Below are 56,785 nucleotides of genomic sequence, written 5' to 3'. Positions count from 1 at the left end.
GTCGGCGAGGCTGCGGTCCTGCAGGACGTTGGTCGCCCCGCGGACGTCGATCTCGTACACCCGGATGCTGTTGCCGACCCCGGACGCGAAGGACCGCTCGACCACGAGGTAGCGGTGCCGGTCGAGGGAGAGGAGTTCGCTGACGCCGTTGTCCGCCGCCGCTGTTGGCGGGTTGGGCGGCACGGGAATCGGATCCAGCAGGTAGGCGAACTGGCGCACGGGCCTGCCGCTGCGCTTGTCGTACCACGTCAACCTGGTGATCGCCCCGGCGCTCGTGGTCGGCAGGGGTCCGTCCTGGTAGAGCGGGCCTTCCATCGATGTCACGAGTTCCCGACCATCGGTGGTCAGCGTGAGGCCCTCGAACGTCGCGTTGCGGCGGGGCCCGACCTCCCCGGCGCTCATCCGCAGGAGGCTGGGCTGGCGGAACTCGCGAAGGTGCGTCCCATCCACCGTCATCTGGCGTACCCACGGATCGACGAGCGCCGGCGCCGAACCATCGGCGGGCACGTCCCGCTTGCCCTCGCTGGACCAGTACACCGTGCCGTCGACCGGATCGAGCCGGATCGACTCGGGGTCGGCGACCTCGGGATCGCGGGTCGCGAGCCTTGGGAACATCGTGCCGTCCGTGCGCAGGATGTCCGTCGAGCCAGTGAACGTCACACCGGTCAGGCCGGTCCCGTCGAGACCGATGTCGGCGGTGTAGAAGCGCGCCGGTCCGTCCTCGGAGTCGTCCGAAATGAGAAACCACTTGTTGGTACGCCGGTCAAAATCGATGCCCGAAAGCTCCCCGACGGGTACGCCACGCATCGTCAGGCCCTTCGGGATGACCTGCTCACCGAGCAGCCGTACCTGCCGGAGGCCACAGGCGCCTGAGCCGACGCCGCAGCCCGGGGCCACCGCGTCGTCGACGCTTGCCGTCGCTGGTGACGCCGCGACACCGCACACGCTGGCGACGAGCGCCGCGGCGAGGGCGCTCAGGCGGGATCTCGGGGACAGGGCCGATCTCAGGGAAGGGCGGGATCTTGGGGAAAGGCGGGATCTTGGGGAAAGGCGGGATCTGCGCGACCCGCGGGAGGCGACCGGCGTACCAGGAAATGGCGTAGAAGCACCCATGGTTGCCCATCCAACCGGACGGCCCGGACGTCCCACCACCTTCCGCCCAGAAACAGGCCAGAGCGTTCACCTGGTGCATCCGCGTCATTCACTCCAGCGGCGGCCCGGGGCCCCAGCCGCCTGACAACCGCGGCTTTCATGCCTACCGGGTGATTTCGAACCGCCCGGTGCGGCGCAGTCTTCTCGGCAGGACGTTGTCGTTCGCCGGACGGCGTGGACATGTCGTGACAAGGAGGCCCGATGTCGAGCGGAATCTCGCCGGCCACGCCTGGCGAGCAGCCGGCCGTCACGGGCGTCGCCCTCGCTCCTCCCCGGCTCTGGTGGGTCTATCTGCTGGCCGGCATTGTGTGGTTGCTCTACGGGATGCTGGTGCTCAGCCTGCGCCCGGCCACCGTCGCCTCGCTGGCGATCCTCGCTGGTGTGGCGTTCATTCTCGGCGGGATCTCGCAGTTCTCCATGGCGAGCCGGGCGGAGAACTGGCGGTGGCTGTGGATCGTCGGCGGGATCCTCGGGATCGCGGCCGGCATCGCCGCATTCGTGTGGCCGGGCATCACGCTGTTCGCCCTGGCGGTCTTCGTCGCGTGGTACCTCGCGATCAGCGGCATCTTCCTCGTGATCGCCACCCTGGCCGGGCCCAAGGAACCCATGTGGTGGGTCGGTCTGATCATCGGCGTACTGGAGTTCCTGCTGGGGATCTGGGCCATCGGCTCGCCTGGCCGGGAACTCCTGCTCCTCGTCAACCTGGTCGGCATTGCCATGGTGCTCTACGGCATCATCGAGATCTTCGCGGCGTTCACGTTGCGCGCGCGCCTACCAGCTATCCACGCCCGGCACGCCTAACCACCGCGTTGCGCTGGGGACGTCGGGGAAGACGGTCGTTATCCGACACAACCCCGCCCGAAAGAGCCCATTCGAAGGCTCCCCGGAATGTAATTTTGGGTAGCCATGAATCGCCTTCTGTGACCCCTTGTGAAGGTTTACTAAACGATCCACGGTCCCATTGAATAGACCGCCGCCCAGGTGGACTGATACCCAAATCAACAACCGAGGGAGGCAGTGGAGACTTTTCCGGGTCAGGACACGGAAAAGTCTCCACTGCTTCGCCGGATAAGCCTGCGGCTCCAGCCCGCCGGTCCAGGTCGGATGTCCAGGATCGCGGGAGATACAGCTCGACATCGATCAACGTGTGCCCGACTGCGGTGGCCAGGTTCGCGAGCACCACGAACGCGTCGATCTCGGCGCGGACCGCCGGGCCATCCCACTCCGCGCGCAACCCCCCACGCCCAGAGTCAGCTAAGAGGTCGCGCGACGCGAGCCAGCCAGATCTTAATCAATTCGTGACCATCTCGATGTATCTGCGGAGGCCACGAGATCCCTTAATCAATGAGGGCCAGCGCATCGGCGGCCATGGCGGGATGGAGAGCGGCATGAAGGTGCGGTTCCGCACTCAGGGCCCCTCGGGGGACGAACAACCACGTGATCAGGCGGCCCCGTTGCCGCCCAATACGGTGACGGGCGCAATCCCGTTTACACCGGCCCTGCTCGACCGGCACCGGGCCCGGACTCTGCGCGCCACCGAGGCCGCCCTCGCACCCGGGCAGGAGGCGCCGCGGTCGACTGCCTACCGGTCCGACGTTCTACTCGTGCCACGAGACGTCCTCGAGGACGCCGAAACCATGCGAGCGTTCGAGCAGGTTCTGTCCGGCGTCGGATTCCGTGCGGTCCCGGCGCCAGATGTTGAACGGCTTCTCGATCGCCAACTGTCTGACTCCCGCTTCCTCAAGACGGTGCCTCGGCCCGTACGCCTGCGGCCGCTCGACGGTGGGCCGCCGAGGGTGCTGGACGCATGGACCGCACTCCAGGCATTGCGGGCCGCGGCTGTTGAGGGCAAGCTACCCGGCGAAATCGTCGCCCGGGTCGGTCCCGAACACCTGCTGGTCGGCTCGGCCTGTGTCGGCGCGGGCGGCGTGCCGATCGGTGGCGTGAACGTCGCGACCGAAGGCAGTGCGCCGCCAGGCGGCATTGTTTCGTACTCCCGCGCGGGCTTTGGCGGGCGTATTCCAGTGGACGTCGTCCTCCGCGCGCCGACCCGACGCGACCGCAAGGAACTCCCGGACGGACGACGGATCGTCGTCGCCGTCTTGGACAGCGGCCTGCAACCACACCTTGACGACTGGATCGACATCGCGGAACGCGCAGCGTTTCAGGACGAGTTCGCGACCGTGGACACGCCGCTCCAGCAGGCGATCGCCGCGGTTTCGGCGGCTGACCCAGATGCGGGCGTACCTGTCATCGACAGTCCTTGGGACAGTCCGTACACCGAAGAACCCCTTGTCGGCGAGCTTACGACCCACTTCGGGCACGGCACGTTCATCGCCGGCATCGTCCGTCAAGTCGCACCTGACGCGGAGGTACGCTCGATCCGCGTCATGCACAGTGACGGTGTGGTGGAAGAGAGTACGTTGCTCGCCGCTCTCCATCTGCTGGCCGCCGAGGTGGAAGAGGCCCTGCGGGCAGGGAAACCCCGGCCCATCGACGTACTCTCCCTCTCACTCGGCTATTTCGACGAAGGTCCCGCCGACCCTGTGACCTCACTTTTGGCAAGCATTCTTGGCGATCTCGCAGCCATGGGTGTCGCGGTCGTGGCCGCGGCCGGCAATTACGCGACCAGCCGGCGCTTCTATCCGGCGGCGTTCAGCGACCTCATCGCGATCGACGGGGCGGTGCCCATTCTCGGCGTCGGTGCGCTCAACCCCAACGGCACGGTGGCGTTGTTCAGTGACGACGGCCCCTGGGTCAACTGCTGGGCGACCGGCTCCTGCGTGGTGAGCACCTTTCCAACCATCCGGTCTGGATCAGAGCAGGCCGCCACCACGCCAGAGCAGGCCAGCGCCGGGCTGGTACGCCAGACGGTCGACCCCGACGATTTCAGCAGCGGCTTCGCGGTGTGGAGCGGTACGTCGTTCGCGGCACCGTTGGTCGCGGCGAAGGTGGCCTTGGCGTTGCGGCATGGCGTGGCCGATGCGTCGGTGGGTCTCGACGTTCACGACCCCGCGGGTGTCCTGGAGAAGGTGATCGCCGCAGTGCGGGCACACAACGGAGGCACACCATGACCGCCGAACCCGCCCCACCAGCTTCCCCTGCCCCCCTCGTTGCCTCAGTTCCACCGATCGCGAATCTCCAGGTGGGGCAGCCGGTCCCGACCGAGGCCACACCGAGTGGCCCGGCGGCGACCGGCGACAACCGTCCCGTGCGGTGGGCGGGCCTGCTGACCCGTGCGCAGGCGGGCGAACGGGAGGCGCTGAGCGCCATCGTCGCCGACCTGACACCGGTGCTCTGGCAGGTCGCGAGGTCGCACCAGCTCGACACCACGTCCAGTGAGGATGTTGTCCAGACAACCTGGCTGCAGTTGGTCAGGCATCTCGACGAGATTCGTACGCCGGAGGCACTGGTGGGTTGGCTGGTCACGGTGACCCGGCGCGAAGCCCGACGGGTACGCGATCGCCAGCGTCGAGAGCAGACGAGCGCCGACCCCGCGCCCGAGTGGCTGTCCGACAGCGTGCCCCTGCCCGATGATCAGGTTCTCCGCGGCGAACGCGATCGGACACTGTGGTCAGCATTCACCCGCCTGCCAGAAAGGTGCCGGGAACTCCTCCGCGTGGTCGCCTTCGTCGATCGACCCGACTACGACGTGGTGTCGACAGCCTTGGGGATGCCCCGCGGAAGTATCGGACCCACCCGTGGTCGTTGCCTGGCCAAACTACGCACCCTCCTGCTGGCGGACCCTTCCTGGAGCGAACGATGAACCACCCAGACCGGTCCACCCCGCCGCGTTCCACCGAGCCGCTCGACGAACTCGACACCGAGGTCCTGGGCAGCCTGCGCCGGCTCGTCACCGCCGCCGATCCGGTGCCACCTGGGCTGGTCGACCGGATCCAGTTCGCCCTTGCGCTGGAAGACCTCGACGCCGAGGTCATGCGACTCCGGGAGGAGCCAGCGCTGGCCGGCGTCCGTGGTGCCGAACCCACGCGCACGGTGACGTTCGACAGCGAGAGCCTCACCATCATGATCAGCATCCGCTCGTCGGGCGACGACATCGTCCGTCTGGACGGTTGGATCGCCCCGGCCGCGCCGCACCGGGTGGAGTTGCGTCTCGTGGGTGACCGGCGGGTGGTGATCGCGGACGAGCAGGGCCGTTTCGTGCTCGAAGGAGTGCCTCGAGGGCTCATGCAGATGGTCGTACGAAACGCTTCTGGCTCCCCAGAGTCGGTCGTGACGCCGTCGATCGTCGTGTGAACGCGGTCAGGGGTACGCCCTCGGACGCCGAGGCCAGCGCCCGGGAGTCGCATGCCGCCGGCGTCGCGGCGACTGCCGGCGGTCGGCCTGACGTGGGTGGACGCGATCTGCGTACCGGCCTTCGCCTGCTCGGCTGGACGGCCGGCAGGACCGGCGACGTCCAGCCCCCTGCCCGGCTGGGCTCCGAGCAGGACGCTCTCGCCGCGCGCCTGCTCATCAGCCTCGCCCATGCCGAAGCCGAACAGGGACGCGGGTCGCTGGGCTTCCGGCTACTCGACCTCGCCGAGACAGTGGTGGACCCGCCCGACGAGGGTGTCCTGTTGCAGCAGCGGGGACTCCTGCTGCTGCGGGCGGGCCGGCTGGACGAGGCGCTCGGCTACCTCAACCGGGCCGAGCCGAAACTGGCGGCGTTCGGACACGACGTGATCCTGGCGCGCACCCTGCTCAACCGAGCGGCACTCAACCTCTACACCGGGCGGGTCCGTGTCTCTCGCCAGGACGCCGCGAAATGTGCCGACCTGGCTGGCTCCCTCAGCCTTCCCCTTCTCGCCGGCAAGGCCGCCCACAACGCTGGCTACTGCGATCTGCTGAACGGCGACATCCCCGCGGCCCTGGCGGGATTCGCAACGGCCGAACAGCTCTACACCCAACACGGACCAGGGTTCCTTCCCGTCCTCGCCGCGGCGAAGGCCCGCGCCCTGCTCGCCGCCGGACTCGCCACCGAGGCCGGCCGCCTCCTCGACACCGCGATCGCCGACTTCGGTCGGCAGCGCCTCGGACACGATGTCGCCGAAGCCGAACTATGGAGAGCGCACGCCGCACTGGAGTCGGGCGACCTGGCGGCGGCCCGGCTCTGGTCAGCGACTGCTCAACGGCACTTCCGGAAACGGGGTAACCCGGCCTGGACCGCGATCGCCGGGTTGATGCGCCTGCGAGCCGAATTCCCCGCGCTGGTCTTGGCTGGACGCTCGGCGGCGACGTACGTCCAGCGCGCGAACCAGGTGGGTGCCAACCTTCGTCAAGCTGGCCTTGCTCGAGATGCGGAGATGGCCGACCTGTTGGCGATCCGCGCGCTGGCGGCGTCGGGGCGGGTGGATCAGGCCACCGCTCGCCTGTCGAGCGTACGTCGAACTCGCGCGGCCCTCGACACGATGCTGATGCGCCGGATCACCCGGGCCGAACTCGCGGAGCGATCAGGTCGAAGGGGCGCGGCGTTCGCCGAGATCCGGGCAGGGCTGGCCGCACTGCACGTACACCGCGGCACCCTCGGCAGTCCCGATCTGCAGGTGGGCGCGGCCTCGCTGGGGCGCGAGCTGGCGTTCGCCGGGCTCGACCTGGCCCTTGCGGACGGATCACCGCGACTGGTGTTCGCATGGTCAGAACGCTCCCGCGCACAGGCGTTCCGTATCCCGCCGGTGCGACCGCCGGAGGATCCGGAGTTGTCTGAAAGTCTTGCCGAGCTACGCCAACTCAGGAATCTGATGCGGACCGCCGAGTTGGAAGGACGGCGCGAGCCAGGATTACTCAACCGGTGCGTCGAGCTGGAGCGGACCGTACGCGAAGCACGGTGGAGGCTTCGCGGTCCGGGTGCGAGCAAACCGGTGGTGGGGACCGGGCCGGTGCTGGAAGAGCTCGCCAAGTCCGACCGGCTCATGCTCTGCTATCTGGTCCAGCGGGGTCGGGTCTATGCCCTTGTCGTCCGGTCGACCGGCATCCGTCTGCATGGTCTGGGCGACCATGCGCTCGCCGAGGAAGCGACGCACCGGTTGCTCGCCGACCTCGACGCACTCGCTGGGCGCAGGCTCCCGGAGCGGCTCGCGACCGTTATCCGGGGTTCCATTCAACGGCAGCTGGAGGTTCTTACCGAGCACCTTGTCGCGGGATTGCGAACCGAGATCGGTGACGCTGACCTGGTTGTCGTACCAACCCAGGCGCTTTCCTCGCTGCCATGGAGTCTGCTGCCAGACTTCCATGGCCGCGCCGTCACGGTTTCGGCGTCCGCGTCGGCCTGGTATTCCGCGGCAACGGCGGCGACGCCACCGCCATCGCGACCGCCGCTGCTGGTCGCTGGCCCAGACATCGCCAACGCCGAAGCCGAGATCGAACAGATCGGGAAGGTCTACCCTGGCAGCCTTCTGCTGTCTGGTGAGCGCGCCACCGTGTCGGCAACCTTGCGGGCGATCGACGGCACGCCGACGGCTCACCTCGCCGCGCACGGACACCACGAACCAGAGAGCGCGCTCTTTTCGCGGCTGGACCTCGCGGATGGTCCGCTGATGGCGTACGACATCCACGGTCTGCGCCGGCCGCCTCGACACGTCACCCTCTCGGCCTGCGATGTGGGTCGAACGACGGTGAGTGCGGGCGATGAGATCCTCGGCTTCACCGCGGCCCTGCTCTATGGCGGTACGTCGAGCGTCGTCGCCAGCGTCGCCCGCGTCACCCACGAGGTCGCGGTCGCGGTCATGAGTACCTACCATCGCGCGGTCGCGTCGGGTACATCGCCGGCCCGTGCCCTGGCCAGTGCCACCGCGCAGCAGCCACTCGCCTCGTTCGTCTGCTTCGGCGCCGGCTGAGTTCAAAGGGGCCGAGCGCTCCGCGCCGGCTGAATTCGATTGCGCCCACACCTCGCGAACAAATCCGCCCATTGACGTATCTGGACGGCAGGTCGCGCCCCTTATCGAGCAACAGAACACATCGTGGAGCCGTACCCACGGCACACGTCTTCTAAGGGGAAAGCCATGGGCAACCTCGACTCTCTGTTCACGATCACCAGCCTCGTGACGTTGCAGGGTGCGGCCGGGATCGCGTGGTTCGTACCGAACACGCTGGGCTGGCTGATCGGCAGCGGTTTCGACAAGGCACGCAAGTGGGTCGCGCTCGTCGTCGCGCTGGGACTGGCCTTCCTGGCGGCCGGGCTGGTTCCTGACTCGGACGTGCTGACGTGGGTGATCGCCCCCATCAACGGACTGCTGATCTTCGCGACCGCGATGGGGATCAACCAGTTCCCGGCGCAGAACCGTCAGCCCAGCCAGACCACTGTCGCGCAGAACCAGCAGCGGTTCATCAACTCCTGGGCGTAGCGGGCCTGATAATTCCAGGAAGGGCGACTGACCATGGGTGCTTCCCGCCAGAGCCTTGCGGGGGCGCCGCCCGCATCCGCGGGCGGCCCTTTCGCCGGCGCGACAGCGCTTCTCCTCGACTGGCTTGCCCAGGTCACCGATACGCCGGTCACCCTCGGTCCGCCCGTGGACGATCCCTCGGAGTCGGCAGGCCTGCGCGTCTGGCCACTGGAACTCCAACCAGAACAGGAGTTTCGGGGAGTCTGGCAGCGGGAGCCCTTCAGGTTCAGGGTGCGGTACCTGGTGACGGTCGCCGGCACCGACGAGGCCGCACCCGTCCTGGACCCGGTGCTGGTCGCTGCCGTGGCCGCGCGCGAGGTCACGCTCGTGGTCGATCCGTTGGTCCCCGCACTGTGGCAGGCGTTGCGGGCCCGGCCGCGTACCGCGCTCATCCTCGACGTACCCGCCCAGGTCGCAAGGACCACCGCCGAGGCGCCGGCCGTTCGTACCCCGCTGCAGGTGCGCGAGGTCACGATGCGGTCGATACGGGGGCGCCTCGTCGGTCCGGGTGATGTCCCGATGGCCGGTGTCGACGTCGAAGACCTGGCGACCGGCAAGACGACCCGCACCCGAAACGACGGCACGTTCACGATCGCTGGCATTCCTGCCGCGGACCGGTCGAAGCTCCGCCTCACCGTCAAGGGACGCCGGCTGGTGGCGGAGGTCGATACCCAGCCGGCCGACCAGGCCACCGGAACCAGTCCGGGCACCGACACCGATCCGGTCGTCATTCACTGCGATCTCGAGGAGAACTGACTATGCCCACCTATGCCGCACCCGGTGTTTATGTCGAAGAGGTGCCGGGCGGTTCCCACCCCATTGGTGCGGTCGGCACCAGCACGGTCGGCTTTGTTGGTACGGCACCGAACCGATCCGTCGCCCGGGATCGGGCCGTCCCGGTGAACAACTGGACGGAGTTCGCCGCCACCTTCCTTGTCGAGGGCGAATCGATGAGCACCCCGCTCGTCCGGGCGGTGTACGGCTTCTTCGCCAACGGTGGTGGTCGCTGCTACATCGTCAACGTCGAGGAAGGCGAACCAATCGCTGGCGGCGGCCGGAAACGTTCGGGACTCCAGCTGCTGGAACCCATCGACGAGATCGCCATCGTGGCTGCACCTGGCTACACCGATGCCCTGGCGTACGAGGCTCTGCTCACCCACTGCGAGCCGCCGCGTGGTGACCGGGTCGCGATCCTGGACGGGCCGGCCGAAGTCGAGGATGTCGAACGCCTGACAAGAGTCATGGGCTCCGATCCACGCCCGGTCCGGCGTACGACCACGACAAGCGCATCGAGCGCGCCGAGTGGTTCGGACGAGGAAACCGACGCCGGCACCGAAACTCCACCAGGCGACGACAACTCGGGTCTTCGGCCGCGGCAGTCGGCGTACGGCGCGCTCTATGTTCCGTGGTTGGTGGCCTACGACCCGGTCACCGGGACGACGGTGCCCACTCCGCCGAGTGGTCACGTCGCTGGCGTCTGGGCACGCAACGACACCCAGCGCGGCGTTCACAAAGCACCGGCGAACGAACCCATCGCCGGCGGGGTTGTCGACCTCACCTACCAGGTCACGCGGCAGGAACAGGAACTGCTCAACCCCAAGGGGGTGAACTGCATCCGGGCGTTCGCCGACTCAGGCATCCGTATCTGGGGAGCTCGCACCCTCGCGGCAGAAGCAAGCGAGTGGCGCTATCTCAACGTACGCAGATTGTTCAACATGCTGAAGGAGTCAATCGAAGAGGGCACCAACTGGATCGTCTTCGAACCCAACGATCACACCCTCTGGACCTCCATCCGCTGTGAGATCAGGGCCTTCCTCACCCGGGTCTGGAACGACGGCGCGTTGTTTGGTCGTACGCCGGCTGAGGCGTTCTTCGTCAAGTGCGACGAGGAAACCAATCCCCCGCATGTGCGGGACGCGGGCCAGGTGGTGGCACTGATCGGGGTCGCGCCGGTCAAACCCGCGGAATTCGTGGTGTTCAAGCTCAGCCAGTCGATGGCCGGAGCCGAATCCGAGAACCAAGGAGCCTGAGATGGCCGAGACCACAGCCCGCCCGGCCGCTTCGCCGGGCACCACCATAGATCCCTACCGCGACTACAACTTCAAGCTCATCATCGACGGCATTACCGTGGGCCATTTCACCCGGATCATAGACCTCGAGGCGCGCGTCGAGCGGCTGTCGTATCGCGAGGCCGGCAACAACGCGGTTGTCCGCGCCATACCCGGCCGGGTGACCTACGGGCCCGTCGTCCTGGAAGCCGGCCTCACTTCCTCACGCGCGATGTGGGAGTGGCTGATGTCCGCCGTCAACCACCAGCAGTTCCGACGCAGCGTCTACCTCCTCGTCCTCGATCCATCCGGCTCGCAGGAAGTGATGCGCTGGCACCTGCGCAACGCCTGGCCGCAGGCATGGAAGGCACCCACATTCGACGCCATGGGCAACGGCATCGCGATCGAGGCGCTCGTCATCGCCCATGAAGGGATTGTTCGCGAAGAAGGTGGCGGTGGTGCTACGCCTGCTGCGTAACGTGGTCGCCCGCTGGCTGGAAACCCTGGCCCAGCACGCTTCCCGGCTCGAGCACGCGCTGGTCGTGGAGCCGCCATCGGACCGGTCAGCAGCCGGTCGGCCGGAAAGCGACCCCGTGCGAACTGAACCCGCGGAAAACAACTGCCCCGAAAACAACTGGGCGAAAGGCGAATGGGCAGACAGCCGCGACTGGGCTGAGGACGGAGTACCGGACAGCGAGGTCCAGGGCACCAACGGCCCGGGAAACGTCAACGAAGGTGCGGATTCCGTTCGTCAGCCACCGGCGCATTGGTTAGCGCTTGTCCGCAGGGATCCGCCGACTCACTGGTCGCCAGCACCGTTCGAGCGCCAGAGTCCGACAGAGCTCCCGGTCCAACCGACGCCAACCAGAGACACCTCCGACATACCGCCGGTCGAGGTGGCCGCGCCCCCGGTCGAGGTGGCCGCGCCCCCGGTCGAGGTGGCCGCGCCCCCGGTCGAGGTGGCCGAACCGCCCGTCGAGGTTGCCGAACCGCCCGCCGAAGCGGCCGCACCGTCGCCAGTGCATCGCGCCCGTCCCACCGTCGCAGAGCCCGCGTACGCACCTAGGTCGGTACGAGCCCTTTCCGTGAACCGAACTGAGCGCCCACCAACGTCCGTCTCACCCGGGTCCGCCTCATCGGCGTGGTCCTCCACCGCACCGATCGATCCAGCTTTGGGAGCTCGGCTTCGCGACACCTCGCCATCCGTCCCGAGCCCATTCGACCCACGGCCATCGGCCCCATGGCCATCCGCCCCGTGGGCATCGGACCCGCAACCGTCCCGCCAGTCTTCGTTCGATCCGTCGCCACTCGATCCGTCGCCACTCGATCCCTCGCCGTTCGATCCCTCGCCGTTCGATCCGTGGCCGGCACTGCTGGATGACTCCGTGCTGTGGACCCCACCCCACCCGGCATTCACCGACCCTGACCACGTCCGCCGCCTCGACGACGAGCAGCGAGGTGCGTGATGGAACGCGTTGCCTTCCTGGTTGACGAGACCGGCGAACGGATCGACTGCCTGCTCAACCCCGAGACGGTTGAGGTCACCCGGCTCGCCGGCATTCGTCCTCGCGGCTCAGAGCGCGGCCAGTTGGTCGGCGCCGGCCTCGCCGATGATCCGTTGCAGTTCACGGGCGGCGGCCGTACCGAGATCCGCCTCGACCTGCTCTTCGACGTGGATTTCGTCGAGACGAAGGCCGCACCCACTGACGTGCGTACCCTGACCCGCCGGCTGTGGCTGCTCGCCGAGAACTCCGCCGAGGAACGCGGATCGGTCCGTCCTCCCCGGGTGCGGTTGGTGTGGGGCAAGACCTGGAACGTCCCCGGAGTCATCGCCTCGGTCGCCGAACGGTTCGACGCCTTCGATGGGTACGGAAGTCCGCGTCGTTCGTGGCTGCGGATGAAGCTGGTCAGGGTCGCTGACTCCGCAGCCCTTGCCCACAACAGTTTCGAAGAAGAGCTCGCCCGGGGACAAACCGCTCCTGTCGCCGGCGCGGTGCCCGGCCAGACGACCACCCCAGCCGCCGTCAAAGCCGTCGGTGATGGTTCGGCCGGGCCGGGCTTTTCCGGCGTCCGCTTTGACCTGCTGGCCACTGACGGGCTCGGCAATCCCTTCCTGTGGCGTCTCCTCGCCAAGCACAACGACATCGCCAACCCCTTCGAGGTCCTGCCGGGCACCGTCCTCGCCGTTCCACCGCTGGAGACGACCGCGGAAGTGAGGCGACCATGACCACTCTCGACGAAGCGTTCCCCGCGGCAGGAAGCCGATCCAGCGCGGTGGGGGTCAGCGCGGTCATGCCCAGCGCGGCCATACCCAGCGTCGATCTGCGGGTGGACGGCCGTCCCGTCGCGGAGTCGGTCCGCCGTTCTCTTGTCTCGCTGCGGATCGCGTCCCGGCTGTCGCTGCCGACGCAGTGCGAGCTCGCGTTCGCGACCTGGCAAGGATCAGCGGCCGAGTACGACAGCATCCCGATCGGCGCGCGCATCGAAGTGTCAGTGCCCGGGCGCGTCACCACTCCGACGACCGCGGGCTTCGACGGTGAGGTGAGCGCGGTCGAGCTGGTCCATGGGCCTGACGGCGAGGCCCTGCTCCGGATCCGGGCGTACGACGTTCTGCATCGGCTGCGCCGGCAGCAACAGCTGCGGGTGTTCGAGGACGTCACAGTCGCCGACCTCGCGAGCACACTGACCAGTGACCTCGGTATCCAGGTGAACGCCGACGAACCAGGACCGCGCAGCGACCGGATTGTCCAGCACAGCCAGTCCGACTTCGAGCTGCTCGCCGCGACCGCCAATCACGCGGGACTCCACCTGGTCCTGGTCGACGGCGAACTCCGGCTCGTCACGCTTGCCGGAAACGGCGACCCCGTGCCGCTCGACCTCGGTACCTCCCTGCTCGAGGCCCGGATCGCGGTCAACGCCTCCAGGGCACGCCATCGCATCCGCGCGTTGGGATGGCATGCCCAACGGGCCGAGGTGATGGACGAACGCGCAACAACCGCACGAGGTGGAGCCCGGGTCGGCCTCGACGTCGCCTCCTTGACCGCCGGCGTGGCCGAGGAGTGGGCGGACACTGACCTGACGGGACGTGGTGTGGACGAACTCACCGGGTTCGCCCAGGCACGACTCGACGCGAGTGCCGGGCAGGTCGTGACGCTTCACGGTGTGGCCGAGGGGGACACATCGCTTCGCGCTGGCACTCGCGTCGACCTGCGCGGTGTTGCCACCGCTTTCCAAGGGACGTACGTCCTGACCGAGGCAATCCACACGCTGGATGGCACCGGCTTTCGTACGGCGTTCTCGACCGAACCACCCACACCAGCCCACGCGCCAACGGACTCAACGATCACCCTCGGTCGGGTCACGAACGTCGATGACCCGGAAGGTCTCGGCCGAGTCCGCGTGAACCTTCCAGCGCAAGGCGACCTTGACGCCGGCTGGCTCGCGGTGCTCTGCCCAGGAGCCGGCCGCGACAAGGGAATCGTGGCGCTCCCCGATGTCGATGACACGGTGCTCGTGGCTTTGCCGCATGGGATATCAGCGGACGGCATTGTGATCGGCTCGATTTTCGGACAGATCGCTCCACCTGACAACGGAATCGTCGACGGCGCGGTCCGCCGCTGGTCGTTCTCCACACCGTCCGGCCATTCGATCCTGCTCGACGACGACCAGCGCCGGATTCGAATCGCGGACGGCTCCGGCAGTTTCGTCGAACTCGGACCCGATCTGGTGCGCCTGCATGCTCAGACCGACCTGGTGGTTGAAGCGCCTGGTCGGAAGCTGACCATCCGGGCCGCAACCGTCGACTTCGCGCACGCACCCGAACCGGAAGACCAGGAGGTGCGGTCATGAGATGGGTAACCGCCGCAGCGGTCATCACGTGCGGGCATGACGGTCGGGTCAAGAACAAGCCGTCGCAGGGCTGGGTGACCATCGGCGGGGTTCCGGTGCTCGTCGCCGCTGACCCTGAAGGCCGGACCATCACCGCGTGCCCGAACGCCGGCCCGACGATGAAGCCCTGCGCCACTACTTTGCGGGTGGCCAAGGGTTACAGCACCTGGCTCACGATTGGCACGCACCGCATCGTTCTCGACAACCTCGACGGACTTACCGACGGCACGGTTCCCGGCACCATCCACTACCAGGTCCGTCAGTCGGGCCAGGCGTATGTGGGGGCGGACCGATGACCGCCTCCTACCGTGCTCTCCACTTCGCCGGCGTCGGCGCCGGAGCGCCGGCCGGCACTGCCTCGCCGGCCGGGACGACCATGGGCCTCAACGTCACGGCCACCGGCGGGTTGGCGATGGTCGAGGGCGACGACTCGATCCGCCAGGCGATCCTGCTGCTGCTCTCGACGCGTCCGGGTGAGCGACTGATGCGGCCGACCTACGGCTCTCAGCTCCACCGCCTGGTCTTCGCGCCGAACGACCAGACCACCGCTGGGCTTGCCATCCACTACGTACGCGACGCGGTCCAGCGATGGGAACCCCGGGTCGACGTTCTGACCGTGGACGCGGACGCCGACCCGCGGGTACCCGAACGCCTCAATGTCGAGCTGCACTACCTGGTCCGCTCGAGTCTGGCCACCGATGTCGTCCATTTCCAGCTCGACCTCGAGCCCGTTCCCGGTGAGGTGGCGCCATGACCCTGCCCGTCCCCGACCTCGACGACCGCACCTTCGTCGATCTCGTGCTGGAGGCGCGCGAGCGGATCGCGCGGACGTGTCCGACCTGGACCGACCTGTCGATCCACGACCCGGGCATGGTGTTGGTCGAGGTGTTCGCGCACCTCATGGAGGTGATGCTCTACCGGCTGAACCGCGTGCCAGAGAAGGCGTACGTCGAGTTCCTCAACCTGCTCAGGGTCCCTCGCCATCCGCCGGCCGCCGCCTGGGCCGACCTCACCTTCAGCCGCAACGGGCGGGCGGGCGCGGCGGCACCGAAGCCGCCGATCGCGATCCCTGTCGGCACCAAGGTACGCGCCGAGCGTGACGCCAACGAGCCGATCGTGTTCGTCACCACCGAGGCGGGCGAAATCCCCGCTGGGCAGGACGAGACCACTGTCCGCGCGTACCACTGCACTGTGGTCGAGGGCGAGTTGCTCGGGATCGGGACCGGCCTGCCGGGCCAGAGCCTGCGGGCCTCGAAGGCTCCACTCACGACCACCACTGAGCCGTACGACCTGATGCTCGGAGTCGAGATCCGCCGAGGGACGGCCGGCGAGGGGGCGGTCGTACGGGAGTTCGCCGGTAAGACCTTCGAGATCTGGCAGCCGGTGGCGACCTTCGCGGGAGTCGAACCGGGCGCGCGGGTCTACCTGCTCGACCGGGCGTCGGGGACCGTGACGTTCGCGCCCGCTCTCGATCTGCGGTCTGCTGGGAATGCGGGATCGGGCGTGCTGACGACCATCGCCGCTGTTCCACCGGCGAACACAGAGGTACGTCTGTGGTACCGCACGGGCGGCGGGGCAAGCGGCAATGTCGCGGCCGGAGTCCTTACGAGGCTGCTTGATCCGCTGCCAGGCGTACGCGTCACCAACCAGGCGCCAGCACGCGGCGGGTGTGCGCTGGAGTCGATCGACTCGGTCCTCGCGCGTGGTCCCGCCGAGGTGCTCTCCCAGCAGCGCGCTGTGACCGCCCGCGATTTCGAGTTGCTCGCGACGGCCAACGCCGGCGCGGTCGCCCGCGCCAAGGCGTTCACCCGGGCGGCGATGTGGTCGTTCGCCTCGCCAGGTGAGGTGGAAGTTGTCCTCGTGCCCGCGGTCGATGACACTGCCCGGCCGGGCTGGCGGCTTCCGGCCGGCGTCCTGCTCGACCACCAGGTCGAGGCGGCCCGGGCCCGGGTCGAGGACGACCTGCGGCGCCGTCAGGCGCTGGGGACCAGCTGCCTGGCGGCCTGGGCCCGTTGCAAGGCGGTGTCGGTGATCGGCCGGGTTGTGGTACGCCGGGACGAGGACCTCGCCGCGGTCCGGCGACGCTTGCACGACCGGCTCTACGAGGCGATCAGCCCATTGCCGACACCGCGGAACCCAACCGGATGGCGGTTCGGTGAACCACTCCGGGCGTCGAACGTCTACCGGATGCTCGAAGAGTCCGAGCCAGGCGTCCGGTACGTCGACGACGTGCGGTTCGTCGTGGAGGACGCACCGGATGCCTCTGTGCGGGCGGTCGCGGCCGACCAGTTCCAACCAGAGACGTGGTACGCCGGGTGCGGTGAGTTGCTGTGCCGCTCCACCAATGGCGGACGCGGTTGGGAGCCCGTCGGGCGATTCCCCGGCGAGGAGGTACGCCGGATCGTGCCGGCGCCCGCGGCGCTCCGGCCGGGCATGACCGCCAGGGCCGGCCGGGTCGCGGCACTGACGAGGCGGCAGGACGGGACCGCGTCCGGTGTCTACGTGTCGAGCGACCTCGGCGAGACCTGGCACCGGGTGGCCGAACTCGAACCAGCGATCACCGACCTGGCCTGGACCGACCGGGACGCCACAGATGGTCTCCTCCTGGCAACCGACGCCGGACTCTACGAACTTCCGCTGCTCCCTGGTTCGGTCCCTCTCCAGGTGCTCGTCGAGCCCTCCGATCCCGATCGCGGTTTCGCCGCTGTCGCGACGTTCGTGTCTGAGCGTGGCGTTCCCGGCGTCGCGGTGGCCGCGCAGGCACAGTACGGCGTCTACATCTCCACTGCCGGTGGACAGCCCGGAACCTTCGTCAACGCTGGCTTGCAGGGCGTCGACATCCGCACCCTCGCGGTGCAGTTCGACGGGCCGGCGACGCTGCTGTGGGTGGGTGCTGGTGAACCCGACCCGAACCGCCCGGGTCCCGGCTGCTTTCGTGCCCGGCTGTTCGAGACCGGCGTGCATTGGGAGGCGGTCCGGGCGGGGTGGGTGGGTGGCACCTGCTGGGATGTGGCGTTCGCCGCTGGGCGGGTCCTTGCCGCGACCCAGAGCGGTGGCGTTCTCATCGCGGACACGAGGTCTGGTCGGCTGAACTGGCAGGCGCCCGATGTCAACTGCGGCTTGCCTCTTCGAGACCGGCTGCGATTCGAGCCGGTGGCGGCGGTCGCTGCCATCGCGTCATCGGACGGCGCGGGCCTGGTCCTCGCGGGTGGCACCCGCGGTGTCCACCGCAGCGACGACGCGAGTCGGTGGGTTGCTGCCGCCAACCGCGAGACCCGGGAGGTCGTGACGATTCCCGGCACCTGGTTGCTCTGCTCAGGAAACCACGACATCGAGGTGGTGTATCACGATGCGACGCCCCGCGATTGACCGGCTGCTGCCCTCGGCCTACCAGCAAGCGGTGGTGCCCGGCAGCGTTCTCGACGCCCTCCTCGACGTGATGGAGGGAATGCACGCACCAGAAGAGGAGATCCTCGCGCGGATCGAGGACATTTCCTCCGCATACCGCGCACCGGACCGGTTCGTGCCGTTCCTTGCCCACTGGGTTGGACTGGACCACCTGGTGCCTGGGTTCGACCGTACGCCCGCTGACCGTACGTCCGTTGACGGTACGCCTGCTGGGCGTATCCCGGTGGGCCGACTGCGTGACCTGGTCGCCCACGGCGCGGAACTGGCGCAGTGGCGGGGCACCTCGCGAGGGCTCTGTCTACTGCTGGAGATCGCGACCGGCGCGACCGGCTTCGTGATCGAGGAACCCCGCCCGTTCGCGTTCGTGGTCAGGGTTCCGGCAGCCGCTGTTCCGCAGGTCGACCTGGTCCGCCAACTGATCGCGGTCGAGAAACCGGCCGCCACGACGTTCGACGTGATTGCCGATCACCAGTAGGAGAAGGGATTCCGTCATGACCTGGGTGATCAGTCCGATACCCGAGCGAACGGAGCTGGGACCGTCCGGCTCCGGCGAGGTGAGTTTCCCGGTGACCAACGAGGGTCCCGTCGCCGACGATGCGGTCTTCGAGGCCGTACCCGGCGAGGGCGCGGTGAAGACCTGGTTCACCGTCCCTTCGCCACAGAAGCGGGTCGACGCGGGCACGTCGGTGGAGTTCGTCCTCACCGTGGAGATTCCGCCGGGAAGTCCAGCAGGTACGTACTGGCTGCAGGGCCGGGTGTATTCAGCCAACACCGCGCCCGAGGAGAGCTCGACACTGAGCAACCGGGTGACGTTCGAGGTGAAGCCGACCCCTCCCAAGCCGAAACCATGGTGGTTGCTCGCGGTCGCCGGCCTCGTGATCGTCGTCGCCGCCGTTGCCGCGTTCCTCCTCCTCCGGTCCGACGAGGTCACCATGCCCGACCTCGCTGCCGGAAAGACGACACCTGCCCAGGCGAAGAAGGACCTCGAGGCCCGCGGGCTCAAGGTCGGCACGGTGCGGTACCGCCACCAACCCAGCGAGGCAGGCACGGTCGTTCGACAGTCGGTGTCGCCCAACACCGAAGTGTCACCAGGGACGAGAGTCGACCTGATCGTCGCGGTGACGTTGGCCGCCCCGGCCCTGGAGTCGCCAGCATCTGGAACCACGATCGGGGTGGCCGACAACGTGCCGGCACTTACGTGGCAGAAGGTCGAGTACGCCGCGAGCTACCAGGTGGACGTACGCAAGGAATCCTGCACCTTCCGGCTTGTCGTCAGAGGATCTGCCGAAACCCGCTGCGACTTCGGCGGGCCGGCACCGCAGACCACGAAGGAGACGAGCTTCACCCCGGCGTTGACGTTCAACGGCGGTATCAACGACCGGTTGATCCTCCGGCTTTTCAACGACACGGGCAGAGTGCAGTGGCGGGTCACGGCGGTCGATGCGTTCGGCAACTCCGGACCGTCGAGTGAGTTCATCACCTTCAAGAAGCTGCTCAAATGACGCTCATCAAACAATGAGGGAGGCGACGGCATGGGTAACGGTCAGAAAGCCGCCGTGCTCGGCCTCGCGGTGCTGGTCGTCCTGTTCGGGCTTGTCGTCGCGAACCAACGACGGATGGCTGGTAATACGAGTGGTCCTGACGTCGACAAGGTCCAACGCCTTGTAGAGCGGGCTTTTGACCGGTGGGTGGACGATCCGGCGACCGTCGACCGGAGCCAACTCGACGCCGACTGCTTCGCCGCCGAACGGCCTGACCGCCTGGTGGTCCGAGGATCATGCACACTCTGGGTCGCGGCGAGCGACACGCGGATCCGGATGGTACGTCTACACATCCACAACGCGATCACAGTCTCGAGCCGGGCGCCACAGAGCGATGTGGTCGTCGATGACGAGATCGGTGCGGACAAGGACGTGTCCATCGCGGTCGACGGCAAGCGGGAAAGCATCGCATTGGTCTGCGGATTCGGAAAGACCTGTCTGATCACGCTGTCAGGGAGGTCGTAGATGGCCCGCCTCCGCATCCCGTTCTTCGTCATCAGTCTGGTAGCGATCGGGCTGGTCGTGCTCGTCGAGCTCGGCTCTCCCCTCCTGCTCGGCGGCCGCTCCGCTGCCGGTGGGCTGCTGCAGGAGGCTGCCCGGCGCGATCTGGAGCTCTCTGAGGTCTCCGGTGTAAGTGAGCCGCCGGGACGAGCGATCGGCTACCTCGCCCTCGTCGATGTGATCCTGCTCTACAGCATCGCACTGATGGCCGTCGGTCTGGTCGTGCCTGACCGGCTTCACGGTCGACTGCAGGGAATTCTCACGCTGGTTGGCTCGATCGTGCTCATCCTCGTCGCGATCGTCCTGCTGCTCATCACCATTGTCGAGCTGTCCATCATGGTGAGCTTGTTCCTCGCGACGCCGTTCGGGACGATCGCCTACCTCGCGGTCTGGGGCTACTTCCCGCGCTCCGATGCCAGCATCGTGCTGTCACTGCTGATGGCGTTGAAACTGATCTTCGCCCTGGCGCTCGTCCTCGCTCACCAGCGATTCCTTCAGAACAAGGGACTCGTCCTGCTGGTGCTGACATCCTTTCTGTGCAACGTGATTGTTGCCTTCCTGCATGGCTTCGTCCCGATCGTGGTCGTGAGCATCGTCGACGATCTGGCCGCCGCCGTCCTCGCGGTTGTGGCGATCGTCTGGGCGCTGGTTCTCCTGATCGGCTCGATCCCGGCGATCGTCAAAGCCGCCCGCGTCACCCTCGCCACCGTCAGTTCGGCTAGCGCACCAACGACGCGAAGCTAATCCGTACCACCGCAGCGACCGTGTCCTTCTACACAACATGGACCCGGCCGCGGCGCGGGAGCGAGCATCAGTGCAGGAAGATGACTTCCAGCAGGACGATCAAGAGGCCCAGACCGAGATTTATGAACGCCGAGGCGACGACAGTCGGGCGGGGAGCCCGCGCCCGCACCGTCGCGGCCACGGCCCAGCTCACCTGCCCCACCAGGGCCACGACGAGCGCCAGCCACGCGACGCCGTCGCGAGACAGCCCGGCCGACCAGCCAACCAGCGCTGCGAACGCTGGCGGGATGGCCGCCTCCACCAACGGCCACTCGCGCCGCGCCACCACGCGTACCCTGCTTCGGTACGGATGAGCGGTCGCACCGCGCTCACCCACGAGCCGGGCATAGACGTGGGCGACCCAGAAGATCAGCCCGGTAGAGAGAACCGCCGCGGCGAGATCCAGCGGATGCGGCGTACCACCAGCGCTCGCGCCCGCCACGACGGACGCCGCGAGCAGCGAACCGTACACCGCCCCTACATAGTCGCGCCGCGGCTCGTCTCTCACGCGGACGCGGCCGGTGCTGCCTTCCGCCGGTTGTTCTCACGGCGTACGGCGTTGCGCATCTGGTACGCCGTAGCCGCGGTCAGGGCTCCGAACACCACCAGCCAGATCCCGAGGACGGTGACAAGCACGCCCAGAGAAATGCTCGGGTACACGAGGACGACGATGCCGGCCGCCATCCCGAGCAGACCGGTGATGACCGTCAGCCCACGGCCGGTACGAGCCCGCCCCACGAACGCCGACATCACCGCGATCGCCCCGCCGACCAGCCAGAACAACCCCAGGATGACGGCGAGCACCATGATCGTCCCGGTGATGTTCCGGAGAGCCAGAACGCCGGCGATGACGGCCAGGACCCCGAGCAGGGCGTGGAGTAACCGTCGCCCGCCCTCAGCCTCGCTGAAGGCGATGGTCTGGACGAACGAGAAAAACCCGTACACGAGCAACTGCAGCCCGAGCACCACCGCGACGACCTGCAGCGTCGCCGCCGGCCACGCCAGTACGACGAAGCCGAGCACGATGCTCGCGCAGGCAAACGCCAGGACAGAACCCCACGTGTCCCCGGCCGCGACGAGCACCGAGGCGGTGCCTCGACTGATCGCGCCTTCCCGGGGCGGTTCGGACGGCGGTGGTGCGCCAGCCTCCTCCCGGGCCTGAGCAGGCATCCTGGCTTCGGCCTCAGCCTTGCCCGGTGCTTCTGGCGGAGCCTCACCCTCCACTGGCGGTTTGGCCTGCGGGGGAACCCTCGACGCGGTCTCCTGCTCAGACGGTGGCTTGCCACCACCCGGGCCGGCCGCGAGCGGATCAGATGGCATTCCTCTCGCCCCCTTCACGCGCTGCGCTGGGAGCAGGTCCGGCCACAGCCGCACGACCGCAGGCGAACCCGCATCACCTCAGAGTGACCCGACCAAGCCAACGGCGGCACCACCCTCTAAGGGTGATTGTGGTGGGCACCTTGGCGGGCACCGGCGGTGCGTAGGGCCCTCCACAAATGAGCCGAGAGCCGGGCGGACCGTACGTTTCGACCACGCGGGCTACGTCAGACCATGACGGCGCAGCTCCTCGGCGGTCGCCAGAGTCTCCGCCAGGCGTTCCCGATCGTCGTCAGTCAACGGGATCGCGGCCAGCTCCCCCAGCGCCTCGGCCGCCCGACCCCGATCCTCAAGGCTGAGGGCCAGCTCGGCGCGGTAGGCGAGCGCCTCCACGCGTTCCGCGGGGCTGGCATCGGTGACCCTGGCGAGGGCACCATCGAGGATCTTGGCGGCCTGCTCGAGGTCTCCGTGACTGTCGGCCTGCACGACGGCGTTCTCGAGGGTTCGGGCCAGCCGTCCGGTAGCCGCGGGAGGCGTGGACGCCTGCGCGGGAGGACCAGGGGGCTCCGGAAACACCCGGATCCAGTTCCCGCCCGGGTCGACCACCGAGAAGCCTGACAGGCCACCGACGTTCTTGCGCGGTCGTGGGCGGGTCATCCGCGGGATGCCGGCCAGCGGCACCTTGCCGTAGGCCGCCCGCAGCCCGTCGGCGAACGCGCGGTGCAGTGCCCCGACATCTGGTACGCGGACGATGCAGCTGCCGTAGGACTCCTGCGGATCGAAGCCGGGCATACCGAAGAAGTGCAGCTCGACCTCGGGGCGGCGCATCGCGAGATAGGGATTCGGCTTCGCCTGCCGGTAGGTGCGTTCGAAGCCCAATGCCGAATAGAACTCGAGCATGTCGTCGATCGAGGCGCACGGAAGCAGCGGAATGACTGTCATGAACCCTCCAGAAGGTCGCCGAGATCGCGCAGGGTGCCGCTGACCGCGCAGAGCTCGGCAAGCGGAAGGCGAGCGGCCAGCGCGTTCGCCCACGCCGCTTGGCGGCGTTCGACCTGACGCAGCGCTGACCGGCCGCGCGGGGTGAGCACCAGAAGGCGGGCGCGAAGGTCGCCGGGGTTGTCCTGGTACGCCAGCATGCCGTCGCGGACCAGGCTGGTCGCGGTTTGTCGTACGGTCTGGCGGGCCAGACCCATCGCCCGCGCTACCTGCGCCACCGTGCTCGGACCGTGGTCGACCACGCCGAGCACCTGCCACCGTGCACTGGTGAGGCCCGCCGGCCGCGCGAGCTCGTCGCCCGCGGCGAGCAGGAGGCCGTTCACACGGAACACCTCCACCAGCAGCGTCGAAAACTCCCGGCCCTGCTCAGTCAACGCGGTCACACCGACAAACCTGTCAGCTTTGACAGGTACCTGTCAAAGCTGACGGGCGGCAGATGCGAGTCCCGATAGGTGAATCCTCAGTGGGCGCCGAGTTCGACGAGCAGTACGCCGCCGGCGATGAGGACGATGCCCAGACCCATGGTCTTGGTCAGCGGTTCCTTGAAGGCGGCGCGGGCAATGACGGCGGTGGCGGCGATGCCAGTGGCCGCCCAGATGCCGTAGGCCACGCCGATGGCCATGCCCTCGCGCAACGCGAAGGACAGGCACACAAAGGACACGACGTAACCGGCGACCACCGCGGGGATCCACGCCCTGCGACGCAGTCCGTCGGACGCGCGAAGGGCTGTGGTGGCGCCGATTTCCAGGGCAATAGCCAGAACTAGATAGGTCCAGCTCATTGGGTAACTCCCGCGTGGGTGGCGCCGCCGGCGTGAGAGGTGCGGCGCTCGGGCGGGTGGGAGCCAAGCTCGATCAGTAGGACGCCGGCGATGATGGCGGCGAAGCCGGCCCCCATCGTCCAGGTCAGGGGGTCACTGAAGAGTGCGGCGGCGGCCACGGCAGTGGTGGCGACACCGCAGGCGGCCCAGACGCCGTACGCGACACCAACGGGCATGCCCCGACGCAGGACGGCGGCGATGAGGATGAAGGAAGCGGTGTAGCCGACCGCGACCAGCGCGTACCACAGGGGTGCGTCGACGGCGGCACGCAAGGCGAGGCTGGCACTGACTTCCGAGGCGATGGCGGCGCTCAGGTACAGCCACGTCACTGGGCAACTCCTCCTTGCCGCGTGGACCTGTTGTGGTCATCGGTGAGTTGGTCGATGAGGGCCAGTACGGCCGTCCGGTCGGCGGGGTCTGGGGGAAACACGCCGGTGGCTTCGGCAGCCCACAATCCGTCGGCGGCAAGGCGGGCGAGCGTCAAGCGGGCTCGTTGTGACTCGGGCAGAGCGGTGGGGAGGTCGAACCACGCGGCCATGCATTCGGTCCACGGCGCGGTGAGCGCGGGCCGGTAGGCGGCTTCGGTGAACACCGCGTACTCGGCGCGACTGGTGTGCCCGCTGGCGGCCACGCGGGCGTAGGCGCGCACGCGCTGGGCGGGAGTCGCGGCCTCGAAGGTTAGCCCGTCTTCGCTGAGGGCCTCGTGCATCGCGGCCTCGACGCGGGTGGCCGCGTGCTCGACGATCGCCAGCAGCAGGGCCTCACGGGTGGGGAAGTGATACATCAGCCCGGGCTTGGTGATCCCGGCGCGTCGGGCTACCGCGTCCAGGGTGATATCGGCGCCTTCCTGGGCGGAGACCACGGCCAGGGCGGCGTCGAGGATGGCGGTCTTCTGACTGGCACGCATGCCATTACTTTACCTTCCGGAAGGCAAAGTTTCGAGGCGGCGCCGGTGCGGCGCGCGGCTTCGGCTGCCACTGACCTGGCGGCGGACCTTTCCAGGCTCAGCTCTCTGAGATAGTTCTGGGATGGATCATCGCTCCCGGACCTGGATCCGGGGACGGCTACGATCGCTGGCTTCGCTGGAACTCCTCAACGTCCCACTACAAGCCGTGATCTGGTTCGGCATCGTCGGCTTCCCGGTGACCCCCACGAACGTCATCGGCTTCGCGTTGTTCGCGTTCCTTCTCCTGGAGGGCGCCGGATACTGGCTGGCCAAGGTTCGCCAGATCGCGGTGCCTGGATCGCCCCTTCCCGGAGCCGGAGCTTTCGCGGTTGCCCGCGTGGTCAACCTGCCCGCACTCATCGCGGGCTTGCTGTTCATCATCTGGGCGGTGGTCATCGACCCAGGCGCCGGCAGTTTGCCAGGTCTCGGGTTCGCGGTGTTCGCCGTCCTCGAGCATGTGAACTACTTCCACACACAGCTCATGTACGACAACGCCGACGACCTCCGCTACCTGTTCACGCATGGTCTGCGGCGCGCGCATCTGGCCCGCGATCTCGCTCTTCACAGGAAGACAGGTCGTCGCGCCCGCCGACGCCTCATCAGCTTGGGAATCTGATGCGGGACACGCTCAACCAGCCGTCGGACGCTCAGGACGGTGGTCCATGGGTACCCGTGACTGCCCCCTTGGGCCCGTGGCGAATAGCACACAGATAGCACAGTCGTTATCTGGTTGGGCTGACTCGCTGACGGTCGGCGGCGAACGGGCCGCTGTGCGATTCGTGCCTTGGATGCTCGCCACGGTCGTCGCCGGTGGCCAGCGCGAACGGGTCGCCCTCGACACCATCCAGGAGGAGGAGGCCTGGCTCATGGGGCGAGTGGTCGAAGACTGGAACCTCAACGAAGAGCGTGTAGGCCCTCCCGTCACGGTTCCCGCGGATCCACTCCAGGCATTCGTCGAGGGTTGCACCCGTGATCACGTACTCATTGCTCGACATTGCTCTGTAGAAGTACACCCGAAATGTTGGAGTCCACTCCCACATGGTGTCGCGCGGGTCGACTGGTCTGACCTCCATAGGACCAGGCTAAGCGGGCCACCGGCAGCTGCAGCGCGAGCAAGAAGGCATCATCGCCCAGCTGGGTAGGTTCATCTCATGGCCCAGGTGCCGAGGAAGGATCTCGACCCACCCGACAATCGCCCCGTCTACGTGGTCGTCTTCGAAGGCGACTTTCGGACGCGGGCTTATGGTCGACGCGGATGCTGGCTAGCAATCGACGTCACACCCGCGTTTGGCGTACGAGGGTTTCGGCTCGCACCACCCGAGGCCAAAAGAATTGTGAACCTCGACCTCAACGAGCTTGGTCGCGTGCACAGCATCGATCTCGGTGGGAGGTCGGACACATGACCGGGGTCCCAAGGGAGGAGATTTCTCCGGACGACCTCGAGCGCGTTCGCCAAGCAGCCGAGGAGCACTTTCGACAGTACTTCGACGGCTCCCTACGCAGCATGCGCGTGGTCCTCACCACCTACCACGCCGCCAGGACGGCCATCCAACGTATGCCCGGAGCTCCGGAGTTGCCGCCCGACCCTCGCCCGGTTTACCTCGTCGTGGTCGAAGGTGAGTTCCTTAGGAGGCCTGACCAGCGAAGCGGCACCTGGCTGGCGATCTACGTCACGCCGGCATTCCAGGCCCGTGGCCACTCCGGGCCGGCATCGCCCGGTCACCCGATTCCGGACAGAGTGATCAACCTCGATCTCAACCAGCTTGGTCGGGTGTACCAAATCGCGCCGTAGGGGCGCCCCACCAGAGCGTTGAAGGAGCACCGGGCTTTGGCCGGTGGCCTGCATCGGGTCGCGGAGACCGGGGGGCCGTAAGCTGCCGCGGCTCGGGCGGTGCATAGTTCGGTCCGAGGATCAGTCAGCAATACGACGTCGAGTGGCCAACCGCACTCGTCCAAGCCGTGCGCTCCCGACTGGCCCGCGACCTCGGCGTGGAACTCAAAGAGGATCGAGACACGGCCTTCTGATCCGTAGGCCTCTGAAGATCATCTACGAGCGTCCGCCGCTCAACTGACCGGCACGCTACACCGGCAGGGTCGAACCGAGGGCCGGCGTCGGGCTCAGCGGTTGTCGCCGCTGCCCGCCAGCACGCCACGGTCCTGGCGGCTGGCCAGCTTGGCGAGGTTGGCCGTCGCGATGTCGTCCAGCGACAGGTCGAGGTAGTCGGCGAGCACCGCCACGTACCAGAGCACGTCGCCGAGTTCCTTGGCGACGTCGGCCCGGTCGATCCGCGACTCGTCGCTGTCGAGGTCGCGGACCCACTTCTTGAACTTCTCGGCGATCTCACCCGACTCGCCAACCAGCCCGAGCACCAGGTGGAGCAGCTCGTTCCTCTTGTCACGTGGAGCGGCGGTACGGAGGGCGCCGCGCTGGTACTCGTTCAGGTCCATGGCGGACCAGTATGGTCGAATCCTCCCTCTCGGCAGCGCCGGATCAATGTCAGCCCGCCGCCCACACCGCATCGAGCGGCACCGCCGACAGCAGATCCCCTAGGACTGACGGGTCGTCGGATCGCGCTGGAGCAGGCTTACAACTCCTCGCACAAAAGGGAAAGAGCAGCATGAGCGTTCTAACCCGATGTGCTCGGCTCGGGAAACACGCGTCCTCGCGTGCGAGAGAGGAGACCTGGCCAGACCGCCTCTTCCTGCGGGCGCCGCGGTCCGACGTCGCCGACGGCACCGTGCCCGCATAAAGTGGTCGCACCGATGCGAAACCCCTGGCCAGACCGCTCTGACCAGGGGTTTCGTTGATCGTGGAGGTGGCGGGAATCGAACCCGCGTCCTTCGTCGATGTTTCAGGACTTCTCCGGGCGCAGCCTGCTAGGCGTTCTACTCGGCCCCGGCGCTCTCACAGGCAAGTCGCCGACAGGCCCAGCCGCAGTTAGTGTTCCCGCACGGCCCCGCGGCCGTTCCGTACGGGTGATCCTCCTTCATGAGGCCAGGATCCGGGTCGGAGGAACTCCCGGGCTGACCCTTCGCTTAGCTCGCCTCAGGCGGCGAGAGCGAAGTCAGTGCGCTTAGAGTTGGCACTTATTGGTTTCCAGGGATCGTTAACGAGATAACCCTGGGTCCTCGGCCCGCTTCTCCTGAAGCGATCGTCCGAAGTCGAAACCGATCACCCCCATGTTGAGTTGTCAAACGTACGCCGGGCTCACCGCCCGGAGCCGGGCATACCCGCCCGACCCGCACCACTCTACTGCCAACGCCATGGCAGGTCACCTGCATTCCCCGCCACCGGCTCGGGGCGCGCGATCGACGGCGCCTGAACCGGCACGTATCCCCGCACTACGGACTTAAGAGCCAGCCCAACCTCGACCAGGCCGGCTCGTCACGGCCGGGGGTGTCACGACCGTCGGTAGTCGCGCGGGGGCAGGCCAAAGTGGGCGCGGAACCTCCGGGAGAAGTGAAACTCGTCGGTGAATCCGAGCGTCCGGGCGATCTCGCGGGTGGTCATGTCGGTCAGGCGGAGCAGGGTTGCCGCCCTCTGGAGCCGCCGGCCATTACGGAAGGCGAGCGGAGACGTTCCGACCTCGCCGGTGAAGCGGCGACGGAACGTGTCATAGGGCAGGCCCACCTCGGCCGCGACTGTACGCAGGGAGATCGGTGCGGCAAGGTCGGCCGCCAGCCGGTCGACGGCGGTCGCGATGGCGGGGCTGAGGCCCGAGGCGCCGCCCGGCTCGGCGGTGTCGACCAGCCAGTCCGCCAACGCCAGCAGCTGGTGCTCTGCCGCCAGCTGAGACCGTGGCGTGGCGCTCAGCACCGTGCGCAGCGCGGCCGCCGAAGGAGCGGATCGTGGGTGCCGGGGCCCGACCCCCTTGATCACGCCGACCTCGGCGAGAGTGTCGAAGAGCGGTCCGCTGAAGACCGCGAACAACTCGGTCCAACGCTCCCCCGGTGCCGTGCCGTACCAATGCGGCTGGCCGGGTTCGACCACCGTCAGCGCGCCCGGCGTGATCGGCTGCTCGTGTCCGTCGGCATGCCGGTAGCTGCCGTACCCGTCGACGACGAACGAGATGACGAAGGCGTCCATCACCCGGAGGGACGACGGCATGACGGGTTCCTCGTCGACCACCTCGCCAGCGAGTACGAGCTGGCCGAGCCTGGTCACGGGCGCGTCTGACACGACGATCCGGGTGCGGGCGTCCACTCGCCAGAACGTACATGTGCCGGTCAGGAAAGCCATTCCGGGCAACGATGTGGGCGTTCTAGCGTCGTGACGCACGGCGGAGGATCCGCCGCGGACTCATCGTTGGGAACACCCGCTGGGAGGCAGGCCCCCATGACCTCGACCGACGAGCCCACGACCGGCCTGGTCACCGCGCAGCTGCGCGAGCAGTACCACTCGGAGGGCTATTTCGTTCTCGAGCGTGCGCTCACCGACGAGCAGCTGGAGCTGTTGCGCGGCGGTGCGCAGTTCTCGATGGACAAGTTGGATGCCGCGTTCGACGCCGGCGGAGTCGACCGGATCGGCATCAACGCCCGCGGCAAGCGCTATTTCAGCAACATGATCTACAAGGATCGGCCGGAGCTGCGGCAGTTCCTCTTCAGCGACCTGATGGCCGAGATCTGCAAGGCGACGTTGGGCGAGGACGCCTACCTGTTCTGGGAGCAGTACGTCATCAAGGCGGCGGACCCCGACACCTCCTTCGCCTGGCACCAGGACTCCGGCTACGTGCACGAGGACCACACGCCGTACCTCACCTGCTGGATCGCGCTCGACGATGTCACGGAGGAGAACGGTTCGGTCTACCTGCTGCCGTACTCCCGCTCGGGCATCAGGTCGTACGTCAAGCACATCGAGGACCCGGAGGTCAACGACCGGGTCTGCTACTTCGGCTCCGACCCGGGCGTGCCCATGACCGGTCCGGCCGGCACGATCGTGGTCTTCTCCAGCGTCGTGATGCATCGCAGCGGGCCCAACCTCACCGACCGGCTGCGCCGCGTCTACCTCGCGCAGTACTCCGGCGAGGTCATCATGTCCAAGGACGGCAAGGAACCCTGGGGATCCTTCGAGCACTTCCTCGACGGCGGCGCGATAGTCGCCCAGCCCTGACCGCACGTTGGTTCGGTCCGGCGGCGCGCTCCGTCAGCTCGCGTGGGTACGGTCGTGGACGCGGTGCGCCGCCTCGCCCGGATCGCCATCAGCGAACGAAAGCGGGGCGAAGGTGCTCTCCACCAGGTGGTGGGTGCCGTCCCGGCCGGACTCGATGGCGTTCAGCATGATGTCGAGGACGTGGTACGCGTGCTCGGGGGTGACCAGCGGGCGGGTTCCGGCGGCGATCGACTCGATGAGGTGCTCGAGCCCGGAGGTCCACGGCCAGGAGGGGTTCGGGCTGCCGTAGAGCTTCCAGGCTCCTTCGGAGTTCTGCCACAGCTCGTGGCCTTCGGGCGCCCAGTCGTCGCCGAGCATCTGGATGGTGCCTTCCGTGCCGTAGATCTCCAGCGCGGGCGAGCGGTACTTCTGCATCGAGAATCCGGTCGTCACGGTGGCGAAGACGGAGTTGTCGAAATCGAGCAGGATCTGGAAGTTGTCCTCGGTCTCGACGTCGATCAGCTGGCCGTCAACGACGCGTTGCGGGTGGACCCGGCCAGCGAACGCCGACACCCGACGTACCGGCCCGAGCAGCCCGGTGAGCGCGGTGACGTTGTAGACGCCGAGATCGAACAGCGGGCCACCGCCGGCCTGGTAGAACCACGGCCCCCAGTCCGGTCCGGCCCAGCCGTAGCGCCCACGGGCGAGGGTTGGCCGGCCGATGTCGCCCGCCGTCACGTGCCGCCACATCGCCTGGAACGTCGGGCTGAGGATGACGAACGGCGCGCACACCAGATGCCCGGCACTTGTCCTCGCCAACTCCACCAGCTCGGCCGCCTCGGGAAGCGTGATGGCCATCGGCTTTTCGACCAGCACGTGCTTGCCGGCCAGCAGGGCGTCCTTCGCGATCGAACCATGCTCGGGCATCGAGGTGAGGACGAGTACGACGTCCACCTCCGGGTCGTCGAGGACCTCGCGGTGATCGGTCGTGAACGCGGCAACGCCGGGCTCGCCAGCCACCACGCCACCGACCGCCGGGTTGGAGTCGCACGCGACGATGTCACCGACCAGGCCGCGAGTGCGCAACGGCTGGATCAACGACAGGTAAGGGCCGCGGAACACCCGGCCGCAGCCGATGACGCCGAGCTTGACGGGTTGCTCCATGACGTACTTCACCGCGACCTCCGGTCGACTCTCATCCGCGCCTTGTCGCGAACGGATTGGGAATGGCGTCCAGCAACTGCCGGGTGTAGGCGTCCCGCGCACCCCGGATCACCTCGAGAGTCGCGCCAGACTCCACCAACTTGCCGTTGTGGAGCACGAGAACCTCGTCGGCGAGCACCCGCGCACTCAACAGGTCGTGGGTGATGTAGAGCATCGCGATCCCGCGTTCGCGTACGAGCGTGTCGAGGAGCTCCAGGATCTCCGCGCGGATCGAGACGTCCAGCATCGAGATCGGCTCGTCCGCCACGATGATCTCCGGATCGGGGGCGAGCGCCCGCGCCACCACGACCCGCTGCTGCTGGCCGCCGGACAGCTGGTGTGGGTACTTCTCGATGTACGTCGACGCGGGCGACAACCCGACCCGCTCCAGCAACTCCTCGATCGCTGGTCGCAGTGCCGCACCCGTGACGTCCTGGTGGTTGATCAGCGGGCGGCTCAACGTGTAGCCGATGGTGTGGGCCGGGTTGAGTGCCGCGAAGGGGTCCTGGAAGACCAGCTGGACATGCCGGCGGTACGCCTTCAGCCCGCGCCCGCGTAACCGGTCGACCCGCAGCTCGCCGAAGGTCACCGAGCCGGTGTCGGGTCGCTCGACCCCGGTCACCATCCGCGCCAAGGTGGTCTTGCCGCTGCCACTTTGTCCCACGAGTGCCGTGACTGTCCCGGCTCGGAGGACGAATGACACGTCCTGGACGGCATCGACCTCCGTGACCTTCAGGCCGCGCCGACTGCGATACCGCTTGTGGACGCCGGCGACCGCAAGGACCTCTTGACGGCGTTCGACCCGCGGTCCCCGGTCGGTGCGGCCGGCCGGCGCGGTGAAGACCTCACCGGCGCGCGCCGACTGATCCCGCCGCCCGTCCCCAGCCGCGTACGCCGCTTCCGCGACGTGGCACGCCGCCTCGCCCTGACCCATGGCCGAAAGCACCGGCTCCTCTGCCCGGCAGACGTCAATCGCTTCTTGACAGCGCGGGGCGAACAGGCAACCACGCTGCCCTGGACGGGAAAGGTCTGGCGGGCGGCCGGGAATGTAGGCGATCTCGACCTCTCGGGCGCGCGGATCGGCGTACGCCCCGAGCAACCCACGGGTGTAGGGATGCATCGGCTCCGCGATCATCGTCGACGCCCGCTGATCCTCGACGATCTTTCCGGCGTACATCACCATGACCCGGTCGGAGACCTCCATCACCGTCCCCAGGTCGTGGCTGATGAGGAGGACCGCGAAGCCCTGCTCGCGTTGCAGGGCGCGCACGTTGTCGAGGATCGACCGCTGCACGATCACATCGAGCCCGGTCGTCGGCTCGTCGAGCAGGACGAACCTTGGCCGCAGCGCGAGCGCCAACGCCAGCGCGACGCGCTGCTTCATCCCGCCGGAAAGCTCGTGTGGATAGAACCTCATGTACGACGGGTCGAGCATGACCATCTCGAGGAGCTGCCCGATCCGCTGGCGGGCGGGCGCGCCACGCATCGCGGTGTGCTCCTCGATCACGTCGCGGAACTGCGTCTCGATGGTGAGAACGGGATTGAGGGAGTTCATGCTGCTCTGGAACACCGTCGACATCTCCCGCCACCGGAGCCGGCGCAGGTCCTCCTGGCCGATGGTGGTGAGATCCCTGCCGGCGCGGTGTGGTTCCGGCCCCTCACGGGCTTCGCCCGTCCGGGCCGACCCCCACCACATCACCCGTCCCTCGCTGATCCGGCCCGGCGGAGGAAGCAGCCGCAGGAGTGCGTTGCCGAGGGTCGTCTTGCCACTCCCCGACTCCCCAAGGAGGCCGACGAACTCGCCGTCGTGAAGCTGGAACGACACGTCGCGGACGGCGCGCGTCGCGGCGTAGGAAACCGAGAGGTTCTCGACCGAAAGTAGGGGACTGCCCGCGCCTTCGGGCGAAACCGCGCCCGGCTCCAACGAAGCTCGCTCTGTCATGGCTCACCTCTCCCGCAGGTGCGGGTTGCTCAACGCGTCGACACCGAAGTTGATGAGGGTCAGGGAACTCAGAAGCAGTGCGATGGCAAGACCCGGCGCCCCGAGCCAGATCCACTGGCCGGTCAACATCGCGCCGCTGTTGTTGGCCCAGTAGAGCATCGTCCCCCAACTGACGGTCGTCGGATCGCCGAGGCCGAGGAACTCAAGGCCCGCCTCCGCACCGATCGCACCCGCCGCGGCGCCCAGGAAGCCCGCCACCACGAGCGACATCATGTTGGGCATGATCTCCGCGAAGATGATCCGCAGCCTGCCTTCACCGGCGAACCTCGCCGCCGTGATGTAGTCACGGGACCGCAGCGTCAGGATCTGCGCGCGTTTGACGCGAGCGCCCCAGGCCCACCCAGTGATGCTGATGACGAAGATGATCAGAAACAGTCCCCGCACCGGGGAGTACGCCGCGATGGTGATCATCAGCGGCAGCACCGGCACCACCAGGGCGAGGTTGATGAGGAACGACAGCACCTCGTCAACCCAGCCTTGCAGGTAGCCCGCGGTGAGCCCGACGAGCAGGGCGATGAACGTCACGACTGTGCCCGCCACCAGGCCGACCACGATGGAGGTCCGGGCGCCGTAGACGAGCTGGGAGAGGATGTCCTGTCCCGAGGCGGTCGTACCCAGCGGGTGGGCCCCACCCGGCGGGAGCGACTGCGCGAAGTCGGTCACCTTCGGATCGTGCGTGGCCAGCAGCGGCGCGAACACCGCGACGAAGATGAAGAGGCCGAGCATGATCAGGCCGATCCGGCTCTTGCGGTTGGCCCACAGGATCACCACCCACGAAGGCAGTCGGGACCGCCTGACCGCGGCCGCAACGTCGCCTGGCGCCGGCTCGGAGTCGATTGGCTTGGCGACCTGGCCGATCGGTGTGCTCACGTCTGCGCCTCCCTTCGCACCCGGGGATCGAGAACGCCGTAGAGGATGTCCGCGCAGAGATTCGCCAGCAGGACGCCGATCGTGGTGAACAGGAAGATCGTCTGCATCAGCGGATAGTCGCGGTTGGAGATCGCGTCGAACATCAGCTTGCCCATCCCGGGATAGCCGAAGATCATCTCGACCATGACCGTGCCGCCGAGGATGGTGCCGAGCCCCAGCGCGAATCCCGTGACGTTCGGCAGGATCGCGACCCGGGCGCTGTAGGTGAGCGCAACCCGGCGTTGACGCAGACCCTTGGCCAGGGCCAGACGCGTGTAGTCCTCGCCAAGCGTGTGCACCATGTTGTTACGCATGCCCATGATCCAGCCGATCGGCGCGGTGATGAGCAGGGACAGCGCCGGCAGGATCCCGTGATAGATGGCGTCACCGAAGAACGCCCACGACCACGCAGGGTCGATCTCGCCGCTGTAACCGCCCGCCTCGGGAAACCACCGCAACGTGAACGCCAGGACGTAGATGAGGATCAGCGCGATCCAGAAGAACGGCAGGGTGCCGATGAACGTCGACCCCAGGCTGACGACCGTGTCGAACTTCCCGTTCCGCTTCCACGCCGCGGCAGCACCCAGCAGGGTGCCGATCACGAAGCCGAGCACATGGGTGACACCGACGAGGACGATCGTCCAGGGCAGCGCCTCGGCGATCATGTGCGTGACGGTGTAAGGGAAGTAGGTGTAGGAAATGCCGAAGTCGCCGCGGACGACCGCCTGCAGATAGTCGACGTACTGCTCGAAGATACTTCCCGTCGGAAGGCCGAGCATGATCTGGACCGCCCTGATGGCGGCCGGGTCGATCGCCTCGCTCTGACCCGCCAGGCGTTGCACCATGGTCTGTGCGGGGTCACCGGGTTGCAGCCGCGGGATGATGAAGTTCAACGTCACCGCGGCCCAGAGCGTCAGGACGAAGAACATCACCCGGCTGACGAAGTAGCGCATGATCCGGCGCTCCCTTGGCGTCTGTTTCTGGGGGCTGTTCTGGATGTCTTTCTGGGCTGTTTTCTGGACCCCTATTTTCTGGGGCGTTTCTTCTGGGCTGTTCTATTTGTCTGGGCGTGCTTTGGGGCTGGAGGCCGCACGGTTGTCACACACGTGCGGCCCCCAGAGCATCGCTAGGATTACTTGCCGCGGTAGTCCGGGTTGGGCCGGAGCTTGGTCATGATGATGAGCTGGTTACCCGGGCCGGCGTACGGGTCCTTGGCGTTGGGCCAACCGATCGCCTTCTCGCTGCGGTACTCGAACCACTGCGCGCCGTACCACAGCGGCACCACCGGGACCTGGTCGACCATGATCTGCTCGAGTTGGTGGACAACCGTCTTCTGGGCGGCCTCGTCTGGCGCCTTGGCCAACTCCTCCAGCAGGGCGTCGGTCTTGGCGTCCTTCCAGCGGATGAAGTTGGTCGGGGCGACCTTGCCGATCGGTGCGGTCTGGCTACTACCCAACGGGTGTTGGAACGCCTGGTAGATGTTGCACCCGCCACCATGCACACCGAAGAACATGTCGAAGTTGCCGATGCCGCGGTCCTTGTCGTGCACCTCCGCCGACGGCGTCTGCACGTCGACCGTGATACCGAGGTCGGCGAGGTTCTTCTGGATGACCTGCGCGGCCTGGATCCAGTCGACCCAGCCGTTGGGCACCTTGTAGGAGAAGTCGGGCAGTGGCTTGCCGTCCTTGCCCAGCAGCTTGCCGTCCGGGCCGGTCTTGTATCCGGCGTCCGCGAGAACCTTCTTCGCCTGCGCCGCGTCGTAGGGAACCTTGCCGTCGTTGGCGATTCCGGGCGCCAGCCACGCCTTCTGGCCGGGCATCACGAGCCCGGTCTGGCTCGCGGTCTCGACGTACCCGAACTGTGCTTTGTTCTTGATCTCGTCCCGGTCGATCGCGAAGGTCATCGCGCGCCGGAACTCCACGTCGTTGAACGGCGCCTTGGTGAGATTCATGAACAAGCTGATCGACGCGCCGGGCGGGAACCAGTAGTGGTTGTGCTCGGGATCCTTGGCCACATAGGTCTTCTCGATGTCAGGCACGAACATCGCGTTCCAGTCGTACTCACCCCGGCTCAGCCGGAGCTTGTCGACCTCGGCCCCACCAGTGGCCTTCTTGAACATCATCCGCTGGACCTTGATCTTGTCCGCCTGCCAGTACTTCGGGTTGCGTTCGAGCACCAGCTGCTGGGTGTTCTGGCTCTTGACGGTGTAGGGCCCGGTGCCCACGGCTTCGTTGTTGGTGAACTTCGCGACGTCGGTCACCGCTGACCAGATGTGCTCCGGAACCATCCGGACGTCGGAGACCTGGGTGAACGTCGGAACCGACGCCTCCTTGAAGGCGAAGGTCACCTGGTCGGCACCCTCGGCCGTCACACTGGTGAGCTTCGACCAGAGTCCGTTCGTGTCCAGGGCAGGAGCCGTCTTGAGCAGGTTGTAGGTGAACGCGACATCCTTGGCGGAGAAGGGTTTTCCGTCAGACCAGGTGACCCCGGAGCGCGTCTTGACGACCAGCTTCGCGGGATTCTCCCAGGTGTACGACGTACCCAGCCATGGCGTGACCGTGCAGTCGTAAGCGTTCACGACGAACAACGGCTCGAAGGTGAAGTCGGTGACCAGCCTGGTCGGTGAGAACGGGTTGAAGTTGCGCTGCGGCGCGTTTCCGCCGCCGAAGTCGCCCATGTTGAGCTGGCTGACCATCCCCTGTGCCTTGGGCGTCCCCTTGTTGCCTTCCTCCGTGGGGCTTCCGCTCTGACAGGCGGCCGCACCGGTGGCGAGGACCAACAGGGACGCGAGTGCCACGGTCCGTCGGCGCCACGGAGACTTCAGGGGGTCATCCGCCTGAACGGGCACTTCCTTGACGATCTTCACGTCGTACCTCCTGGTGAGGAGTGGGTGCTGACGACGGCGTCTTGCTCCCCAACATCTCCACATCCGCAGCTCCCCCGTATCACGACCTGCGTTTCGAGAACGCGGTCGAGTGAGGCATCGATCTGCCCCTCCACGTGGCGAAGAAGGAGGCGCGCGGTTTCGGCGCCAAGCTCCCGCATGGGTTGGTGAACGGTCGTGAGGCCGGACGCCAAGAGCCCGGCCATCGGAATATCGTCGAAACCTGTAACAGCAATGTCCTGTGGAACCCGATAACCACGGTCCATGAGCGCGACCACCGCGCCCAGCGCCGTTTCATCGTTGGCACACACAATCGCCCGGGGTGGGTCGGAGGACTCCAGCAGCCGTGCCGCCGCGATGAATCCGTCGGACTGTTGGAGTCCGACCCTGATCGGCTCGGCGGGGGGTTCGACCCCTGCCTGCCGGTGTGCCCGCAGAAAGCCCCGCCAGCGGTACGTCGCGTCGGGTGACCCGTCGGGATTGCCGACGAACTCCAGCCGCTCATAGCCGTGGTCACGCAGCAGATGGGTGGTTAGTTTCGCCACCGCCGCGGTGTTTTCGGTCCGCATCGTCGGAACGCCGACGAGCGGCCGGCTCGCCAGCAGGATGACGGGATCGCCGCGGGCCTCCAGCCGTCGAACAGCGTCGTCAGGGAGGACACCTCCCATCACGGCGATGCCGTCAACCCGGTCTGCCATGTCGAGCACGAGATCAACGGATTCCCGCAGCAGATGCGTGCCCATGATGAGGACGCTCACCCGCGCGTTCACCGCCTCTTCCTCAAAGCCGTTGATGACTTCGGAGTAATAGGGACCAGACAGGCCTGGGAAAACGATGCCGAGCGCTGCGTGCCGGCGCTCGACGAGCGCCCGGCCGAAGTGGCTCGGCCGGAAGTTGTGCTTGTCGATCGCCTCCTGGACCTTGCGCCGGGTCTCTTCCGAGACCTGACCGACACCGCGCGCGACCCGCGACACGGTCGCGATGGAGACGCCCGCGTCGCGCGCGATCTCGTGCAGAGTCGGCCCTCGCTTGCTCATCGAATTCCCGTCGGCAAAGGGTTTGGAGAAGGGTGTAACGTGTTGCGGTAAACGTTTGCAGAACGAGTTTTCAGGATCGTAACGATGCCGGCACCCGCTCGCAAGAGGCGATGAAGAGGGAGTCCCCGTGATCGAAATCCGTCGCAAGCGCATCCTCGTGGATGGTTCGCCCCGCATCCTGCTCAGCGGGGAGATCCACTACTTCCGTCTCGAGCGCGACGACTGGCCTGACCGGCTGGACAAGCTCCTCGCCGCCGGCTGTGACACGGTCGCGTCCTATATCCCGTGGCTCTGCCATGAGAAGAAGGACGGGACGTTCGACCTCGATGGCCGGACCCGGCCAGAACTCGACCTGGGCGCCTTCATCGACTCCTGCCGTGAGCGTGGGCTCTATTTCCTCGCCAGACCCGGACCTTTCATCATGGCGGAGCTCAAGAACGAAGGCCTGCCCTATCGCCTGTACGACGAGCACCCCGAGATTCACCCCGTCACCTGGGATGGCGCGACCGTCGCCACGCGTACCGTCGACTACCTCGCGCCGGCATTCCTCGCCGAGATCCGGAAGTGGTACGCCGCGGTGATGCCGGTTCTGGCCGAACGCCTCATCACCCGTGGTGGCAACGTGCTGGCCGTCCAACTCGACAACGAGGTCGGCATGCTGTCGTGGGTCTCCAACTCCCCGGACCTCACCGACAACGTCCTGGCCGACTTCGCTCGGTGGTTGACCCACCAACACTCCGGAGCGGCGCTGTCCGCGCGGTACCCCTTCTCACTCGATGACCCGCAGGCGCGCGCCGAAGGGATCCGCTCGCCCCGTGAGGAGTACGCGCCCGCGCTGATGCACGACCTCGGCTCTTACATGCGCGACCGGTTCGCCAGGTATTTCGGCGCACTCCGGGAGTACGCCGAGGAGCAGGGCGTGACCGGCGTTCCGTTCGTCGTCAACATCCACGGCACCAGCGACGGCCGCGGTACGCCGTACCCCATCGGGATCAGCCAACTGATGGACAGCTACGCCGGCATCCCCGGCATGCTCGCCGGCTCCGACCACTATCTCGGCGACCTCACCACCCGCAACGCCGCCGACCTGTATCTGATGAACGCGTTCATGGATGCCGTGCAGGACGCCGACCAGCCACTCACCTCGGTGGAGTTCGAGGCCGGTGACGGCGACTACGGCCGCGACCTCACCCACGTCCACGACCCGTCGACCATCGATCTCAAGACCCGGCTCTGCGTGGCGCAGGGCAATCGGCTACTCAACTACTACCTGTTCACCGGAGGCATCAATCCCCGGCTCGACACCCCGGTCGGCGACGGAAACGACCGGATCAGCTTCACGGGTGAACGCCATGGTGTCGGCGCCCCGGTCGGCCCCGAGGGCCAGCTCAACCTCACCTATCCGCGGACGTCCGAGGTGGTCCACGCGGTCCGTGCCGTCAGCGCGAAACTCGCGACCATGGACGAGGAGCACGACGATCTCGCGATCGCGTTCCTGCCCGACTATTTCATGACCGAGTCCGTCTATCCCGCGAGCTCGACCATGCGGGAGATCGTCGACAATCTCGAACGCCACCGGTTCGGTGGTCCCGGCCAGATGATGGCGCGCGCGATGCTGCTCGCCGGCTATCGCTTCGGTGCCGTCGACCCGCAACGCCGCCCGATCGACCCCGGCGACGTTCCGGTGCTTGCCGTCGCCTCCGCGCGGTACATGGACGCCGGTGTGCAAGGCGGACTTGCGGACTACCTGCGGGCCGGTGGTCGCCTGCTGCTGTGCGGTGAGGTCCCGGCGTACGACCTGGAAGCGCGACCATGCACGGTCCTGCGAGACGCGTTCGGCCTCCGCCCGCGCGGGGAGCGGTACGGCGACCACGCCTTCTTCCTGTCGGTATGCGCGGCCGGCTGGGCGGCGCCCCGACCCGAAACCCGCGTGAGCTATGCGCAACTCTTCGACCTGGACGCGGGCGCGGGCTCGGGCTCCGGCGATCTCCTGCTGTACGACTACGACTCAGGCGCTGGCTGCGGCTTCGACCTGCGCGTGGGCAACGGGCGGGCCGTCGTTCTCACCACCGACTACCCGGGCAGCGATGTCGCCCTCTACCGCTCGGCGCTGGAGACCCTGGGCGTCAAGGCAGGCTTGCGGCATGACGCCGACCGCTCCAGCCTGCTCATCACCTCGACGGCGAACGCCGACGGCGAGCGGTTCGTGCACGCCCTGAACCTCGCCGGCTACGACGCGGCGTTCCGGCTCCACGAGGGCGACGACGTGGGACCGCTGTTCGGTGGTCACGAGATCGTGCTGCCGGGCCGCCGCGGTGTCATGCTGCCATTGCGGTTGCGCTTCGACGGCGCCATGCTCGCCTACGCGACCGGCGAGATAGCGAGCTTCGGCAGCGACTCGGTGACGTTCCGCTGGTGTCAAGGCGCTCTTGTCGCGGCGTTCGAGACCGACCGGGAGCTCCAGACCGACCTCCCCGTCGAGCGTTCCGTGGTTGACGACCTGCAGGTGGTGCGGGCACCCGGCGGCCCGGATGGAGGACACCTCACCGTGCGCTGGAGCTGAACGACGGAGGCGACTTGGCGGAGGTGTGTCGGCTTCTTTGCCGACACACCTCCGCCAAGTCACCGCAACCTCGGTGGGCGATCTCGCATAGTGAGCAGCTCTCGAACCAGATCAGGTGTTGCGACGACCCCTTGAACCCGGGAGCGAATCCTGGGCGATTTCTGCAAGTTGATCATGATCCCGTTCCCCTATCCGACTGCCAGAGGTAATGAATAAGGCTCTCGGCAAGCTGTCAGAGGTTTCTCGGCTAAGAGACCGAGAAATTTCTGACAACTCGGGGCCCTGCCTTGCGTGGTGGCGACCTTCCGCGCGAGGTCCCGGCCGCCTCACATCCCTCCAGGGCCAGTCACCGGCAGGGCTTACCGTTAAGGCTGCATTCCGCGACAGATGCCTGGTTGGTGCCGGTCGCCCGGAATCCGAACTCCACCCGCTGGCCGGGCTTGATGCGCTTGTTGTAGTCCTCCCCGCGCGCGTCCATCCGGCCACCGCCGGCCTGGTGGATGGCGGCACCCCACACCTGGTCGAGATGGACCTTCGCTGGCAGGCGGAAACTCAGCGTCCACCGCAGCGGCTCTTCGGTGTGGTTGGTGATCCGGACGATGGTGACGAAGCCGTTCTGCCAGCGGCGGGTCGAGCGGAAGTCGACGGCGGGTATCGCCTCGCGCGCCGACGGTGTGCCGCTGACGTGCGCGGACGCGGACTTCGACGGTGAACTCGCGGTCCGCGGGTCACGGCCAGGCCGCTGCTCCTGGCAGCCCACGAGGAGAACCGCGGCTACCAGGATTGTCGCGAGCGTTGCCGTCGCGGAAGCGAAGAATGTCAGGCGCCGGCCCATGTTTCCTCCCCCCGCGCCCAGCCTCCCCCGGGGGTCCCCCAGATTTCCATGAGTCTAGGAAGCCCGTACCCCTGGCCGCAGGTACTCGCGACGACTTCACCCTCACCGGCTACGGTGAGCACATGCCTAGTCGCACACGGGGTTTGACTGCGGTTTGGCTGCTGGTGTTGGCTCTCGCCCAGGTAGGTGCGCTGGCCGCCGTATGGTGGATTTTTGTCCGTACGGCGCACGGACAGGTTCTCGACGGGATCGCGCTCGAGGGCAACGCCATCGGCCGGAGCCATGTTCACGTACTCGTCACCAGGGTGCTCGACGCGATCACGGTGCTCTCCTTGGCGGTCGCCACGGCGGTGATCGGATTCATCGCCCTCGCCCGCCGGCGGATCGTGCTCGCTGTCGTCGCGACCCTGCTCGTCGCCGGCGCCAACGTCACCACCCAGATCCTGAAATTTGACGTCATCCATCGCCCGGACCTCGGTATCCCCGGAGCCCGGATCGAGGTCAACAGCCTGCCGAGCGGCCACACAACCGTGGCGGCTTCCGTCGCCGTTGCTCTGGTCCTCGTGCTCCCGCCGCGGCTGCGCGGGCTCGCCGCCATGCTTGGCGCGGGCTATGCCGGCCTCACCGGCATCGCCACTTTGGCCGCCGGATGGCATCGGCCCAGCGATTCGCTGGCGGCTCTCCTGGTCGTCGGCGCGTGGGCAGCCGGGGCCGGCGTGATCCTCGTCCTCACCCAGCGCCGGAACGCGGCGAGCACGTCTGCGGACGCGCATCCGTACGCCGTCACCCTGCTGGCGCTCATCGGAGTGGGGCTCCTCGTGATCGCGGTGGTCGGACTCGGGCTCGCCGACCCGCCGCAGCTGGTCCTGACGGGAGTCAGTCGTCGGCGGCTGTTCGCCGCGTACGCCGGCGGTGCGGCCGGTATCGCGGGCACGGCCTGCCTGGTCATGACGGTGTTCCTGGCAACGGTGCACCGTGTGGTACCGCGCTGGGGAGGGCCGCCGCGGCCCAATTCGCCGATCCGGATTCCGGTGACGACCGGGCCGCGCTGAATTCCGGGACAGAACGCCAGACAATTTCCATCCAGTACGGGACCGGCAAAACACCAACAATTCGCGAATCCGTACGTCACGGATTTTCTGTCAACCCTGCCCTTCTGCTGCCAGAAAAGGGCCGTGGGTGCGATTTTCAAAAGGGCTTGGCAGCTGGCTACTCGCGAGTAACACTGATGAGAAGCTGGCGGTGGGAGTGGGCCTGGGCGGGCGAAGCCTGATCAGGTTCGGAACCACACTGCGCTTACGGCGAAAGGGTTGAGCCATGAGCAAGACCGCACCGGTTACCGAAGTCGAAGCACGCGCGGTCGCCGAGGCTGCTCGGGAAACCACCTGGGCCAAGCCGAGCTTCGCCAAGGACCTGTACCTCGGCAAGTTCCGCCTCGACCTCGTCCACCCGCATCCGCGTGTTCCGGACGAGAAGGCGGCCAAGGGCGCCGCGTTCCTCCAACGCCTGAAGGCCTACTGCGAAACCCTCGACGGCCAGGTCATCGAGCGCGAGGCGCGCATTCCAGACGAATACGTCAAAGGCTTCGCCAGCCTCGGGGCGTTCGGCATGAAGATCCCCGAGGAGTACGGCGGCCTCGGCCTGTCGATGGTCGACTACGGCAGAGGGCTCATGCTCGCCGGCTCAGTCCACCCGAGCATCGGTGCGCTCCTGTCCGCGCACCAGTCGATCGGCGTACCCGAGCCCGTCAAGATGTTCGGCACCGAAGAACAGAAGCGGGAGTTCCTGCCTCGCTGCGCCCGCGGCGCGATCAGCGCGTTCCTGCTCACTGAGCCCGACGTCGGATCCGACCCGGCGCGGCTTTCGATGTCGGCCATCCCCACTGAGGACGGATCGGCGTACGTCCTCGACGGGGTGAAACTCTGGACCACGAACGGCGTCGTGGCCGAACTCCTCGTCGTGATGGCGCGGGTGCCCGAAAGCGAGGGCCACCGAGGCGGCGTCAGCGCGTTCGTGGTCGAAGCCGACGCGCCCGGCATCACCGTCGAGAACCGCAACAGCTTCATGGGTCTACGCGGGATCGAGAACGGCGTCACCCGCTTCCACCAGGTGGTGGTGCCAGCCGCGAACCGCCTCGGCAGAGAGGGCCAGGGACTCAAGATCGCCCTGACGACCCTCAACACCGGACGGCTCTCCATCCCGGCCATGTGCGCCGGCGCCGGCAAGTGGTGCCTCAAGGTCGCGCGCGAATGGTCGAAGGAACGCGAACAATGGGGCCGACCGATCGGCCGGCACGCGGCGATCGCCCACAAGATCTCGTTCATCGCGGCGACGTCGTACGCGCTCGAAAGCATCCTCGAGCTATCCGCCAACATAGCCGACGAGGGTGAGCTGGACATCCGGCTGGAGGCGGCGATCGCGAAGCTGTTCGCCAGCGAGATGTCCTGGCAGATGGCCGACGAACTCGTCCAGATCAGGGGTGGGCGAGGGTACGAAACGGCCGAGTCCCTGGCGGCCCGCGGCGAGCGGGGAGTTCCCGTCGAGCAGATGCTGCGGGACCTGCGGATCAACCGGATCTTCGAAGGATCGACGGAGATCATGCATCTGTTCATCGCGCGCGAGGCGGTGGACACGCACCTGCAGGCCGCGGGTGAGCTCGCCAACGTGCACGCGAGCATGGGCGCCAAGGCGAAGTCCGCGGTGAAGGCGAGCGACTTCTACGCCTCGTGGCTGCCGCGCCTTGCCGTGGGCAAGGGGCAGGTACCGCGGTCGTACTCCGAATTCGGCGACCTCGCGCGGCACCTGCGGTTCGTCGAGCGGTCCTCGCGCAAGCTCGCCCGCAACACCTTCTACGGAATGGCCCGCTGGCAGGCGAAGCTGGAGTTCCGTCAAGGCTTCCTTGCGCGGGTCGTCGACATCGGGGCTGAGCTCTTCGCGATGACGGCCGCCTGCGTCCGCGCCGAGCGGCTGCGCCAGGAAGACCCCGAGCGTGGTGCTGCGGCGTACGATCTCGCGGCGGCGTTCTGCGAACAGTCGCGGGTCCGCGTCAAGGACAAGTTCACCCGGCTGTGGCACAACTCCGACTCCAGCGACGACGCGATGGCCAGGCGAGTCCTGGACGGTAAGTACGTCTGGCTGGAGGACGGCGTGCTGCACCTCTACCCCGAGGCGCCGTGGATCGCGCACTGGGAGCCAGGTCCGGCGCAGAAGGACAACCTGGCCCGCCGGATGATCTGAGCGCGCCCCGCTTTGTGGGTCGGGGGCACCCTGGTTCGGAATCTGTCGGCCAAGGGTGCCCCCGACCCAACTCCGAGCGTGCCCTCAATGATCACGTATACGTGGTCATTGAGGCAGGACCGGTCGGCGTGCGCATCTTCCGGGACAGGGCGCCCGAGCGTGGGAGGCCCCCGGCCCAACGCGGCCAGCCGTACCAAGCTCGGGCGGGTTCGGGGGCCTGATGGCCTACGCTGGCGGATCAACATGCCCACGATCTATGACGTCGCCCGCCTGGCCAAGGTGTCGCCCTCGACCGTCTCCCGCGTACTCAACGGCAAGCTGACCGTTGACGAGGCCCTGGCCAAGCGCGTCCGCAAGGCCGCCAGCGACCTCGACTACCGCCCGAACGCCCTGGCCCGCAGCCTGCGCCGCAGCCAGACCAACCTGTGGGCGGTCCTCGTCTCCGACATCAACAACCCGTTCTTCACCGCGCTCGTACGCGGTGTCGAGGATGTCGCGCAACAGGCGAAGTACTCCGTGGTGCTCTGCAACAGCGACGAGAATCCCGACAAGGAAGCCGACTACATCGCCGCGATCCTTGCCGAGCAGATGGCCGGCGTCATCATCTCCCCCACCAATCGCAGCATCTCCTCCAGCAGCCGCAGCGCGCCCATGCGGCAGCTCCTCGCCGCATCAGTCCCGCTGGTGGCGATCGACCGACAGTTGCGCGGCGCCACGGTCGACATCGTGACGGTCGACAACACCCATGCCGCGCAGCTTGCGACCGACCATCTGGTGAGCGAGGGCTTCAGCCGGATCGCGTGCATCACCGGGCCGCGCGACATCAGTACTGCGCAGCAGCGGCTCGAAGGCTACCGCCGCGCGCTGCGGGCGAGCGGTCGCGACGTCGATTCCCGACTGATCAGGTACGCCGACTTCCGCGAGGCCGGCGGGCATGCCGCGATGGGTGACCTGCTCGACCACACCCCGAGGCCCGACGCGGTCTTCGCGACCAACAACCTCATGACCGTCGGCGCCCTGGAATGCCTGGTCGACCGGGGCGTCAGCATTCCCGCGGACGTCGGAGTGTTCGGCTTCGACGACGTACCCTCCGCGACGCTCATCCGGCCGCCGCTGTCCACCATCACCCAACCGACGTATGACATCGGACGTACGGCCGCGGAGTTGCTCCTCCAACGAATCGCGGACCCCTCCCGGCCGCCGTCGCGGGCAGTCCTGCCGACGGAGTTGCACGTACGGGCCAGCTCTCTCAAACGCCGGGCCAACACGTCAAGCCGAGATTGACGAGCCAAACTCCACTCCCTGCTCCGCAGCACCGTCAAAACGCGAAGCTAGGCGCCCACCCGCCCGTCGATGCGTTCTCTCAACAGGTCCGCGTGCCCGTTGTGCCGGGCGTACTCATTGATCATGTGCTGGTAGAGCCAGCGCAACGACATCTCGCCCCAACCTTCGGTGATGAACGTCTCGTCGAGTGCGGCGCCGGCTACCGCGCGACGACACAGCGACCATTCGGCCATGAGGCAGTCGAAGTCGGCCTCGGCGCGGCTCGGATCGACCTCGCTGAAGGCAACACCCGGCACTCCTTCGCGCGAGAACAGCGGCTCGACCGCCTCACCACGGAAGCGGCGGCGGAACCAATGCCGCTCCACTGAGGCGAGATGGCGCACCAGCCCGAGAAGGGAGAGCGTCGACGGCGCGACTGGACGCAGGGCGAGTTGCTCGCCGGTGAGCCCGGCGCACTTGTGTAAGAGGGTGGCGCGTTCCCATTCGAGAAAGCCCTCGAGCATGGCGCGCTCGTCCGCGACGAAAGGCTCGTCAATGCGGGTGATCGCAGGTGCGGTCCACGTCATCGCCCCATCATTCCGGAGCGGCGCGGCGGTCAGGTCAGGTCAGGTCAGGCAGGGTCAGGTCGTGCCGCGGAACGTACGCCGGTACGCCAGCGGTGCAACGCCCAGTGCCTCGCGAAGGTGCTGGCGCATCGACGCCGCCGTACCGAAGCCCGCGTCTCGCGCCACCCGGTCAATCGGCAGGTCCGTCGCCTCGAGCAGGTGACGGGCGCGTTCGACGCGCTGCCTCAGCAGCCAGGTACCCGGACTCATCCCCGTCTCATCCCGGAACCGGCGGGTGAACGACCGGACACTCATCCGCGCATGGGCCGCCATCTCCGCCAGGTCCAGGCGTTCATCCAGACGTTCCAGCAGCCACCGGCGGGTCGGCTCGGTCGTCGCGCCGGTGACCGAGGGCAGCGGCCGCTCGATGTACTGCGACTGACCGCCGTCACGCCAGGGCGGCACCACGCAACGGCGGGCCGTCTGGTTGGCGATCTCGCTGCCGTGGTCGCGGCGTACGACGTGAAGGCAGAGATCGATACCGGCACCGATGCCGGCTGAGGTCAAGACGTCACCGTCGTCGACGAACAGCACGTCCGGGTCGAGCCGCACCCGCGGATACAGCTGGCGGAACCGCGCGGCGTGCGCCCAGTGGGTCGTCGCCGGACGGCCGTCGAGGATGCCGATGGCGGCGAGCACGAACGCGCCCGTGCAGATCGACATCAGACGGGTGCCGGTCGCCGCCACCTCTCGCAAAGCCTCGGCGATCTTTGGTTCGAGCGTGCCCTCGTACATCGCCGGACCGCCGTGGACGCCCGCGACGACCACCGTGTCCGCTGCATGGAGGGCCTCGAGACCGTGCTCGGGCCGCAACTCGAAGCCGGCGCTCGTACGGACAGGCGCACCGTCGGGCGTGCAGACCTGGACGGCGTACAAACGACGATCGTCACTGTCGCGCGCGGTCCTGAAGACCTGGGTCGCGGTGCCGATGTCGAACGGCACCGCGTCCTCCAGCGCCAGGACGGCCACCCGATGCCGCGTATCGAGGGGAGCAGCCATGGCCGGATCCTTTCACACCATGGCCGTCGGGCCACTCGCCGCCGAACCGTCCAGACGGAATGCTGGTCCGAGTGCGGATACCCACCATTCACCGGGCCTGGATCGTCGCCGGCGTCGCTCTGCTCGCGCTGGTCGGAGCCGCGGCGTTCGGAGCGGCGCCTGGCGTCATGGTCACACCCCTGCAGGAGGAGTTCGGCTGGTCCCGCGGGACGATCTCGCTGGCGATCTCGGTCAACCTGGTGTTGTACGGCGTGACCGCGCCGTTCGCGGCCGCACTCATGGAGCGGTTCGGCATACGTCAGGTCCTGAGCGTCGCGCTCGCCCTCATCGCACTCGGCAGCGGTCTGACAGTTCTCATGACGCGGAGCTGGCAGCTGGTGCTGTTCTGGGGAATCCTGGTCGGGCTCGGCACCGGGTCGATGGCGCTGGCGTTCGTCGCCACCATCACCGGCCGGTGGTTCGCCAGTCGCCGCGGCCTCGTCACCGGCGTGCTGACCGCGGGCGGAGCCGCCGGACGGTTGGTGTTCCTGCCGGTCCTCGCCACCCTGGTGGTCGGCACGGGTTGGCGTACGGCGTCCTGGGTGGTCGCCGGGGCCGCGGTGCTCGTCATACCCTTCGTGCTGGCGTTCCTCCGCAACCACCCGCGCGACGTCGGCACCCGACCCTACGGCGCCACCGACGACGAGGCCGACGAAACCGACGCGCCCGGCGAGCCGACCCCACCCTCCGGACCGCAGGCCCGGCGTTCGGGTCGAGCCCTCAGCGTCCTCGCCAGCGCGGCCCGGACCAGGGCGTTCTGGCTGCTCGCGATCGGGTTCGCGATCTGCGGTATCTCGACCAACGGCCTGATCCAGATCCACTTCATCCCCGCCGCGCATGACCACGGCATGGCCGAGCCGATCGCGGCCTCCCTGCTCGCCGTTATCGGGATCCTCGACGTGGTGGGGACGATCGCGTCCGGGTGGCTCACCGACAGGTTCTCCGCTCCGGCGCTCCTCGGCATGTATTACGCGTTGCGTGGTGGGTCGCTGCTGGTGCTCCCCTACCTACTGGACGCGACCGCGCATCCGAGTCTGCTGATCTTCATCATCTTCTACGGGCTGGACTGGGTGGCCACGGTCCCGCCGACCATCGCCCTGTGCCGGTTGCACTTCGGAGCGTCCGGGCCGATCGTCTTCGGCTGGGTCTTCGCGTCCCACCAGATCGGAGCCGCCATCGCCGCCACCGCGGCCGGAGTGCTCCGCGACAACCTCGGCAGCTACACCGTCGCGTTCACCGGCGCGGGGCTCCTCTGCTTCCTCGCCGCGGCGCTCTCCCTGCGCCTGGCGCCGCGGCAGCCGACCGATGGCGACCAGGCCGGCGGCACCCAGCAGACTTCCGGCGGCGCAGATGAACATGACGGGCGTGTAGCTGCCGGCAGCGGTGCGTAGCCAGGCCGCGCCGAGCGGGCTGAGCGCCTTGGCCACCATGAGGAACGCCGCGAGCAGTCCGGCCAGCGTCGCGTACCCCTCGACGCCGTACCGCTCGGCCAGCATCGCCGGGCGGGCGATGGTGCTGACCCCGAAGCCGAGGCCGAACGCAAGCACGCAGGCGACCGCGCCGACCGGGCCGGCCCCGACGAACGGCAACAGGAACGCACCCACCGCCTGCAGGACGAAGACCGCGGCCACCACCGAGGTGGCCCGGATCCGCCGTTGCGCGGCCGTGGTCACGATCCGGCCCGTGACCGACAGGACCCCCAGCAGTCCGGCCACGGTGGCGGCGGTGGTCGGCGGGTGGCCAAGCTCGCCGAGGTAGGCGACCAGGTGCACGCCGATCACGAAAACGCCGATGCCCTGGGCGACGAAGACGGCGCCGATCAGCCAGTACGCCCGATCACGGAACGCCGCTGTGTGGTTTCCAGCCCCACGCGGGCTTCGCCCGCCTGGGCCCACCCCCACCCTCAGCGCCGCCGGCCGTGGCGCCTCCGGACTGCGCCCCTCTGGACGGTGCCCGCCAACAGACCCCTGAGCCTCCCTGCCGGTGGCATCCGCAGGGCGCCGAACGAGCAGGTGCAGCGGAACCGTGACGAGGCCGTAGATCAGGGCGAGGACGACGAGCGCCAGGCGCCAGCCGTACGTCTCCACCAGCACCGCGGTGAGCGGCAGGAAGATCGTCGACGCGAAGCCGCCGACGATCGTGATCGCCAGCATCGCGGTCCCCAACCGGCTCCGATCCGCCCGGCCGCCCTCCCCCGGGCGCGGGTCCCGGAACCAGAGCACCACCACGGCGAACGCCGCCTCGTAGAGCACCCCGGCGGCCGCGATGCCGAGGAGCACCGACACGGCGTAGAACTGCATGACGTTCTCGACGCGTGACCACGCCAGCAGGCCGAGGGTGGCCAGCAGCGAACTCCCGACCATCAGTGCCCGGCCGCCGTGCCGGTCCAGCCAGCGCCCCACTGGTACGGCAGTGGCCGCGGAGGTGAGCAGGCTCACCGCCGGTGCCGCGGTGACCGCCATCCGGCTCGCCCCGAGGTCGTGCTGCAGGGGGACGAGGAAGACCGCGAACGCGTATGCCAGAACGCCGTAGCCCGCGGTCGTCGTGACCGCCAGCGCCGCCACCATCCACCAGCCGTACGACATCCGCCTGGGGCGCGGCAATGAACCTCTCACAGGCGGTCGAGCCCCTCCCACTGTGCTGATGAGCTCTTCGGGTGCGGCCAGTTGGCGCGTTCCGATGCGTTGCCACGGTCGAGATCCGAGGCGAGGCAGGCCCGGTCGGCAGCCGGCAGCCAGCCACGCGCCGGGTCGGCGGCGAACGCCCACTGCTCGGCCAGGTCATCGACCATGCTCGCCACCAGCCGGTCGATCACCTGGTCGGGGATGCGGCGGCGCCACATCGCCCACCACGCGAACACCGGCGCCGGCGGGCCGAGCGGGACGACCCGTAGCCGGCTGTCCGGCGGTGCCGGCATGCCGGACGCGTAGAAGGTCCCCCGGCGATCGCCGGTACGGATCCGATCGATGAAGAGTTCCATGCCCATCGTCGATCCGGAGTAGTCGATGTCGAGCCCGAACGCCCCGGCGAACTCCCGGAGATAGCTGATCCACTCCTCCGGTGCCCCGATCGCCGGAAACCACAGGGGAACGCCCCGCAGCTCGGCCAGCGGGATCTCCGCCCGCGCGGCCAGCGGGTCGGTGGCGGCGAGCAGCAGCGCGACCCGTTCGAGGAAGAGCGGTCGCCGGCGTACGTCGGCCGGCCACGGCTGATCCACCGCCCCGGCCCGCCCCAAGGCGACGTCGAAGTCACCCGCGCGCAACCCCTCGACGACGGAGCGCCGGTGCTCCCGCATGGTGACGTGGACGGTCAGCTCTGGATCGTGCTCGAGCGCCCGGCGTACGAGCTGGAGCGCGGTCAGGTGTTCGTCCAAGACGTCGACGGTGAGCGGGAGGTCCGGCGTGATCAGCGCGGCGGCAGCGGCGTCGACCGCGTCGACGGCTTCTCGCGCGTACGGCAGGAAGCGGATGCCGGCCGCCGTCAGCTCGACCCGCCGCCGCGTACGGTCGAACAACCGGATGCCGAGCAGGCTCTCCAGCCGGGCGATCCGCTTGGACAGGGCTTGCTGGCTCAGGACCAGGCGGTGCGCCGCCCGCCCGAAGTGGCATTCCTCCGCGGTGGTCACGAAGGCGCGCAGCAGGGCGGTGTCGACGTCCATCGCCGTCCATCCTCACTGACAACCAGCGGTTGTCAATCGGGTTCGGATCGCTGTTGGACGTGGTGGTACGTACGCGATGTCCTGGACTGGGCTCTGCGATGGACACGGCGGATGGGGTACGGACATGGCGCGCGGCATTCTCCTGGCACTGCACATCGCCTGCGGGGCCGCCGGGCTGCTCCTTATCCCGGTGATCGCGCTGCGGGAGAAGGGCACCCGGGCACACGTGCTGACCGGACGTGCGTTCGTCTACGCGCTCCGCGGCGTGGCTCTGACCGCTGTCGGGCTGGTGCTGCTCGAACCGCGGCGGTTGTGGCCGTTCCTGCTGGTCGCGGTCTTCTCAGTAGGTCTGGGTGAAACGGGCCGGCTCGCCATCCGTGGCCGGATTGGCGGCGGAACAACCCGCCATGTCGGGATGATGGGCGGCGCCTGCATTGCCTTCGTCACCGCGGTGACGGCTGTCAACGTACCCAGTCCATTCGCCTGGATCGGGGTCGTGGTGATCGGGTCCGTCCTCGTCCGCGTCGCTGTCCGCCGCGCTGCCGTCCGCCGCGTCGCTGTGCCGTCGTCCGCCGGTCCGCGCCCGGCGGATGAGCCGTGACGGGCCCCGGCACCCCGACCCGGGTGTGGTGTTCGGCGAACGAGGGGGCACCATCGTGTGCATGGCCCCGATCGGAGACGACAAGATCAACGTCCTGTTGCTGGAGAACATCCACCCCGACGCCACCGATGTGCTGTCGAGCGCCGGCTTCAAGGTCGAGACGTACGACGGCGCGCTCGGTGAGGGGGAGCTGGCGGAGCGGATCCCCGGCGTCCACCTGCTCGGGATCCGATCGACCACCCAGCTCACGGCGGCGGTCCTCGACAAGGCCACGGACCTGGTCAGCGTCGGTGCGTTCTGCATCGGCACCAACCAGATCGACCTGCAAGCGGCGACCAAGCGCGGCATCGCGGTCTTCAACGCGCCGTTCTCCAACACCCGCAGCGTCGTCGAGCTTGCGATCGCCGAGATCATCGCGCTGACCCGCCGGCTCACCGACAAGAGCCGCGACATGCATGCCGGGATCTGGGACAAGTCGGCCGCCGGCAGTCACGAGATACGCGGACGCCGGCTGGGCATCGTGGGGTACGGCAACATCGGGAGCCAGCTGTCGGTGCTGGCCGAGACGCTCGGCATGTCTGTGTACTTCTTCGACATCGCCGACAAACTCGCCCTCGGCAACGCGGTGCGCTGCTCCTCGATCGAGGAACTGCTCGAGAGCGTGGACGTCGTCACCTTGCACGTGGACGGCCGGCCCGGTAACAGCGGGATGTTCGGGGAGGCGGAGTTCGGGCGGATGCGGCCGGGTTCGATCTTCCTCAACCTCTCCCGGGGATTCCTGGTCGACCACGTGGCGCTGCGCAAGCACATCGAGTCCGGCCACGTCGCCGGCGCCGCCGTCGACGTGTTCCCGCAGGAGCCGAAGCGCCGCGGCGAGCCGTTCGAGTCGGAGCTGCGCGGACTCCCGAACGTCATCCTGACGCCGCACGTCGGTGGCTCGACCGAGGAGGCACAGCAGGACATCGGGCGCTTCGTCGCCTCCAAGCTGCGCCACTACGCCAACGACGGCAACACCTCGCTGAGCGTCAACCTGCCCGAGCTCGCCCTGCCGGAGCGGGCGGGGACACACCGCCTGGCGCACACCCACGTCAACACCCCGGGCGTGCTGGCCACCATCAACGGCGTCCTCGCCGAGCACGGGGTCAACATCGAGGGGCAGTTCCTCGGCACCCGGGGCGAGGTCGGCTACGTGATCACCGACATCGGCGCACCGGCCGAGGCCGACGTGGTGCGGGTCCTCCTGGACATGCCGGAGACGATCCGGCTCCGCCAGCTCTCCTGACCTGCGCGCCTGATCACCGGGGCTGGTACCAGCGGACGGGGTACGGCAGCGTTTCCGCTGGACCGGTGTAGTCGATGACCGGCTCACCGTCTGGCCCGAACCTGATGGTGAACCGCTCCTCGACTGGTTCGGCGTACCCGTCGCCGCGGTCTGTCACCAGGACCCCGCCCGTGCCGGGCTCGCCCTCCGAAGCGTCCTCGGGGAGGTACGCCTCCAGCGACAGCTGCCCGTCCTTTTCGACCGGGAGCACGGTGCCCGCCCGGACCAGGACCGGCGTCACGTCCAGCGGTGCCGGGATGGTCACGTGCCCCGGTCCGTCGTAGACCTCGCCGGTACGCCGGTCGTACCACCGCCCTTGCGGCAGTCGGACGATGCGTTCGCGTGCGCCCTCCTCCAGCACCGGCGCGATGAGGAGCGCGTCCCCGAGGAGGAACTCGTCGTCGACCCAGCGCAGCGCCGCGTCGGCCGGATCCGCCCACAGCAGCGGACGGACGTAGGGAGCGCCGGTGCGGTGCGCCTCCCAGGCGAGGGTGTACCAGTACGGCAGCAGCTCGTACCGCTCACGCAAAGCCGGGCGTACCCGCTCCAGCACCTCCGGCCCGAGCGCCCACGGCTCGCGGGCGGGCAGGGCGGCGGCGCAGTGGACCCGGAAGAACGGGAGGTACGCGCCCAGCTGGAACCACCGGACGTACAGCTCATCAGACGGGTGCCCGTCGAAGCCGCCGATGTCAGGACCGGAGTACGGCACACCGGAGGTCCCGAGCCCCAGGGTGAAGGTCAGGCTGATCCGCAGTCCGTCCCAGGACGTACCAATGTCACCCGACCAGGTGCCGGCGTACCGCTGCAGACCGGCGAAGCCGGCTCGCGAGAGCAGGAACGGCCGCTCGTCGGGGCGGAACCTTCGGACCCCCTCGAACCCCGCGTGGTTGAGCAACAGGGCGAAGACGTTGTGCGCCTCGCGATGGTCGCCGCCCCGGCCGTCGAGGTCGTGCCGGGTCGAGAGGGGCAAGGTCCCGTCACCCCAGGCGGCGAAGACGGAGGGTTCGTTCATGTCGTGCCAGAACCCCGCGACGCCGAGCTTGACGTATCCCTCGTAGAGCCCGCTCCACCAGCTACGCGCGCGCTCGGCGGTGAAATCGGGGAACACCGTCCAGCCCGGCCAGACCACCCCGGTCACGGGCCGCCCGCGGTCGTCCCGGCAGTAGGCGTCGGCCGCGCGGCCGCTTTCGTACGTTGGTTCGCCCCGCACCTTGCCGATGCCCGGGTCCGCGATCACTACGACGTGGACGTTCCGCTCGGCGAGGTCGGCCGTGAGACCACCGAGGTCGGGATACCGCGCCTCATCGACCGCGAACGGGCGGTGCTCGACCAGGTGGTCGATATCGAGCCAGATCGCCGACAGCGGCAGGTCGTGCTCGGCGAACTGCTCCACGATCCGACGGACCGCAGCCTCACTGCCGTACCCCCAGCGGCACTGCTGGTAGCCAAGCGCCCACCGCGGCGGCAGGGCGGGCCGGCCGGTGAGCGTGGTGTACTGCTCGAGCGCCGCCGCCGGCGTGCCGGTGAAGACGTAGTAGCGCAGGTCCCCGTCGTTCAGCCGCGCCACAACCTCCTCGCCGACCTCGACCGTCCCGGCGTGGCTGTTGTCATAGAACGCCAGATGGCAGCCGGCGTCTGACACCACCAGGTAAACCGGGATCGACAGGCACAGCGGGTCGTCGCCCACGGTGTAGGTGCCACCCGGGTCGGTGTTCCACAGGTGGTACGTATGGCCACGGCGGTCCAGCGGGGTGCTCCGCCCACCGAGTCCCATGACGGCGGCGTCGCTGTCGAGCACGCTGCGATGGGCCCAGGCACTGCCGTCCCACTGCGGCGGTGGGTCGTATCGGACCGCCACCCCTGCCTCCGCGAGCGAGCCGTCGGCGTGGCCGGCCTCCTCGGAGCGGGTACGAAACGTCAGGCCGCCGCTCCGGTCGACGACCACCGTGAGATCACCCGCGCTGACCGACCAACTGTCCCCCTCGTGGGCGAGCCGGCTGTCGGACGCTGGGTCAGGCTCCGCCCCGCCGGCGTTCCCGCCGAACGCTCCGAGGGCGTACGACGGGGTGGGAGGGGCGCCGTCCCAGCCGACAAAGACGCCGCCATGGGCGAGGAAGCGGATGTCGAGGGATGCGTTCGCGAACGAGAACCGCGCCCCGCCCGGGATCTCCTCGGCGTTCCGGAGATCGCCGGGGGTACGGGAGGTGGGTGCGCCGGGCTGCGGCAGCCGCCGGTCGATGCGCGCCCGATAGAGCGCGTACAAGATCGCGCGGACGCTGTTACGCCAGCCGATCAGTTGGAACGACTTGTAGAGGGCCCGGATCCGGTCGAAGACGTTCTCGCGGGCACGCAGGCGAAGGTGCCGCCACCAACCGGTGAGGAGCGAAGGCGCCGCGTCGCCTGATTCTGACTCCACTCGGCTCGGCTGCATGACTTCTCCGTTCCGGACGAGAATGGCTGGCGGAGGCGTGAGTGTGTGCCGGACAGTTTCCAACCCCCTCGTCCTGCTGGCATCTGCCGCAGGCTGGAGGTCAGCCTAATGATCAGGGGCCGATCAGGCATGGCTCCACGCCCGAGTGAGGCCCGCATCGCGTTCGGCGAGTTCTCTGGGAGCCACCGGGCGCAGCGACGCCAGGATCTGCGCCGCCTTGACGTCATCGGGGCCTCCGTGATCGAACTCCAGGCGCACCACCTGGTCGTCGACCCTGGCCAGATAACGCGACGATGCCTCCGAACTCCTTGTCTCCCCTGTTCCCAGTCTGGGTAGTCGCTCCGCCGTGGCGCCGTCGACCCTGAGCAGGTCGACCGACAGCGAGTTGTCGGCGGCCGCGTTCTCATAACCCACGCTGATGGAGCGCCGGTCGGGTGACACGTAGACGTAGTCGAGTTCCCAGGACGGATCATCGACCAGCAACGGGCGCAGGCCGGTCGAGACAATCTCCCGGTGCTTGACGGCCACGTCCAGGGAGGTGGCGAAGATCCGCTCCACAAGAGCGAGGGACACCAGGACCACCACGCCGGCGAGCCGGCGCCGCCAGGACTGCCCCGGCGCCGTCGCGCACGCCCACCATCCGGCGGCCACCGCCGCGGCGATGAGGGCGACCAACGACTCCGAAAGGCCGGTCATCGCCGCCGACAGCCAGAACAGCCGCTCCGCCAGGAGGTTGACGAAGGTCAGCGTCACACCGGCCAGCAGCGGGGCAAGCCAGGGGCTCGGCTCCTGCAGCCACCACAACATCAGCGTGGCGGCCAGCCACCTCGCGGGCGGAGTCAGAAGAGCTCTGGCCAGCGCATGATCGAGCCCGGCGACATACCGGTTGGTGCCGGCGACGCGTTCGAACGCGGCCCACCAGCACGACACAACCGCGACCGCTCCGCAGTACGCGACAGCGGCCAGAATCGCACCCCGCATCGGTGACCTCTTCCGTTTACCTTGTCCGGTGGAGGCTCCGCACGCGAACCAGCATCGGCCGTGGTCGTGGCGGCGAGCATGAGTACGCCAACCCAATCCGGTGGGGAGGTCGTACTCATCTCGCCTAGGGCGTGTCCCGTAGATCAGGCTCGGTCAGCGAGCGGCACGCATCCCGCGTGAGGTGGCTGGTCGGCGAGCGCCTTCTCTCACCTTCTGGTCAATCCAGGAGGTTGTCTCACATTGCGTACACCTGGCGGGTACTTCACATGGCTAGCACCTGCCTTGCATGGCGTCCATGCCATGTGAAGCCCCTAATGACCACGTA

At 68.0% G+C, this 56,785-nt stretch carries 51 protein-coding genes, 1 other RNA gene and 1 pseudogene (1 of these 53 cut by a window edge); 28 read left to right on the top strand and 25 right to left on the bottom strand.

The window, feature by feature from the left end:
- Positions 1-945, bottom strand: the 5' portion of a protein-coding gene (locus tag B141_RS0115250; protein WP_020576043.1) for an esterase-like activity of phytase family protein. 192 nt of this gene lie to the left of the window's left edge; 945 of the gene's 1,137 nt are visible here — the first part of the coding sequence; the start codon lies at positions 943-945; the stop codon falls past the left edge of the window.
- 408 nt (positions 946-1,353) lie between these two features.
- Here B141_RS0115250 and B141_RS0115245 point away from each other — a divergent pair, with 408 nt between their 5' ends.
- The 18 genes from B141_RS0115245 (at position 1,354) to B141_RS0115155 (ending at position 20,661) form a co-directional block, all read left to right on the top strand.
- Positions 1,354-1,953, top strand: coding sequence for an HdeD family acid-resistance protein (locus B141_RS0115245; RefSeq protein WP_020576042.1), 600 nt, complete (start codon positions 1,354-1,356; stop codon positions 1,951-1,953).
- A 587-nt stretch (positions 1,954-2,540) separates the two neighbouring features.
- Positions 2,541-4,226 carry a S8/S53 family peptidase gene (locus B141_RS40790; RefSeq protein WP_020576041.1) on the top strand — a complete coding sequence of 562 codons (1,686 nt, stop codon included), beginning with the start codon at positions 2,541-2,543 and terminating at the stop codon, positions 4,224-4,226.
- Positions 4,223-4,918: an RNA polymerase sigma factor gene (locus B141_RS0115235; protein WP_020576040.1), complete on the top strand. Its 696-nt coding sequence runs from the start codon at positions 4,223-4,225 to the stop codon at positions 4,916-4,918. The genes B141_RS40790 and B141_RS0115235 overlap by 4 nt, the downstream gene beginning before the upstream one ends.
- Complete coding sequence (locus B141_RS0115230; protein WP_020576039.1) at positions 4,915-5,409, top strand: hypothetical protein; 495 nt, start codon at positions 4,915-4,917, stop codon at positions 5,407-5,409. The genes B141_RS0115235 and B141_RS0115230 overlap by 4 nt, the downstream gene beginning before the upstream one ends.
- Positions 5,406-7,985 (top strand): CHAT domain-containing protein, encoded by a 2,580-nt coding sequence (locus B141_RS0115225; protein WP_020576038.1) that lies wholly within the window; start codon positions 5,406-5,408, stop codon positions 7,983-7,985. Before B141_RS0115230 ends, B141_RS0115225 begins: the two co-directional genes overlap by 4 nt.
- 165 nt (positions 7,986-8,150) lie before the next feature.
- Positions 8,151-8,492 (top strand): hypothetical protein, encoded by a 342-nt coding sequence (locus tag B141_RS0115220; protein ID WP_020576037.1) that lies wholly within the window; start codon positions 8,151-8,153, stop codon positions 8,490-8,492.
- 33 nt (positions 8,493-8,525) lie between these two features.
- Positions 8,526-9,287, top strand: a complete 762-nt coding sequence (locus B141_RS40785; protein ID WP_020576036.1) for a hypothetical protein — start codon at positions 8,526-8,528, stop codon at positions 9,285-9,287.
- Between the two features lie 2 nt (positions 9,288-9,289).
- Positions 9,290-10,561 carry a phage tail sheath family protein gene (locus tag B141_RS0115210; RefSeq protein WP_020576035.1) on the top strand — a complete coding sequence of 424 codons (1,272 nt, stop codon included), beginning with the start codon at positions 9,290-9,292 and terminating at the stop codon, positions 10,559-10,561.
- Between the two features lies 1 nt (position 10,562).
- Positions 10,563-11,057: a phage tail protein gene (locus tag B141_RS0115205; protein ID WP_020576034.1), complete on the top strand. Its 495-nt coding sequence runs from the start codon at positions 10,563-10,565 to the stop codon at positions 11,055-11,057.
- Positions 11,058-12,044: 987 nt separating this feature from the next.
- Positions 12,045-12,806, top strand: coding sequence for a CIS tube protein (locus B141_RS0115195; protein WP_020576032.1), 762 nt, complete (start codon positions 12,045-12,047; stop codon positions 12,804-12,806).
- On the top strand, positions 12,803-14,428 hold the full coding sequence (locus B141_RS40780; RefSeq protein WP_020576031.1) for a phage baseplate assembly protein V: 1,626 nt from the start codon (positions 12,803-12,805) through the stop codon (positions 14,426-14,428). Before B141_RS0115195 ends, B141_RS40780 begins: the two co-directional genes overlap by 4 nt.
- The gene (locus B141_RS0115185) at positions 14,425-14,763 is read left to right on the top strand and encodes a hypothetical protein (RefSeq protein WP_020576030.1); all 339 of its coding nucleotides are present in this window, start codon (positions 14,425-14,427) and stop codon (positions 14,761-14,763) included. Before B141_RS40780 ends, B141_RS0115185 begins: the two co-directional genes overlap by 4 nt.
- The gene (locus B141_RS0115180) at positions 14,760-15,221 is read left to right on the top strand and encodes a GPW/gp25 family protein (RefSeq protein ID WP_020576029.1); all 462 of its coding nucleotides are present in this window, start codon (positions 14,760-14,762) and stop codon (positions 15,219-15,221) included. The genes B141_RS0115185 and B141_RS0115180 overlap by 4 nt, the downstream gene beginning before the upstream one ends.
- Positions 15,218-17,836, top strand: a complete 2,619-nt coding sequence (locus B141_RS0115175; RefSeq protein WP_020576028.1) for a putative baseplate assembly protein — start codon at positions 15,218-15,220, stop codon at positions 17,834-17,836. The genes B141_RS0115180 and B141_RS0115175 overlap by 4 nt, the downstream gene beginning before the upstream one ends.
- Positions 17,817-18,350: a phage tail protein gene (locus tag B141_RS0115170; protein WP_020576027.1), complete on the top strand. Its 534-nt coding sequence runs from the start codon at positions 17,817-17,819 to the stop codon at positions 18,348-18,350. The genes B141_RS0115175 and B141_RS0115170 overlap by 20 nt, the downstream gene beginning before the upstream one ends.
- 16 nt (positions 18,351-18,366) lie before the next feature.
- Entirely contained in the window at positions 18,367-19,377 is a 1,011-nt protein-coding gene (locus B141_RS45655) for a PASTA domain-containing protein (RefSeq protein ID WP_051114083.1), read from the top strand.
- A gap of 30 nt (positions 19,378-19,407) precedes the next feature.
- On the top strand, positions 19,408-19,881 hold the full coding sequence (locus tag B141_RS0115160; RefSeq protein WP_020576026.1) for a hypothetical protein: 474 nt from the start codon (positions 19,408-19,410) through the stop codon (positions 19,879-19,881).
- Positions 19,882-20,661: a hypothetical protein gene (locus B141_RS0115155; RefSeq protein ID WP_020576025.1), complete on the top strand. Its 780-nt coding sequence runs from the start codon at positions 19,882-19,884 to the stop codon at positions 20,659-20,661. It begins immediately after the preceding gene.
- A 67-nt stretch (positions 20,662-20,728) separates the two neighbouring features.
- On the opposite strand, the gene B141_RS40770 is transcribed toward B141_RS0115155, so the two are convergent.
- The 7 genes from B141_RS40770 to B141_RS0115120 form a co-directional block, all read right to left on the bottom strand.
- Positions 20,729-21,172, bottom strand: coding sequence for a hypothetical protein (locus tag B141_RS40770; RefSeq protein ID WP_020576024.1), 444 nt, complete (start codon positions 21,170-21,172; stop codon positions 20,729-20,731).
- 32 nt (positions 21,173-21,204) lie between these two features.
- Positions 21,205-22,020, bottom strand: coding sequence for an HdeD family acid-resistance protein (locus tag B141_RS0115145; RefSeq protein WP_020576023.1), 816 nt, complete (start codon positions 22,018-22,020; stop codon positions 21,205-21,207).
- A gap of 219 nt (positions 22,021-22,239) precedes the next feature.
- Positions 22,240-22,959, bottom strand: coding sequence for a bleomycin resistance protein (locus B141_RS0115140; protein ID WP_020576022.1), 720 nt, complete (start codon positions 22,957-22,959; stop codon positions 22,240-22,242).
- A complete protein-coding gene (locus B141_RS0115135; protein WP_020576021.1) occupies positions 22,956-23,399 on the bottom strand; it encodes a MarR family winged helix-turn-helix transcriptional regulator in 444 nt (147 codons plus the stop codon). Before B141_RS0115135 ends, B141_RS0115140 begins: the two co-directional genes overlap by 4 nt.
- A gap of 77 nt (positions 23,400-23,476) precedes the next feature.
- The gene (locus B141_RS0115130) at positions 23,477-23,797 is read right to left on the bottom strand and encodes a DMT family transporter (RefSeq protein WP_026257244.1); all 321 of its coding nucleotides are present in this window, start codon (positions 23,795-23,797) and stop codon (positions 23,477-23,479) included.
- Complete coding sequence (locus B141_RS0115125) at positions 23,794-24,165, bottom strand: DMT family transporter (RefSeq protein WP_020576019.1); 372 nt, start codon at positions 24,163-24,165, stop codon at positions 23,794-23,796. The genes B141_RS0115130 and B141_RS0115125 overlap by 4 nt, the downstream gene beginning before the upstream one ends.
- Positions 24,162-24,743, bottom strand: a complete 582-nt coding sequence (locus B141_RS0115120; RefSeq protein WP_020576018.1) for a TetR/AcrR family transcriptional regulator — start codon at positions 24,741-24,743, stop codon at positions 24,162-24,164. The genes B141_RS0115125 and B141_RS0115120 overlap by 4 nt, the downstream gene beginning before the upstream one ends.
- A gap of 121 nt (positions 24,744-24,864) precedes the next feature.
- On the opposite strand from B141_RS0115120, the gene B141_RS0115115 reads away from it, so the two are divergent.
- Entirely contained in the window at positions 24,865-25,398 is a 534-nt protein-coding gene (locus B141_RS0115115) for a hypothetical protein (protein ID WP_020576017.1), read from the top strand.
- Positions 25,399-25,504: 106 nt separating this feature from the next.
- Here B141_RS0115115 and B141_RS0115110 read toward each other — a convergent pair whose 3' ends face one another.
- On the bottom strand, positions 25,505-25,855 hold the full coding sequence (locus B141_RS0115110; protein WP_157181031.1) for a hypothetical protein: 351 nt from the start codon (positions 25,853-25,855) through the stop codon (positions 25,505-25,507).
- A gap of 326 nt (positions 25,856-26,181) precedes the next feature.
- Between B141_RS0115110 and B141_RS0115105 the strand changes: the two genes are divergently transcribed.
- Positions 26,182-26,574 (top strand): hypothetical protein, encoded by a 393-nt coding sequence (locus tag B141_RS0115105; RefSeq protein WP_020576014.1) that lies wholly within the window; start codon positions 26,182-26,184, stop codon positions 26,572-26,574.
- Positions 26,575-26,900: 326 nt separating this feature from the next.
- Here B141_RS0115105 and B141_RS0115100 read toward each other — a convergent pair whose 3' ends face one another.
- The 3 genes from B141_RS0115100 to B141_RS0115095 all read right to left on the bottom strand — a co-directional run bounded on the left by B141_RS0115100 (position 26,901) and on the right by B141_RS0115095 (position 29,022).
- A complete protein-coding gene (locus B141_RS0115100; RefSeq protein ID WP_020576013.1) occupies positions 26,901-27,230 on the bottom strand; it encodes a nucleoside triphosphate pyrophosphohydrolase family protein in 330 nt (109 codons plus the stop codon).
- A gap of 360 nt (positions 27,231-27,590) precedes the next feature.
- Positions 27,591-27,962, bottom strand: a transfer-messenger RNA (tmRNA) gene (ssrA, locus tag B141_RS46790).
- A 220-nt stretch (positions 27,963-28,182) separates the two neighbouring features.
- A complete protein-coding gene (locus tag B141_RS0115095) occupies positions 28,183-29,022 on the bottom strand; it encodes a helix-turn-helix transcriptional regulator (RefSeq protein ID WP_020576012.1) in 840 nt (279 codons plus the stop codon).
- Between the two features lie 96 nt (positions 29,023-29,118).
- On the opposite strand from B141_RS0115095, the gene B141_RS0115090 reads away from it, so the two are divergent.
- Entirely contained in the window at positions 29,119-29,892 is a 774-nt protein-coding gene (locus B141_RS0115090) for a phytanoyl-CoA dioxygenase family protein (RefSeq protein ID WP_020576011.1), read from the top strand.
- Positions 29,893-29,925: 33 nt separating this feature from the next.
- Here the strand turns inward: B141_RS0115090 and B141_RS0115085 are convergent, their stop codons facing one another.
- From B141_RS0115085 to B141_RS40765, 6 genes are all read right to left on the bottom strand, one after another.
- Positions 29,926-31,047 carry a Gfo/Idh/MocA family protein gene (locus tag B141_RS0115085; protein ID WP_020576010.1) on the bottom strand — a complete coding sequence of 374 codons (1,122 nt, stop codon included), beginning with the start codon at positions 31,045-31,047 and terminating at the stop codon, positions 29,926-29,928.
- A 19-nt stretch (positions 31,048-31,066) separates the two neighbouring features.
- Positions 31,067-33,016 carry an ABC transporter ATP-binding protein gene (locus B141_RS0115080; RefSeq protein ID WP_020576009.1) on the bottom strand — a complete coding sequence of 650 codons (1,950 nt, stop codon included), beginning with the start codon at positions 33,014-33,016 and terminating at the stop codon, positions 31,067-31,069.
- 3 nt (positions 33,017-33,019) lie between these two features.
- Positions 33,020-33,946, bottom strand: a complete 927-nt coding sequence (locus tag B141_RS0115075) for an ABC transporter permease (protein WP_020576008.1) — start codon at positions 33,944-33,946, stop codon at positions 33,020-33,022.
- Positions 33,943-34,938 (bottom strand): ABC transporter permease, encoded by a 996-nt coding sequence (locus tag B141_RS0115070; RefSeq protein ID WP_020576007.1) that lies wholly within the window; start codon positions 34,936-34,938, stop codon positions 33,943-33,945. Before B141_RS0115070 ends, B141_RS0115075 begins: the two co-directional genes overlap by 4 nt.
- A 179-nt stretch (positions 34,939-35,117) precedes the next feature.
- Positions 35,118-36,851, bottom strand: a complete 1,734-nt coding sequence (locus B141_RS0115065; RefSeq protein WP_020576006.1) for an ABC transporter substrate-binding protein — start codon at positions 36,849-36,851, stop codon at positions 35,118-35,120.
- Entirely contained in the window at positions 36,848-37,906 is a 1,059-nt protein-coding gene (locus B141_RS40765) for a LacI family DNA-binding transcriptional regulator (RefSeq protein WP_020576005.1), read from the bottom strand. The genes B141_RS0115065 and B141_RS40765 overlap by 4 nt, the downstream gene beginning before the upstream one ends.
- 127 nt (positions 37,907-38,033) lie before the next feature.
- Here B141_RS40765 and B141_RS0115055 point away from each other — a divergent pair, with 127 nt between their 5' ends.
- The gene (locus B141_RS0115055; protein ID WP_020576004.1) at positions 38,034-40,469 is read left to right on the top strand and encodes a beta-galactosidase; all 2,436 of its coding nucleotides are present in this window, start codon (positions 38,034-38,036) and stop codon (positions 40,467-40,469) included.
- A gap of 346 nt (positions 40,470-40,815) precedes the next feature.
- Here the strand turns inward: B141_RS0115055 and B141_RS0115050 are convergent, their stop codons facing one another.
- The gene (locus B141_RS0115050) at positions 40,816-41,304 is read right to left on the bottom strand and encodes a cellulose binding domain-containing protein (protein WP_020576003.1); all 489 of its coding nucleotides are present in this window, start codon (positions 41,302-41,304) and stop codon (positions 40,816-40,818) included.
- Between the two features lie 122 nt (positions 41,305-41,426).
- Between B141_RS0115050 and B141_RS40760 the strand changes: the two genes are divergently transcribed.
- The 3 genes from B141_RS40760 to B141_RS0115035 all read left to right on the top strand — a co-directional run bounded on the left by B141_RS40760 (position 41,427) and on the right by B141_RS0115035 (position 45,825).
- Entirely contained in the window at positions 41,427-42,356 is a 930-nt protein-coding gene (locus B141_RS40760) for a phosphatase PAP2 family protein (RefSeq protein ID WP_051114082.1), read from the top strand.
- A gap of 265 nt (positions 42,357-42,621) precedes the next feature.
- A complete protein-coding gene (locus tag B141_RS0115040) occupies positions 42,622-44,541 on the top strand; it encodes an acyl-CoA dehydrogenase family protein (RefSeq protein WP_020576001.1) in 1,920 nt (639 codons plus the stop codon).
- A gap of 243 nt (positions 44,542-44,784) precedes the next feature.
- On the top strand, positions 44,785-45,825 hold the full coding sequence (locus tag B141_RS0115035) for a LacI family DNA-binding transcriptional regulator (protein WP_020576000.1): 1,041 nt from the start codon (positions 44,785-44,787) through the stop codon (positions 45,823-45,825).
- A 47-nt stretch (positions 45,826-45,872) separates the two neighbouring features.
- Here B141_RS0115035 and B141_RS0115030 read toward each other — a convergent pair whose 3' ends face one another.
- Positions 45,873-46,391 carry a DinB family protein gene (locus B141_RS0115030; RefSeq protein ID WP_020575999.1) on the bottom strand — a complete coding sequence of 173 codons (519 nt, stop codon included), beginning with the start codon at positions 46,389-46,391 and terminating at the stop codon, positions 45,873-45,875.
- Between the two features lie 54 nt (positions 46,392-46,445).
- Positions 46,446-47,429 carry a GlxA family transcriptional regulator gene (locus tag B141_RS0115025; RefSeq protein ID WP_020575998.1) on the bottom strand — a complete coding sequence of 328 codons (984 nt, stop codon included), beginning with the start codon at positions 47,427-47,429 and terminating at the stop codon, positions 46,446-46,448.
- 71 nt (positions 47,430-47,500) lie between these two features.
- On the opposite strand from B141_RS0115025, the gene B141_RS50710 reads away from it, so the two are divergent.
- Positions 47,501-48,859: an MFS transporter gene (locus B141_RS50710; protein WP_237742705.1), complete on the top strand. Its 1,359-nt coding sequence runs from the start codon at positions 47,501-47,503 to the stop codon at positions 48,857-48,859.
- Here the strand turns inward: B141_RS50710 and B141_RS51425 are convergent.
- Both B141_RS51425 and B141_RS40755 read right to left on the bottom strand, forming a co-directional pair.
- Positions 48,848-50,035, bottom strand: a pseudogene (locus tag B141_RS51425) (MFS transporter); the annotation flags it as partial. The gene B141_RS50710 and the pseudogene B141_RS51425 overlap by 12 nt on opposite strands.
- A gap of 44 nt (positions 50,036-50,079) precedes the next feature.
- The gene (locus B141_RS40755; RefSeq protein WP_020575994.1) at positions 50,080-51,126 is read right to left on the bottom strand and encodes a LysR family transcriptional regulator; all 1,047 of its coding nucleotides are present in this window, start codon (positions 51,124-51,126) and stop codon (positions 50,080-50,082) included.
- Positions 51,127-51,250: 124 nt separating this feature from the next.
- Between B141_RS40755 and B141_RS0115005 the strand changes: the two genes are divergently transcribed.
- Together B141_RS0115005 and serA are read left to right on the top strand one after the other, a co-directional pair.
- On the top strand, positions 51,251-51,727 hold the full coding sequence (locus B141_RS0115005) for a DUF2306 domain-containing protein (protein WP_020575993.1): 477 nt from the start codon (positions 51,251-51,253) through the stop codon (positions 51,725-51,727).
- A gap of 61 nt (positions 51,728-51,788) precedes the next feature.
- Positions 51,789-53,009 (top strand): phosphoglycerate dehydrogenase, encoded by a 1,221-nt coding sequence (serA, locus tag B141_RS0115000; protein WP_026257242.1) that lies wholly within the window; start codon positions 51,789-51,791, stop codon positions 53,007-53,009.
- Between the two features lie 13 nt (positions 53,010-53,022).
- On the opposite strand, the gene B141_RS0114995 is transcribed toward serA, so the two are convergent.
- On the bottom strand, positions 53,023-55,479 hold the full coding sequence (locus tag B141_RS0114995; protein ID WP_020575991.1) for a glycoside hydrolase family 31 protein: 2,457 nt from the start codon (positions 55,477-55,479) through the stop codon (positions 53,023-53,025).
- A 123-nt stretch (positions 55,480-55,602) separates the two neighbouring features.
- Complete coding sequence (locus B141_RS0114990) at positions 55,603-56,460, bottom strand: hypothetical protein (protein ID WP_020575990.1); 858 nt, start codon at positions 56,458-56,460, stop codon at positions 55,603-55,605.
- Positions 56,461-56,785 lie beyond the last annotated feature (325 nt).

Source organism: Actinopolymorpha alba DSM 45243 (genome assembly GCF_000373925.1).
Lineage (GTDB): Bacteria > Actinomycetota > Actinomycetes > Propionibacteriales > Actinopolymorphaceae > Actinopolymorpha > Actinopolymorpha alba.
The sequence above is the reverse complement of the archived record's forward strand: the minus strand, read 5'-3'. Positions and strand labels throughout refer to the sequence as shown.

What these genes read in the sequence shown, in the direction of transcription:
- B141_RS0115245 (WP_020576042.1), top strand. Translation starts at nt 1,354, where the DNA reads ATGTCGAGCGGAATCTCGCCGGCCACGCCTGGCGAGCAGCCGGCCGTC.
- B141_RS40790 (WP_020576041.1), top strand. Translation starts at nt 2,541, where the DNA reads ATGAAGGTGCGGTTCCGCACTCAGGGCCCCTCGGGGGACGAACAACCA.
- B141_RS0115235 (WP_020576040.1), top strand. Translation starts at nt 4,223, where the DNA reads ATGACCGCCGAACCCGCCCCACCAGCTTCCCCTGCCCCCCTCGTTGCC.
- B141_RS0115230 (WP_020576039.1), top strand. Translation starts at nt 4,915, where the DNA reads ATGAACCACCCAGACCGGTCCACCCCGCCGCGTTCCACCGAGCCGCTC.
- B141_RS0115220 (WP_020576037.1), top strand. Translation starts at nt 8,151, where the DNA reads ATGGGCAACCTCGACTCTCTGTTCACGATCACCAGCCTCGTGACGTTG.
- B141_RS40785 (WP_020576036.1), top strand. Translation starts at nt 8,526, where the DNA reads ATGGGTGCTTCCCGCCAGAGCCTTGCGGGGGCGCCGCCCGCATCCGCG.
- B141_RS0115210 (WP_020576035.1), top strand. Translation starts at nt 9,290, where the DNA reads ATGCCCACCTATGCCGCACCCGGTGTTTATGTCGAAGAGGTGCCGGGC.
- B141_RS0115205 (WP_020576034.1), top strand. Translation starts at nt 10,563, where the DNA reads ATGGCCGAGACCACAGCCCGCCCGGCCGCTTCGCCGGGCACCACCATA.
- B141_RS0115195 (WP_020576032.1), top strand. Translation starts at nt 12,045, where the DNA reads ATGGAACGCGTTGCCTTCCTGGTTGACGAGACCGGCGAACGGATCGAC.
- B141_RS40780 (WP_020576031.1), top strand. Translation starts at nt 12,803, where the DNA reads ATGACCACTCTCGACGAAGCGTTCCCCGCGGCAGGAAGCCGATCCAGC.
- B141_RS0115185 (WP_020576030.1), top strand. Translation starts at nt 14,425, where the DNA reads ATGAGATGGGTAACCGCCGCAGCGGTCATCACGTGCGGGCATGACGGT.
- B141_RS0115180 (WP_020576029.1), top strand. Translation starts at nt 14,760, where the DNA reads ATGACCGCCTCCTACCGTGCTCTCCACTTCGCCGGCGTCGGCGCCGGA.
- B141_RS0115175 (WP_020576028.1), top strand. Translation starts at nt 15,218, where the DNA reads ATGACCCTGCCCGTCCCCGACCTCGACGACCGCACCTTCGTCGATCTC.
- B141_RS0115170 (WP_020576027.1), top strand. Translation starts at nt 17,817, where the DNA reads ATGCGACGCCCCGCGATTGACCGGCTGCTGCCCTCGGCCTACCAGCAA.
- B141_RS45655 (WP_051114083.1), top strand. Translation starts at nt 18,367, where the DNA reads ATGACCTGGGTGATCAGTCCGATACCCGAGCGAACGGAGCTGGGACCG.
- B141_RS0115160 (WP_020576026.1), top strand. Translation starts at nt 19,408, where the DNA reads ATGGGTAACGGTCAGAAAGCCGCCGTGCTCGGCCTCGCGGTGCTGGTC.
- B141_RS0115155 (WP_020576025.1), top strand. Translation starts at nt 19,882, where the DNA reads ATGGCCCGCCTCCGCATCCCGTTCTTCGTCATCAGTCTGGTAGCGATC.
- B141_RS0115145 (WP_020576023.1), bottom strand. Translation starts at nt 22,020, where the DNA reads ATGCCATCTGATCCGCTCGCGGCCGGCCCGGGTGGTGGCAAGCCACCG.
- B141_RS0115140 (WP_020576022.1), bottom strand. Translation starts at nt 22,959, where the DNA reads ATGACAGTCATTCCGCTGCTTCCGTGCGCCTCGATCGACGACATGCTC.
- B141_RS0115130 (WP_026257244.1), bottom strand. Translation starts at nt 23,797, where the DNA reads ATGAGCTGGACCTATCTAGTTCTGGCTATTGCCCTGGAAATCGGCGCC.
- B141_RS0115120 (WP_020576018.1), bottom strand. Translation starts at nt 24,743, where the DNA reads ATGCGTGCCAGTCAGAAGACCGCCATCCTCGACGCCGCCCTGGCCGTG.
- B141_RS0115115 (WP_020576017.1), top strand. Translation starts at nt 24,865, where the DNA reads ATGGATCATCGCTCCCGGACCTGGATCCGGGGACGGCTACGATCGCTG.
- B141_RS0115110 (WP_157181031.1), bottom strand. Translation starts at nt 25,855, where the DNA reads ATGGAGGTCAGACCAGTCGACCCGCGCGACACCATGTGGGAGTGGACT.
- B141_RS0115105 (WP_020576014.1), top strand. Translation starts at nt 26,182, where the DNA reads ATGACCGGGGTCCCAAGGGAGGAGATTTCTCCGGACGACCTCGAGCGC.
- B141_RS0115100 (WP_020576013.1), bottom strand. Translation starts at nt 27,230, where the DNA reads ATGGACCTGAACGAGTACCAGCGCGGCGCCCTCCGTACCGCCGCTCCA.
- B141_RS0115095 (WP_020576012.1), bottom strand. Translation starts at nt 29,022, where the DNA reads ATGGCTTTCCTGACCGGCACATGTACGTTCTGGCGAGTGGACGCCCGC.
- B141_RS0115090 (WP_020576011.1), top strand. Translation starts at nt 29,119, where the DNA reads ATGACCTCGACCGACGAGCCCACGACCGGCCTGGTCACCGCGCAGCTG.
- B141_RS0115080 (WP_020576009.1), bottom strand. Translation starts at nt 33,016, where the DNA reads ATGACAGAGCGAGCTTCGTTGGAGCCGGGCGCGGTTTCGCCCGAAGGC.
- B141_RS0115070 (WP_020576007.1), bottom strand. Translation starts at nt 34,938, where the DNA reads ATGCGCTACTTCGTCAGCCGGGTGATGTTCTTCGTCCTGACGCTCTGG.
- B141_RS40765 (WP_020576005.1), bottom strand. Translation starts at nt 37,906, where the DNA reads ATGAGCAAGCGAGGGCCGACTCTGCACGAGATCGCGCGCGACGCGGGC.
- B141_RS0115050 (WP_020576003.1), bottom strand. Translation starts at nt 41,304, where the DNA reads ATGGGCCGGCGCCTGACATTCTTCGCTTCCGCGACGGCAACGCTCGCG.
- B141_RS40760 (WP_051114082.1), top strand. Translation starts at nt 41,427, where the DNA reads ATGCCTAGTCGCACACGGGGTTTGACTGCGGTTTGGCTGCTGGTGTTG.
- B141_RS0115040 (WP_020576001.1), top strand. Translation starts at nt 42,622, where the DNA reads ATGAGCAAGACCGCACCGGTTACCGAAGTCGAAGCACGCGCGGTCGCC.
- B141_RS0115035 (WP_020576000.1), top strand. Translation starts at nt 44,785, where the DNA reads ATGCCCACGATCTATGACGTCGCCCGCCTGGCCAAGGTGTCGCCCTCG.
- B141_RS0115030 (WP_020575999.1), bottom strand. Translation starts at nt 46,391, where the DNA reads ATGACGTGGACCGCACCTGCGATCACCCGCATTGACGAGCCTTTCGTC.
- B141_RS0115025 (WP_020575998.1), bottom strand. Translation starts at nt 47,429, where the DNA reads ATGGCTGCTCCCCTCGATACGCGGCATCGGGTGGCCGTCCTGGCGCTG.
- B141_RS40755 (WP_020575994.1), bottom strand. Translation starts at nt 51,126, where the DNA reads ATGGACGTCGACACCGCCCTGCTGCGCGCCTTCGTGACCACCGCGGAG.
- B141_RS0115005 (WP_020575993.1), top strand. Translation starts at nt 51,251, where the DNA reads ATGGCGCGCGGCATTCTCCTGGCACTGCACATCGCCTGCGGGGCCGCC.
- serA (WP_026257242.1), top strand. Translation starts at nt 51,789, where the DNA reads ATGGCCCCGATCGGAGACGACAAGATCAACGTCCTGTTGCTGGAGAAC.
- B141_RS0114995 (WP_020575991.1), bottom strand. Translation starts at nt 55,479, where the DNA reads ATGCAGCCGAGCCGAGTGGAGTCAGAATCAGGCGACGCGGCGCCTTCG.
- B141_RS0114990 (WP_020575990.1), bottom strand. Translation starts at nt 56,460, where the DNA reads ATGCGGGGTGCGATTCTGGCCGCTGTCGCGTACTGCGGAGCGGTCGCG.